General features: G+C 60.4%; 35 protein-coding genes. 21 read left to right on the forward strand and 14 right to left on the reverse strand.

Annotation, left to right across the window (positions count from 1 at the left end; all coding sequences use genetic code 11):
* Positions 1 to 31: 31 nt before the first annotated feature.
* Positions 32 to 2,209 (reverse strand): ankyrin repeat domain-containing protein, encoded by a 2,178-nt coding sequence (locus tag JQM68_RS10205; protein WP_235222902.1) that lies wholly within the window; start codon positions 2,207 to 2,209, stop codon positions 32 to 34.
* A 137-nt stretch (positions 2,210 to 2,346) separates the two neighbouring features.
* Here JQM68_RS10205 and JQM68_RS10210 point away from each other — a divergent pair, with 137 nt between their 5' ends.
* The gene (locus JQM68_RS10210; protein WP_235222903.1) at positions 2,347 to 3,243 is read left to right on the forward strand and encodes a 5'-nucleotidase; all 897 of its coding nucleotides are present in this window, start codon (positions 2,347 to 2,349) and stop codon (positions 3,241 to 3,243) included.
* A 97-nt stretch (positions 3,244 to 3,340) separates the two neighbouring features.
* Positions 3,341 to 4,198, forward strand: a complete 858-nt coding sequence (locus tag JQM68_RS10215) for a hypothetical protein (protein ID WP_235222904.1) — start codon at positions 3,341 to 3,343, stop codon at positions 4,196 to 4,198.
* 310 nt (positions 4,199 to 4,508) lie between these two features.
* Here JQM68_RS10215 and JQM68_RS10220 read toward each other — a convergent pair whose 3' ends face one another.
* Positions 4,509 to 5,555 (reverse strand): Fic family protein, encoded by a 1,047-nt coding sequence (locus tag JQM68_RS10220; RefSeq protein ID WP_235222905.1) that lies wholly within the window; start codon positions 5,553 to 5,555, stop codon positions 4,509 to 4,511.
* Positions 5,556 to 5,707: 152 nt separating this feature from the next.
* Positions 5,708 to 7,924 carry an ankyrin repeat domain-containing protein gene (locus tag JQM68_RS10225; protein WP_235222906.1) on the reverse strand — a complete coding sequence of 739 codons (2,217 nt, stop codon included), beginning with the start codon at positions 7,922 to 7,924 and terminating at the stop codon, positions 5,708 to 5,710.
* 124 nt (positions 7,925 to 8,048) lie between these two features.
* Here JQM68_RS10225 and JQM68_RS10230 point away from each other — a divergent pair, with 124 nt between their 5' ends.
* The 5 genes from JQM68_RS10230 (at position 8,049) to JQM68_RS10250 (ending at position 12,312) form a co-directional block, all read left to right on the forward strand.
* Positions 8,049 to 9,518: a helix-turn-helix transcriptional regulator gene (locus JQM68_RS10230; RefSeq protein WP_235222907.1), complete on the forward strand. Its 1,470-nt coding sequence runs from the start codon at positions 8,049 to 8,051 to the stop codon at positions 9,516 to 9,518.
* Positions 9,519 to 9,619: 101 nt separating this feature from the next.
* Complete coding sequence (locus tag JQM68_RS10235; protein ID WP_235222908.1) at positions 9,620 to 9,946, forward strand: nucleotidyltransferase domain-containing protein; 327 nt, start codon at positions 9,620 to 9,622, stop codon at positions 9,944 to 9,946.
* On the forward strand, positions 9,931 to 10,263 hold the full coding sequence (locus JQM68_RS10240) for a HEPN domain-containing protein (protein WP_235222909.1): 333 nt from the start codon (positions 9,931 to 9,933) through the stop codon (positions 10,261 to 10,263). The genes JQM68_RS10235 and JQM68_RS10240 overlap by 16 nt, the downstream gene beginning before the upstream one ends.
* Before the next feature lie 70 nt (positions 10,264 to 10,333).
* Complete coding sequence (gene tnpA / locus JQM68_RS10245; RefSeq protein ID WP_235222910.1) at positions 10,334 to 10,732, forward strand: IS200/IS605 family transposase; 399 nt, start codon at positions 10,334 to 10,336, stop codon at positions 10,730 to 10,732.
* Positions 10,733 to 10,749: 17 nt separating this feature from the next.
* The gene (locus tag JQM68_RS10250) at positions 10,750 to 12,312 is read left to right on the forward strand and encodes a hypothetical protein (RefSeq protein WP_235222911.1); all 1,563 of its coding nucleotides are present in this window, start codon (positions 10,750 to 10,752) and stop codon (positions 12,310 to 12,312) included.
* A gap of 345 nt (positions 12,313 to 12,657) precedes the next feature.
* On the opposite strand, the gene JQM68_RS10255 is transcribed toward JQM68_RS10250, so the two are convergent.
* The 11 genes from JQM68_RS10255 to JQM68_RS10305 all read right to left on the reverse strand — a co-directional run bounded on the left by JQM68_RS10255 (position 12,658) and on the right by JQM68_RS10305 (position 31,076).
* A complete protein-coding gene (locus JQM68_RS10255; RefSeq protein WP_235222912.1) occupies positions 12,658 to 13,809 on the reverse strand; it encodes a hypothetical protein in 1,152 nt (383 codons plus the stop codon).
* Positions 13,806 to 15,914, reverse strand: a complete 2,109-nt coding sequence (locus JQM68_RS10260) for an ankyrin repeat domain-containing protein (protein WP_235222913.1) — start codon at positions 15,912 to 15,914, stop codon at positions 13,806 to 13,808. Before JQM68_RS10260 ends, JQM68_RS10255 begins: the two co-directional genes overlap by 4 nt.
* Before the next feature lie 39 nt (positions 15,915 to 15,953).
* The gene (locus JQM68_RS10265; protein WP_235222914.1) at positions 15,954 to 17,186 is read right to left on the reverse strand and encodes an AAA family ATPase; all 1,233 of its coding nucleotides are present in this window, start codon (positions 17,184 to 17,186) and stop codon (positions 15,954 to 15,956) included.
* Between the two features lie 19 nt (positions 17,187 to 17,205).
* A complete protein-coding gene (locus JQM68_RS10270; RefSeq protein ID WP_235222915.1) occupies positions 17,206 to 18,519 on the reverse strand; it encodes a vWA domain-containing protein in 1,314 nt (437 codons plus the stop codon).
* Positions 18,503 to 18,688, reverse strand: a complete 186-nt coding sequence (locus JQM68_RS10275; RefSeq protein WP_235222916.1) for a hypothetical protein — start codon at positions 18,686 to 18,688, stop codon at positions 18,503 to 18,505. The genes JQM68_RS10270 and JQM68_RS10275 overlap by 17 nt, the downstream gene beginning before the upstream one ends.
* A 17-nt stretch (positions 18,689 to 18,705) precedes the next feature.
* Entirely contained in the window at positions 18,706 to 19,299 is a 594-nt protein-coding gene (locus JQM68_RS10280; protein WP_235222917.1) for an ATP-dependent Clp protease proteolytic subunit, read from the reverse strand.
* 372 nt (positions 19,300 to 19,671) lie between these two features.
* Positions 19,672 to 20,844 (reverse strand): transposase, encoded by a 1,173-nt coding sequence (locus tag JQM68_RS10285; protein ID WP_235222918.1) that lies wholly within the window; start codon positions 20,842 to 20,844, stop codon positions 19,672 to 19,674.
* Between the two features lie 19 nt (positions 20,845 to 20,863).
* Positions 20,864 to 21,277 (reverse strand): IS200/IS605 family transposase, encoded by a 414-nt coding sequence (gene tnpA, locus JQM68_RS10290; protein WP_235222919.1) that lies wholly within the window; start codon positions 21,275 to 21,277, stop codon positions 20,864 to 20,866.
* Positions 21,278 to 22,528: 1,251 nt separating this feature from the next.
* Positions 22,529 to 26,224, reverse strand: a complete 3,696-nt coding sequence (locus JQM68_RS10295; protein ID WP_235222920.1) for a UvrD-helicase domain-containing protein — start codon at positions 26,222 to 26,224, stop codon at positions 22,529 to 22,531.
* Between the two features lie 2 nt (positions 26,225 to 26,226).
* Positions 26,227 to 28,911 (reverse strand): PD-(D/E)XK nuclease family protein, encoded by a 2,685-nt coding sequence (locus JQM68_RS13875; protein WP_235222921.1) that lies wholly within the window; start codon positions 28,909 to 28,911, stop codon positions 26,227 to 26,229.
* 47 nt (positions 28,912 to 28,958) lie between these two features.
* The gene (locus JQM68_RS10305) at positions 28,959 to 31,076 is read right to left on the reverse strand and encodes an ankyrin repeat domain-containing protein (protein ID WP_235222922.1); all 2,118 of its coding nucleotides are present in this window, start codon (positions 31,074 to 31,076) and stop codon (positions 28,959 to 28,961) included.
* Positions 31,077 to 31,244: 168 nt separating this feature from the next.
* On the opposite strand from JQM68_RS10305, the gene JQM68_RS10310 reads away from it, so the two are divergent.
* The 14 genes from JQM68_RS10310 to JQM68_RS10375 all read left to right on the forward strand — a co-directional run bounded on the left by JQM68_RS10310 (position 31,245) and on the right by JQM68_RS10375 (position 48,710).
* Complete coding sequence (locus JQM68_RS10310; RefSeq protein ID WP_235222923.1) at positions 31,245 to 32,645, forward strand: hypothetical protein; 1,401 nt, start codon at positions 31,245 to 31,247, stop codon at positions 32,643 to 32,645.
* Entirely contained in the window at positions 32,635 to 33,264 is a 630-nt protein-coding gene (locus JQM68_RS10315) for a hypothetical protein (protein ID WP_235222924.1), read from the forward strand. Before JQM68_RS10310 ends, JQM68_RS10315 begins: the two co-directional genes overlap by 11 nt.
* A gap of 72 nt (positions 33,265 to 33,336) precedes the next feature.
* Positions 33,337 to 34,767, forward strand: coding sequence for a hypothetical protein (locus tag JQM68_RS10320; RefSeq protein ID WP_235222925.1), 1,431 nt, complete (start codon positions 33,337 to 33,339; stop codon positions 34,765 to 34,767).
* The gene (locus tag JQM68_RS10325) at positions 34,757 to 36,088 is read left to right on the forward strand and encodes a VWA-like domain-containing protein (protein ID WP_235222926.1); all 1,332 of its coding nucleotides are present in this window, start codon (positions 34,757 to 34,759) and stop codon (positions 36,086 to 36,088) included. The genes JQM68_RS10320 and JQM68_RS10325 overlap by 11 nt, the downstream gene beginning before the upstream one ends.
* Complete coding sequence (locus tag JQM68_RS10330) at positions 36,085 to 37,569, forward strand: AAA family ATPase (protein WP_235222927.1); 1,485 nt, start codon at positions 36,085 to 36,087, stop codon at positions 37,567 to 37,569. The genes JQM68_RS10325 and JQM68_RS10330 overlap by 4 nt, the downstream gene beginning before the upstream one ends.
* A 17-nt stretch (positions 37,570 to 37,586) precedes the next feature.
* On the forward strand, positions 37,587 to 39,398 hold the full coding sequence (locus JQM68_RS10335) for an AAA family ATPase (protein ID WP_235222928.1): 1,812 nt from the start codon (positions 37,587 to 37,589) through the stop codon (positions 39,396 to 39,398).
* Between the two features lie 125 nt (positions 39,399 to 39,523).
* On the forward strand, positions 39,524 to 39,958 hold the full coding sequence (locus tag JQM68_RS10340) for a hypothetical protein (protein ID WP_235222929.1): 435 nt from the start codon (positions 39,524 to 39,526) through the stop codon (positions 39,956 to 39,958).
* A gap of 52 nt (positions 39,959 to 40,010) precedes the next feature.
* Positions 40,011 to 40,526 (forward strand): hypothetical protein, encoded by a 516-nt coding sequence (locus JQM68_RS10345; protein ID WP_235222930.1) that lies wholly within the window; start codon positions 40,011 to 40,013, stop codon positions 40,524 to 40,526.
* 78 nt (positions 40,527 to 40,604) lie between these two features.
* Entirely contained in the window at positions 40,605 to 41,462 is an 858-nt protein-coding gene (locus tag JQM68_RS10350; RefSeq protein WP_235222931.1) for a hypothetical protein, read from the forward strand.
* A 45-nt stretch (positions 41,463 to 41,507) separates the two neighbouring features.
* Positions 41,508 to 41,999 carry a hypothetical protein gene (locus tag JQM68_RS10355; protein ID WP_235222932.1) on the forward strand — a complete coding sequence of 164 codons (492 nt, stop codon included), beginning with the start codon at positions 41,508 to 41,510 and terminating at the stop codon, positions 41,997 to 41,999.
* A gap of 75 nt (positions 42,000 to 42,074) precedes the next feature.
* Positions 42,075 to 42,545, forward strand: coding sequence for a hypothetical protein (locus JQM68_RS10360; RefSeq protein ID WP_235222933.1), 471 nt, complete (start codon positions 42,075 to 42,077; stop codon positions 42,543 to 42,545).
* A complete protein-coding gene (locus JQM68_RS10365; protein WP_235222934.1) occupies positions 42,542 to 44,089 on the forward strand; it encodes a phospholipase D-like domain-containing protein in 1,548 nt (515 codons plus the stop codon). Before JQM68_RS10360 ends, JQM68_RS10365 begins: the two co-directional genes overlap by 4 nt.
* Positions 44,086 to 47,187 carry a DEAD/DEAH box helicase gene (locus JQM68_RS10370; protein ID WP_235222935.1) on the forward strand — a complete coding sequence of 1,034 codons (3,102 nt, stop codon included), beginning with the start codon at positions 44,086 to 44,088 and terminating at the stop codon, positions 47,185 to 47,187. Before JQM68_RS10365 ends, JQM68_RS10370 begins: the two co-directional genes overlap by 4 nt.
* Before the next feature lie 788 nt (positions 47,188 to 47,975).
* Complete coding sequence (locus tag JQM68_RS10375; RefSeq protein ID WP_235222936.1) at positions 47,976 to 48,710, forward strand: phosphotransferase enzyme family protein; 735 nt, start codon at positions 47,976 to 47,978, stop codon at positions 48,708 to 48,710.
* Positions 48,711 to 48,811 lie beyond the last annotated feature (101 nt).

A 48,811-nucleotide genomic window follows, 5' to 3' on the forward strand; every position in this document is an offset into this window, starting at 1 on the left:
GGCTTGATTTAGTGCGGCCTTTTTCACCTACTCAAAATTCTTGAATTTTACTCTTGACAAAACTTAGCAGGTCTTTTCTCAAAATTCCTTCCCCGGAGAGGTACGCCCCCAGAAAGGGCGCGACGGCGGTCTCCGGGGTATCCTCGTGGAACTGGTGCCACAGCTCCCGAACCTCCGGCCCCCTGAGATTGCAGGCGGCCCCGTGGTCCAGCAGCAGCTGGGCGGTCTCCCAGTGCTTCCCCAGCAGCGCGGCTGCCAGGGGCAGAAAGGGTCTGGGCCGAACATCGTCCTCCTGCCGGAGGAGGAGCCACAGGCTGGGATAGCCGCACCGCTCCTCCGCTGCCCATGCGCCGTGGTCCAGCAGCAGGCGGACGGTCTCCGTGCGACCCGTCAGAGCGGCGGCGCACAGGGGCGTCATCATCAGCTGGAGCTGCCGCCGCTGGCAGAAAACGCTGTCCAGATGCCGCGGATCCTCCGGCAGATAGGTCAGCCACCGGGCCGCCACGTCCGTCTCCCCCAGCATGCAAAGCGCCGTGAAGATGCGGTGCGCCTCCCAGCACTCTCCCACCGCGCTCACCCGGCAGATATGGTTTCCCTCATAGAGCAGCGGGTAAAACCAGCGGTCCCAGTCCCCCTCCTCCAGCAGCGCGGTGACGTCCGGGGGGACCTGCTCCGCAAACCAGCGGCGCGGTCCCCAATCTTCCACCCTGCGGGCCTTCGGCGGATCCGGCAGGCCGGGCCGGGGAACGGTCAGCAGCAGGGCACGGCAGATCGGCGGCAGCTGGAGCTGCCGCTGGCAGTCCAGCAATTCCGCCGTGGTCTCCGCCGGGGGAATGATCCCCTGCCGCAGCGCCTGCCGGATGAGCCGGGGATTGCCGGTCTGCAGGATGGCGTAGGTCAGGTTGCTGACGCCCCCGTCCACGGCCGGCGGCAGAAACGTCACCCGCTTTATCAGCAGCCGCAGCACCGCCTCATTCCGCCCGGGCAGTACGCCGTCCCGGTCCATGACGCAGGTGCAGTGAGCGCTCAATGTCTCCAGCAGATTCTTTCCCTCCTGGGTGCCTGTCCAGATGGAGGAGCAGGGCAGGCAGGACAGGTCCAGTGTCTGTCCCTCCAGAATAGACAGGAACGGCTCCAGCCCCCACGCCTTTTCCCTGGCGCACCGCGCCAGCAGCTCACCGATGACATCCCGCCCGCACAGGGCCTCCGGGCAGGCCCGGCCCACCTGCCGAAGGCGGTGGCACAGGTCCTCCCAGCCCCGCTTCGGCTCCTTCCAAAGTCTGCTCTGCTCCTGGAAGTCCATCAGCATCCTGCGGGCGGCGGCGCTCAACTCCTCCCGGGAGTAGGTCCAGGTCTCCAGCACCTCATGGAGCTGGTGAGGAGAGCAGGTCCGGCCCAGCGCCCAGAGGACGGGCTTTTCCCGGCTCCGGGCCAGCACCTCTTCCCGGGCGGCCCGGTAGTCCCCGTCCCTCTCCCGCCATGCCAGCCACATGGCCTGGCTGACGCCGGGGGATTCCAGCAGCCATGCGCCGTGCTCCACCAGCAGACGGGCACACGCCCGGCTGCCGAACAGCACCGCGGCCGCCAGCGGCGTGGCGCCGTCTATCTGCAGAGGCGGAATGTCCTCCGGCTCATCGTTGTGGCGCTGCAGCCACAGGCTGCTCACCGGGCGGGCGGTAAAGGGTTGAAAGGGTGAAAAGTCACTCCCGAAGAGGACGATGCCCGCCTCGAATTTCTCCATCAGCGCCGAGGCAGCGGCGGGAGAGGCGCTGTTCACGTCATACCCCCGCGCCAGCAGGGCCGCCAGATGCTCCGGCCTGTTTTCCGCCGCCGCCAGCAGCACCAGCGTGCCCTGTACACGGATCTCCCAGCGGTAGCGGCGGCGGGCGCTGCCGTTGGGCGCCCAGGGGGCGGGGAAGTCCCAGCTTCCCGCGTACTCCCCGCGGGGCAGCCGGTCCAGCAGCTTTTCAAACACTTCCGGCGGTGCGCCTTCCACGGCGCGGCACAGGCACTCCCCCGCCGCCTCGCGGGAGACGTTGCCGGGGAACTGTTCCAGCAGCCGCAGCACCTCATCCCAGTCGCCCCGCCAGACCTCCCCGTGGAGCCGCTCCTCCAGCTCCTCCCGGGTGAGCGGCGCGTCTTCGCTCAGGTCCCTGTACCGCCCCAGCAGCGCCGCCAGCGCCTTGCCGGTCTTTCCCTCATTCCGCATTCTTTATCCCTCCCGGCTTTTTCTGCTTTCAGTGTACAGTGGGCCGGTTTTCAAATTTGACAAGCGGCGGAGTTCCTCCTATACTGGGAGCATAAAAAACAGCCGGGCGGCGCGCCGGCTCTCTGGAGGTTCGGGATATGGCTCTGAAATTGGACGACAAGCTGGTGGTGGGCATCTCCTCCCGGGCACTGTTCGACCTGGAGGAGGAGAACCGCATATTTGAAACCCAAGGTCTGGAGGCCTACGCCGCCTATCAGACAGAGCACGAAAACGACGTGCTGAAGCCCGGCACGGCATTCCCCCTCATCAAGGCGCTGCACAGGCTCAACGCGGACGGGCAGTATCAGACGGAGATCATTGTCATGTCCCGGAACAGCGCCGACACCAGCCTGCGGGTGTTCCACTCCATTGAGCACTACGGCCTGCAGATCAGCCGGGCAGCGCTGGTGGGCGGAGCCTCCATCGCCCCCTACCTGAACGCCTTCCGCACCGACCTGTTCCTGTCCGCCAACGAAGATGACGTGCGGGACGCCCTGAGCGCCAACGTGGCCGCCGGCCTGATCTGCTCCCACGCGGAGTTGCCCATCGACCCGAACCGGGAGGCCGGTCAAATCCGCATTGCCTTCGACGGCGACGCCGTTCTGTTCTCCGACGAGGCCGAGCGCATCTATCAGGACCAGGGTCTGGAGGCCTTTGCCGCCCACGAGCTGGCCAACGCCCGGAAGCCTTTGCCGGAGGGTCCCTTCGCCAAGCTCCTGCGGAGCATCTCCACCATTCAAAAGCAGTACCCCACGGACGCCTCCCCCATCCGGACGGCGCTGGTCACCGCCAGAAACGCCCCGGCTCACGAGCGGGTCATCCGCACCCTGCGGGCCTGGGACGTCCGCATCGACGAGGCGTTCTTCCTGGGCGGCATCCAGAAGAGCGACATCCTCAAGGCCTTCGACGCCAACATCTTCTTCGACGACCAAACCGTCCACACCGACCCGGCCTCCAAGGTCGTCCCCGCCGCGAGAGTCCCCTACGCGGAGTAACTGGCAACATATTTTGGTTTTTTCGCATCTTTGTCCCAGGGGCTGTGGTATTCTCTTTTTGTAAACAAGAGTTGTGCTGAACAAAAGGAGGAACCGTATGGAACGTATCAGTCTCACGCCCTTTCTCATGAGCAAGGCCAAGATTTTCGACCTGCACGGACACACCAAAGGCCCCAGGGGTGTCCCCTGCCGCATCAAGGTAGGCCCTCGGCGAACTCTGGACACCAGAGTGGATCCCGACCGCTTCACCATGGACTTTTGGTGTGCCGGAAAGGAACAGGTCATCTACCTGCGGGGCCAGCCCATCCCCCAGGAGCGGGACGAGGACGGTGTTCTCTTCTTCGATGCCGAGGCGTATCTGCAGAAGTACCTGGGCGGCGACTACTGCCTGTGCAGCAACGACGATTTCCGCCGGAAGAAGGAGCGTCTGGGATCCGACACCTTCCTGACCACGGAGTATGGCGCGGCCCGGTCCCTCATCAGCTGGACGGACTTTCCCTTGGCCTACTCCTACCTCTACTTCGCACCCGGCGCCCTGACCCTCTGCGGGCGGAACGTGCGGTCCATCTCCTGGGAGACCTTCAACGAGAACTATGCCGCCTCGGGAGACGCCGTCCGCTCCCTGGTGGAGAAGCTCCTCAACGGCCCCCACGACCTGACCCTGGGCGGCTTCCTCAAGCCCCTGCGGCGCGTCAGGGACCTCACTTTCAACTACCTCTGGATCCAGACCGACCAGGGCAGCTGTACCGTGACCACCACCGTGGGCGAGCCCCTCTCCGTCACGCTGAAGGGCGAGTTCTCTGAGGAGTGCATTGCCGCCTCCACAGAGCCGCTGAAAGTCCTGAAGCTGGGGCTGATGCTGCTGGGCGCCGCCGACCGCAAGGCGGTGAGGCGAACCCTGAACCGGCTGTACCGCCAGGGCCAGGCCGCTCCGGTGCCGGAGCCGGAGGAGTGAACCGCAGGCTCACCCTCCGTTTCTCAGCGAAATGCTTTATAAAGCCACAAAACCCCTGACAGTTTCACTGCCGGGAGTTTTGTGGCTTTTATGCGCAGACGCAGTGATTTTATCCTGACTTACAGGATGATCTATCCAGCTTGAAAGCAGGCGTTGTGAATGGTACCACCGACAGTGGAAGTTTCGCATCCATTCTGAAAAAGAGCATAAGAAAAAGCACCTGCCAAAAAGCAGATGCTTAACCTTATCAGCACATCCATTCCCTTAATTATCAGCTGGTTTTAAGGGAAAAGATATATTGTTGAGGGAATTACTTTATTCTGTAGTAGCAAATATTCTTGCCGGAGCCTTCACGCTTCAGCTCGCCGGATCCTACCAATTTGCGCAGCGCACCTTCAATGGAACTTATGCTGAGAGAAGGGCATAGTTCACGAATATCCTGCTTGGTAAAACGGCCAATCTTATTCATCGTGGCACGCCTTACGGTTTCAAGGGCCGGAAGCTTGATTTCCACCAACGCAAAGCGGTCTTCAAAGTCTTTATATGCAGCAAGGACGGTCCCGAGCAAATATTTAATGAAGGGAACAGCATCTTCCTCCCCTTCGTGCCAACCCACTTGAGCCTGAGCGAGGGCATCATAATAAAGGTCTTTGTTTTTCGCGATTTTAGCCTCCAGAGATATATACTTTCCAACATAGAAGCCGTTTCTGTAAAGCAGTAACGTTGTGAGCAGTCGGCTCATTCTGCCGTTGCCATCGTTGAACGGATGGATACAGAGAAAATCGTGAATGAAAACAGGAATTGCGATGAGAGGTTCAACCTCCATGTTTCCAACTACACGATTGTATTCTTCGCAGATCCTGTCCATTGCTTTCGGTGTTTCATATGGAGCCAGCGGAGTAAACAGGATTTCCACATGACCGTCCGGGTATGTTGCGCTGATATAGTTCTGCACGCTTTTGGTTTTGCCTGCCATCGGATTGTTCATGTGGCTATACAGGATCTTGTGCAACTGCAGGATATAATTCTGCGTAATCGGAATGGCATCAAAGCTCTCATGAATGATGTTAAGGACGTCACGATAGCCTGCAATCTCCTGTTCATCACGGTTTTTCGGAGTTGTTTTCTCTTCGACCAACTGTTTGATACGGGTACTTGTAGTGACGATACCCTCAATGGCGTTGGACGCCTCCGTGCTTTGCACCTTTGCGATCTCTACAAGTTTCTCCAGTTCTTCCGGGCGCTGTTTCAGATACATCTCCTGTTTTCCGACTTCTTTATATATCGCAGCAATCAGACCAAGGACATCCGAATCCCACTTCTGGTTTTTGATTTCAGAGTAATTAAAAGCTCTCATTACCTTACCTCCGAATATTTCCCTTAAATAATAACGGAAAATAAGGGAATAGTCAATGGTATAAGAAAATATTCCCTTAATATTATTGCATTTTTAATGGAAAGTATGCAGGGTAAACGAAGCTTTTTCAGTAAATCCTGAAATATGATCTGTCACCAGCCATCTTCTTCCGGTGGTTCCGCCAGCCGTCTCCAGAAGCGGCTCTGCTCGCCGTCTTTCGATGTTTGAATGTGCAGGGCCTCCAGTTCCTCCTCCGGGATGCTCTGGAAGCCCACGCCAGGCAAACTCTCCGCAAGGGCCAGAGATGCGGCGCTGCCCCACAGCAGCGCCTTCCGGCAGGCGAAACGGGAAAAGTCGCAGGCCGCGCCCCGCTCCAGCAGCACCCGGGCGGTCTCTTCCTGCCCGAAGAGGATTGCCGCCAGCAGCGGCGTCACCGCCAGAGAGTCCTCTGAGTAGTCCTTACGCCGCATATAGAACCGGGAATCGTCTCCCCGGCCCACCTCGTCCGGGTGGACGCCGGCATCCAGCAGCAGGCGCACCTGCTCCGTCCGGCCCAGCGCTGCGGACAGGCACAGCGGCGTTCCCCGGAAAGAAAACCCATCCCCCCAGGAAGCCTGCACCGTCTCCCGCAAGCTGCCCGGCAGCAGCTCCATCAGGAGTGCCATGGCCTGTCCCCACTCTGAGCAGCAGGCAACACCCGTCAGGGTCGTAACCTCCAGCCGCGGATACCTGGCGTCCCCCACGCAGAGTCCACCCTCTAAAATCTCGAAGCCCAGAAACTGCCGCAAATGGAACAGCTTCCGCAGACAGTCCTCCCGAGGCAGTTCCCGGCGCATCAGGTCCTGAAGCTCCTCCTGGCAGACCTCCTCCCGGTCCCAGCCGTTCCAAAACGCCCACCGATGGGGGTCCTGCCACTGTGCGGTGTCTTCCAGGGGGGTCTGCCTCCGGGCGCAGGTCAGCAGGAGGATGCGGCTGTCCGTCTGGCTTTTTTCATGCCCGCGCAGATGCTCCAGCAGCTCCGCAGGATCCTCCCGGTCCAGCAGGCCCCGCTCCGCCGCGCACCGCAACAGCTTGATGCTTCCCAAATCCAGCAGAACCTTCATCATTCCACTGACGCCCGCTTCATCCCGATACCGGAACCGCACCCGCTTCACAAGCTCTATCATACAACCCACGTTGCGGAATTTCCAGTCGTCCACCGCATCCGCGTCCATCACCAGCGTGCCCCCCTCCTCCGCCGCATCCAGAAAACGCCGCAGATCGCGGCTGTCGAGCTCAAGTGGCACGTCGCGTATCCATGTCAAGTCTCTCTCCTTGCCACACAGCTGTTTCCAGGCGGTCAGCAGCGTCTTGTGCCGTTCCCCCGCGATGCAGCGCCGCAGCGCCTCCCGCAGGAACACGCCCGTGGCCCACGGCTCCCGGCATACCCGGGGAAAGAAGTGCTTGAGCAGGAGCAGCTTTCCGGCCGCGGCCCTGATGGGTGCCGTGTTGTAGTAGCTATCCTGCCGTTCCAGCAGCTCCAGCATATACCGGGCGTCCCTCTCTCCGCACAGGCCGCTCTCCAGCTGGCAGCGCAGGGTCCTCGCGCTGCAGAAATCCAAGAAGGACACGGGCTGCAGATAGCTGGTGCGCAGAAACTCCTCTTTATCCGGTAAGCTCCCCCGCTCCGGGCAGAAGACCTGCCGCAGCACCTCCGGCTGGGCGTTCCGCCGTTCCTCCGAAAGCGCCTCCCCAGTCAGGCCGTCCAGCACCATCACAGCGGCGCGGCAGACGGCGCTGCTCTCCCCTTTCCAGACGCCGGACCAGCGCAGCAGCTCCTCCGCCGCCCCCAGGCTTCCGCAGAGCAGGGCTGCCGAGAGCGGCGTAGCACAGGAGACATCCGCTTCCCATGCCGGTCCATGCACCTGAAGCACATTGTGGCAGGTACCGCCGTAAGTCCCATAAGCTGGCGCAGAGTTACCCATGAAATCCCGGTTGGCGGCCAATTCCAGCCCCGCGCCGTTGCAGTCGTATCCATGCTCCAGCAGCACCCGGACATGAGCGGGCCGGTCCGCCATTGCCGCCAGCAGCAGCAAGGAGCCCCGTCCGAATATGTAGGACGCTCTGTTCCGGCCGTCCGCGTCTTTCTCGATGGTCAATCCATAGATGTACTCTCCCGGTGCGCAGTGCTCCAGGACCTGCCGGAACAGCTCCGGCGGACAGTCCAGCGCCTGCCGCAGGCAGCGTCCGGCATCCTGACCCTCCAGCGGCTCCGGCAGTTCTTCCAAAAGCCGCTCTACCTTCTCCACGTCCTCACCGAGGTCTTTTTGCCAAGATCCCTCCAGAGACGGCTCCTGTTCAAATAAATCATCGAAATTGAAAAAGCTCATATGACGTTCCCCCTGTGGTTTCTCATCATCAGTATGCACCGTCTATACGTTCAAATTTAATAAGCGGCTTGTTTTCCTCCCTCCGGGGCGCTATACTGAAAAAAAGAGAAAGGGGGCGCCCGCCATGTGCGCAAAGCTGAAGAAAGCGGCTGAGAAGAGTCCGAAGGAACCGGAAAAGAACAGGAGAGGAGCCTATAACAGCACCACCAAATCCCTGATCGACATCTGGAACGTTCTGGCTGCCCACGCGTCCGCGGAGCGTCCTCTGACCACCGGGGAGATTTTCCGCTATCTGAATCCCGGTGGGGACACGGAGGACAACCTGCTGGAAAACGAGACCAAGCCCTCCAGAAACACGCTGACGAAGCATTTTCCCGCCGACGCCGATGTCATCAACACGCTGTTTCCCAACACCGTCCTGTGCGAGGCGGGCAAGCCCGCCGTTCTGCATACATACGGTCACGACGGCAAGCTCCATGTGGTGCTGGAAAATGCCAATGGTGACGCGCTGAAGAACTGTGAAATGCAGGCCGTCTTTCTCAGACGCCCTTCCGCGCCCATTCCCCAGTCCACGCTGAACCGCAAGCTGCCGCAGCTGTACATGGAGTATGAATCCGCGTCCGTCCCGGAACAGCTGCCCGTCTCACTGGCGGGCATCGTGGCGGTGAAGAAGGGCCTGACAACGCAGTACATCCCCGCCTCCGAGTGGGCCCCCGCCGCGAAAAAGGAAGATCCCCCGAAGCAGGAGGATTCCACGAAGGCAAACAGCCAGCAGGACAGCGAGATGAAGGCCGTCAGCCCGCCCCGCCGGTACTACCTGTCCAGTATCCTCTCCCCGGCGAAATGGCGCATCCTCTCCGACCTGATCCTGGTCTACCCCTATATCGACGAACAGGAGACCCGCGACCTCCTCTCCGCCATGCAGCGCCTGGCGCCCGGCGTTCGGAACTGGAGCGGCGCCCGCTACGCCCGGAAAACGGCGGCTCCCCTGCAATTCCAACACATTGAAATTCTGGACAAGGCCATCCGGGAGCGAAAAAAAGTCAGCATCACCTATGGCAAATACACGCTGTACCGGGAAAACGGTGCCTGGAAGCCACGTCTGGTCCGGCAGGACGGCGCTCCCATGCTGGTGTCTCCCTACGCCATGATGTGGTCCAACGGCTACTACTATCTGGTCTGCAGGCTGGAGGACGGAAGCATGCGGAACCTGCGGGTGGACCGCATCCTCGATGTCAACACCTTTAAGGCCTCCGGAGATGACTACACGTTCACCGTCGATAAGGACTTTGACCCCGTCGCATACCGGGACCGCTCCCCCATCATGTACCCCGGAGAGCCGGTGCCCACCCGCCTGCGCTGCCACACGAAGCTCCTGAGCACCTTGATGGACATTTTCGGCTCGTCCGTCACCGGCTACTCTACGCCGAAGGACGACTATACCGTGGTCTCCCTGCGGGCCTCCGAGTCGGGCACCCGGCTCTTCGCCCTCCAGTACGCCGATCTGGTGGACGTTCTGGAGCCCCAATCCCTCCGGGAGGAGGTCCAGCGGACCCTGCAGGCCGCCGCGAAGCGGTATGAAAGTCCAGAGTAAAACGCGTCTGGGACAGGCCGTCTTGGTGAACCACCGTATTTCGGTTGTAAACCTTGCACTTTTTTGGTATACTGAGGATGTGCGAAAGGATGGTGAGCACTTTGGAGCAGGCGATCTGGGAGGAACTTGCCGAAGGCATGGCAAATATCCTCGGTGACAAGCTGGAAGCTGTAATTTTGTACGGGTCTTATGCCCGTGGGACACAGGACGCGGAATCAGATATTGATATTGCCTTGATTTTGCGTGGAAAGCCGGACAGGAATACGGCGGACCATTTGCAGGATTTCCTGACAGATATGGATATTAAGCACGGCAAGCTTTTTTCTGTCGTAGACATTGACGCAGACCGATTTGTAAGGCTTCAAAATGTGCTGCCGTTTTATCGAAACATTCAGACTGAGGGGGTCGTATTGTGGAAGACAGCCTGATGTTTGAGCTTTCCGATTACCGCATGAAACGGGCAAGGGAAACGCTTGCCGATGCAAAGAGCCTTCTGGAGAGGGATCGCGTGGAATCTTCCATTAACCGCTCTTACTATGCTATTTTTCATGCGCTTCGGGCTGTAACCGCTTTGGATGGCTTCGATTCTTCCAAGCACTCCGGCATTATTGCCCACTTTAATCAGATGTACGTGAAAGCGGGAATCTTTGATAAGGAGATATCCAAGTTGATTCGCATCGCATTCAGCACACGGGAAAAAGCGGATTACGATGACAAAATTGCCCGCCGCAAGCCCACTCCGTGAGGGGTGGGTAAGGCGGGCATCTCAGGAAATGTTTCTTGAATTATTGTCAAAAATATGATATAATTGAAACATGAAAAATGAGTATAAACGCACCAATACAACGGTCTCAATGCTGAACTACCATTTTGTGTTTTGCCCACGCTATCGGCGGAAGATATTTCTTATCGATGGTCTGGAAGAACGATTCAAAGAATCTGTTCTCCAAATCTGTGAGCAAAACCAGATAGAAGTTTTAGCTATGGAATGTCATGTGGACCACGTACACCTGTTTTTGAGCGCTCTGCCAAAGTATAGCCCCGCCGATATCATGCGTATCGTAAAGGGGAACACGTCCCGTGTACTGTTAAGTGAGTTCTCGGATATACTGCGAAGCCCTACGGTATGGACACGCAGCTACTTTGTCAGCACCGCAGGAAATGTATCAAGTGAAACGATACGCCGCTATGTGGAGAATCAGAAAACACGTTGATGAAAGGGGGCAGCGCCATGACAAGAAAATCACCCAGCGAGCACATATTTGTCCTGACGCTGCCGCTCCAATGTGAAGCATGGCAATGTGATAGGCTCGATACCGTCTTCCAGGTAGGGAATGATATCAAGAATAATCTGATTGCTTACGAGCGAAAACAATACGAAAACCTTACAGCTCGGAAGGATTGGAAAGCCAACCAAGCGGCATTGGCAGAGGCTTATGCTGCGAAGGATGCGCCACTCATCAAGGCGCTCTGTGAGCGCCGAAACGAGATGCTCTCTGATGCCGGATTCGGGAAATACCAGTTCGAGAAGCAGGTAAACAAGTATCGGAAACACTACCGGGGGAAAGGCGGTAAAGGCTACCTCATCCCTGTTCATGTGGCGCAGAAGATTTCCGCATCCGTGTGGGATGGTTACCAGAAGCTCATCTTCGGGAACGGGAAACAGGTACACTTCTCCAAATGGAGCGAGTTTACGACGATAACTGCGAAAACGAATGCCTCTGGGATTCGCTACGCAGATGGATTCGTCTATTTCAACGGGATGAAGCTCAGGGTCAATTTCGATGAGAAAGACCCCTATGGCTATCAGAGTGAGTCTATGACGAGGGATATCCGCTATTGCGGCATCCAGCGTCGGTGGTATGCCAGCGGTTGGCATTACTTCGTGCAGCTTACGCTGGACGGATTGCCTCCGATGAAGGTAAAGCCCGAGACTGGTGAACTCCTGCATCCCATGGGGAACGGCAGAGTCGGTCACGACATCGGAACTCAAACCATCGCCAGCGTTGGCGACAATGCCGTATTGCTCACCGAGCTTGCGGATAAGGTGAAGGGCATCGACATTGAGCTTCGACGAGTAAACCAAGCCATGGACCGCTCCCGGAGAGCGACCAACCCGGAGATGTTTTCTAAGGATGGGTCTATCGTTCCAAAGGACAAGCTCCCTGCGTCCTGTTTGAACCGCAGAGGCGGTCGCCAATGGGTGAAGTCGAAGAATTACCTTCGATTGGAGAGCCGCAGGAGAGAACTCTTCCGCCGTCAGCGGGAAATGCGGGTTCAACAGCATAACGAGCTGGCGAACCGTCTGCTTTCCTTTGGTGATGAACACTACATTGAAGAGATGCGCTTCCGTGCATTGGCAAAAAGGTCTAAAGAGGCCAATACAAACAGCAAGGGCAAATTCGTCAGTAAGAAGAGGTTCGGAAAATCCATCAGCAATAAGGCTCCGGCCCTCTTTGTAAAGACGCTCGAACGCAAGGTCCTCAGTGCTGGTGGATCCTTCAAAAAGGTCGATACCTTTTCCGTAAAGGCAAGTCAATTTAACCATTTGACGGAAACTTTTACGAAGAAGAACCTCAGTAAACGCTGGAACACCATGCCGGATGGTACGAAATTCCAGCGAGACCTTTACTCTGCGTTCCTGATACGGAATGTAGATGCTACTCTCAAGTCAGTGGATGTGGACCGCTGCAACAAGTTTTACGATAACTTCCTTCAGTTGCACAACCAAGAAGTGCAAAGGCTTTCCTCACTAATTACGCCCAGCAGTATGGGCATCAAACATATCGCATAGTCACCAAATACTATAAGGCAAAGGCTCCCGCCGACTGCGGCGCTAATGAGTGGGTTGCCACCATTGCCGCTACAAGATTCCAAAGGATTTTGGGTTCCCAGTGATAGCCTATTGATAGGCTTCATATGGCACCTTCTACGTACTTTGGAATCCCACTGCGTAAGCGGTGGGAGGAGTCAATTCGCTGATGTTACGTTCGAAATGGCAGAGGAACAGGTTGCGGCGGCGGAAAAGGTCATCTCCGCTGTGGAGTGCTATCTTGAATCGAAACGGGAATAAGGACATAAGTCATAGACGTGCTAACAGCAATGTTTAAGGAGGGCGGATTCCGCCCTCCTTTTTCATCTAATCGTCATCCTCCGTCCGGACGCCGCACTTTCCCGAGGCAAGGGCCTCCCGCAGCGCCTTCTCGAATACCAGCAGACCCTCCTGCCATCCGAAGGTCTCCACCGCCTCGTCCGCTACCCGAAAGGCGCACACCGCCTTGTTCACGTCCGAGGCGCACTGCATGATCTCGTTTACGTCCACTGCCAGCGCTAGTATCTCTCCGCCGGGGACGGCAAGCTCCATGACCTGATCCAGCATTTCGATGTACTCCGGGTACTTCCCGGAAGTACGGTTCCGCAGGAGATAGCTCCCGTCCGAATGCTTCTCCACCACCATGTACACGATGCGCCGGGACTCCGGCTCCTTCGGCAGGTAGTCCATATGGTTGAGGACCCGGCCCTTCAGCCACGGTGTCTCTCCGGTGCCTGCTTTCCAGTCCTCCCGCTCCACATCATCGTTGTCGTCGCACAGGCGGTACAACTCGCCCAGCGTCAGTTCTCCCCTGACCAGCGGCAGCATTCCCAAGTTCATGTCACTGAGGACCTCCAGCAGCTCCTTCGGCTCCTGATACCAGACGTATTTCTCGTCAAAGAAAAAGTTATCCACCCGCAGCACGCCGTCCGCTCCCATCTCCTCTCTGATACGCGTTTCCTCCACCACCGCCTCCAAGACCGAGCTGCCGTAGTGGTAGTTTTCCAGAATAAAGTCGTTCCCCAGCTGGATATCCCAGGAAAAGTTAAAGTCCTTCTTCCGAAATACCAGCAGGATGTCCATATCCATGGCGGCGAAGGCGTCCCAGACCAGGGGGATGCCGCAGTGGGAGCTGGCCCTGCCCTCCATGCGCCTTTGCGTCTCAAAGGAGGAGAAGCGGTTGTCAATGGGCGTATAAATTCCATTTCGGGAGTTCTCCACCACGACCAGGCCGTATTGGGCCTCCTGGGAAAGAGCGGGCAGGCAGGGCTTACCCTCCGGCGTGGTTCGGCTGTACCACTTTCCCTCCAAGGCGGCGTCTCCGTGGAGGATCCGCAGCAGACGGCGGCTGGCCTCGTCGGAAAAGTCCCCTTTCTCCCGCAACAGTGTGTAAAAATGGATCTCCCGGTATTCCCGACAGGTCCCTTCCCCCAGCATTTGACGGTACTCCGGTTCCGAAAGCAGTCTGACCCGCATCATGCGCCTTTCGCCTCCAAACAGTTTTTTCCCGGTGTCTGCCCCGTTTCGAAGAGCCGGGCCGCCAGCGCGCGGGTCTTTTCACCGCCCAGCTCCAGGAGCTGCTGAAACTCCGGCCCGGAAAAATCACATTCCGCCCCCGCGTCCAGCAGCAGACGGGCGGTCTCCTCCCGGCCCCACAAAATCGCCGCCGTCACTGGCGTCACTGGTGTTACCGGCGAGACAAACTGCGTCGGCCCGCTGACCCGCCATCTGACGGCAGAGACCTCGCCCCAGCCCCGCTCATTGGGGCAAATACCGGCGTCCAGCAGCAACTTCACAAGGGCCGTCCGCCCCATCGCGGCAGCCAGGCACAGGGGCGTCCCCTTCAAATCCTGACCGGAACCCAGAAAAAACAGGATGTATTGCCGCTCCAGCGTCTCCGGCATGTACTGCATCATCAGCCGCAGAGGCTGCTCCTGCGTCCCGCAGAACACAGCGGCCTCCGGCCTATTCACATAAAGCTGCTTCCCGTCGTCCTCCGTCCTCAGGAAAATTTTAGGGTAGCTGTAGAAAATGTACTGTAAGTGCTGCGCTTGTCCCATCATCTGCAGGCGGCGCAGACACTCCTCCTCCGGCAGCTCTCCGAATACCAGCTCCTGCATCCATTGGTCATAGGCAGCAGGCTCCGGCGTCCAGCAGCGGTGCCAGAAGCCGTCCCTGCTTTCGGTTTTCCAGAGAGGCTCCTCCCCGCAGGCGTCGTTGCCTCTAAAAGTCAGCGCCGCCGCCCGCAGGCCGATGCTGTTTTCCCGCCGGAGATATGCCATCAGTTCTTTGGGATCCTCTCCCTGAAAGGCTCCCAGCCGGGCGGCCTCCAGAAAGCGCCGGGAGTCATCGATCCGCACCAGGTTTTCCGTCAGGGCGCTGACGCCCTCCAGTCCCCGGTTAAACCGCAGGCGCACCTGACGCAGAACCTCCGCCGTATTGCCCCTCTCCTCACCGCCGAGCGTCCACAAAGCATCCGCGTCTATGACCAGCCGTGTGTCCCGGCCCAGCTCCCGCAGCAATGCGCGCAGCTCCTTACGGGGCATACAGCGCAGTTCCCGGCTGGCCCAGGTCAAGTCCCCTTCTTCCCCGCAGAGCCTTTTCCATTGGCCGATGAGACGGCTGCAGTGGCGCTTGGGAGAACGCCTCTGCGCCAGATGGCGCAAAAGGATGCCCGTCACCCAGGATTCCCGGCAGAGCCGGGGATAATACCGCTCCAGCAGGCTCAGCTTCCGGGCGCAGTCCCGGATCAGCCCGCCGGAAACGGAATCCTCCAGCAGATGCAGGAGCCGCCTTGCGGCGGCCTCATCGCAAAAGCCCTTCTCCAGCTGGATGCGCAGGGTGTCCGCCGAGCAGAAGTCGGCGAAATACTCAGGCCGGAGGCAGCGGGTCTCCGGCAGCCGGGCTCCCGCTAAGGTCCCCGGCTCTCCGAACACCTGTCCCGCCACGGCCTGACGGGGGTCTCCCTGAAACATCTCCCAGGCCAACACGGCAGCGCGGCAGACCACACCGCTCTCTTCTTTCCAGACGCCGGGCCAGCGCAGCAGCACAGCCACGGCACGGCGGCTGCCGCAGGCTGTCGCTGCCGCCAGCGGGGTCGCGTACCGGATAGCGCTGCTCCAGTCTCTGAACAAGATCACCTGATTGCCGCTGACACCGCAGCGGTCCCCATAGGACGAAGCACCGCTTTCCTGGTCGAAATCACCGGGCCCCTCATCCCCCCAAAACGCCTTGGCGGAGGACGCCCCCGCGCCGTTGCAGTCGTATCCCGCCTCCAGCAGCAGCCGCACATGCTCCGGCCGGTCCAGCGCCGCCGCCAGCACCAGCATGGTCCCGTGCACCGCGGCATGTTTTTCCTTGTTCAGTTCCACAATGGTATCTCCGCAGTATTCCCCCGGCGCGCACTGCTCCAGCACCCGCCGGAAGAGCCCGGGCGTGCAGAGAAGCGCCGCGTTCAGGCACGCTTTCGCTTCCGCTCCCGACAGCGGCTCCGTCCGCCTGCGTAGCAACGCGTAGGCCGTGGCGTACCGTCTCTGTTCGATCGCCTCCTGCAGCGCATTTGTCTCTTCGCTAAACAGCCACATAGCTTCCTCCTTTCCCCTCCGGGCGAAGCGCTCCGCCTGTCAGCCTGCCTTCTCCAGCAGCTTCTTCAGCTTGCGCACAGAGGGCGTGTCGTTCTGGAAAAACAGCTGCTCCGCCAGTGTGCGATAGATCTCGCAGCCGTTGACGGCGATGTGCATGGCGCAGGGGTCGCTGTTGGTCAGGCCGTTCAGCAGGAATTCCAGCTGGGGCTGGCACTCCGGGCAGTGCTGGTAGAAGTGCAGCACCGTCTCCATGGCCCGCCCGGCCTCCGGTTTTTTGTCGGCGCACAGGTTCTCCAGCCGCAGCAGCAGCACGCAGGTCAGCGCCCAGCGCTGGCCGAAAGGCATCTCCGCCACTTCCCGCTCCGCCTCGTCAGGTTTTTCGCCCCGCAGGATGCGGTCAATGATGCCGGAGTGCAGCAGCGCGCTGTACTGCTCGTAGTAGGTGTAGAAGCCCCGGGCCACCTTGGAGGACTGGAGGAACTGGGATATGAAGGTCAGGTCCACGGGGAAGTTCTTCTCCTCCATCATCCGCAGCAGGATGGACAGGTCCTCCCAGCCACGGGCGGTGACCAGGCCCGTGCCCTCCCCGTCCTTTTCAAAGACGTAAAAGTGGCCGCGGTGGTCGTCCAGATAGGACAGCACCATGGGGTGCACGCCCCGCTCCACCATGTAAGCCCGCCAGGCAGCGTAGTCAGGCGCCAGCCACAGAAGCCGCATCCGATCCGCCATGACCGGGTCCAGGGCGGTGGCGGAGGCGTTGTACTCGCTGGGGTTGCCCGCCAGCACCAGCATCCAGCCGTCAGGCAGGGCGTGAGGGCCGAAGGACTTGCTCTGCAGCAGCTGCAGCATGGCGGGGCGCAGCGTCTCGCTGGCGCAGTTGAACTCGTCCAGGAACAGGATGCCCCGCTCCTTGCCGCTCTCCTCCATGACCCGCCAGACCTCCGCCACGATCTCGCTGAGGGTGTACTCCGTCACGCAGACAGTCTTGCCGTCCACCTGCCGCTCCGTCAGCCGGGGCAGGCCGATGGCGCTCTGCCGGGTGTGGTGGGTGACAGAGTAGGACAGGAACGCCAGTCCCTGCTCCTCCGCCACCTGGCGGACGATCTCCGTCTTGCCGATGCCGGCGGGGCCCATGAGGCACACCGGGCGGGCACGGCGGCGGTCCAGCCGCCAGTTTCCCTCCGCGTCTTTGGCGAAGTACAGCTCCGCCGTCTGGGCCAGGGCCTCCTTGGCCTGCTGAATATTGACTGTCACAGTCACCTGAGATTTCATATGTGTATCCTCCTGAACATCAATTTGATTCCCGGCCATCCCAGCTCACAAGCAGACGGTCGTCCCCGGTGATGCGCACCTGCGTCACCCATTTGGGGATCTCGAACCAGTCCGGTTCCCACGCTTCCTCCCCCTTGGGGAACAGGAACGCCACGGGATAGTCCGGGGCCTGGTCCGGAAATTCGCCGAAGCCATCGGACAGGTACAGCAGTCCCCGGAAGTGCTTGCCGTCCGGGGACTCCCGTTGGGCGTTCACGTAGTCGAACACCGGGCAGAAGTCCGTGCCGCCGCAGCCCATGACGGAAAACTTCTTCATCAGGCCGTCGGCCGTGTCCTCTCCGCTGAGGGTCTGGACCTTCTGGATGTCCGCGTCGCACTGGATCAGCGTCAGCTCCACCCGGGGGCCGCCGGCATCCCGCAGGATAGCCAGCAGCTCCTCCAGAAAGCCGTGCATGACCCCGCCGCAGCAGGAGCCGGAAGTGTCCAGCGCCACCGCCAGGTCCAGCGCCGGGGCATCCTCCCGCAGCTCCTCCGGTTCGATGAAGGGAGCGTCTCCGGTGAGGTCCATGCCCACCCGGTACCAGATGGCGTTGATAGAGTCGGGGTCCACCTCCTGCCGCTCCCGCCGGGCGCAGAACCGGCGCAGGAACTCCTTGTAGCTGACGCCGCTCTCCTCCACGTCCCGGTATTCCTCACACAGCTCCCCGGCCAGACTGCCGTACTGGGAGTCTTTCCCGGACTGTGCCAGGGCCGCGGCCACCTGGCGGGCAGCCGCGCCCCACAGGTCTCCGGCCCCGGCGCCGTTTTGCCCGCCCGGAAGCGGCGTCCAGGCCGCATGGTCATCCAGCCGCAGGGGCTGGCTCTTCCGGACCAGCTCCTCCGCCTCCTCCCGGGTCTCCGGCGCCAGATAGGCGGCCTCCAGTGTCAGCTGCTCCAGGGCCTCCACGTGCTCCCGGATTTCCTTCTTCCAGGAAGGCGTCAGCGGCACGGGCAGGCGGTGCACGAAGGCCGCCGCCTTGGCGTCCGCCACGGCGTCAAAGAGCTGGGGATTCTGCCCCTGCCGTTTAGGGATGTGGCCAAGCAGGCCGTGGGCCGTGATGTGCATGATCTGTGCAGCGATGGAATCCTTGCGCCCCAGGTAGTCCCGCACCACCGTCTCCGGGTGGTAGTACAACGTCTCGCCGTCGGTCCACAGGGAGCGCTCCGCTTCGCTGGGCCGCAGGGGCAGCAGGTAGATGGCGGGCAGAAATTCCGGCAGCTTCGCCGCCAGCTTCCGCCGGGACCACTCGATGATCTCCACGGCCTGCCTGTTCAGCTCAGTCTCTTCCGCCATCGTCCTTCTCCTTCCGCTCCATGCCTTCCAGCAGCTGCTCCAGCTCCCGGTCAGAGACCTTCACGAAGTGCCACACCAGCGCGATGACGGCGGCTATGACCAGAGCCAGAAAGCCCGCCATCAGAAAGCCTACCATCATGCTCAGCCGGTACAGAATATCCAGTTCCATACGCTCTCCTTTCCCGGTCAGGCGGCGCTGGGAGCGGTCCGCCGGTCCACCACCTCGTCCGCCAGGCCGTAGGCCACGCTCTCCGCAGCATCCATGAAGTTGTCCCGATCCATGTCCGCCGCCAGCTGCGCCCGGTCCCTGCCGGTGTATTCCGCCAGCAGGTCCGTCAGACGGGTGCGGGCGCGCTCCAGGTGCCTTGCCCGGATGAGCACATCGGACGCCTGTCCCTCCGCGCCGCCCAGGGGCTGGTGGATCATGACCTCGGCGTTAGGCAGCACCCGGCGCTTGCCCTTGGTCCCCGCCGCCAGCAGCACCGCGCCCATGGAGGCCGCCAGGCCCACGGCGATGGTGGACACGTCGCAGCGGATGTGCTCCATGGTATCCAGAATCGCCAGACCCGCGGTGACGGAGCCGCCGGGGCTGTTGATGTAGAGGGAGATGTCCTTCTCCGGGTCCTCCGCCTCCAGATACAGAAGCTGGGCCACCACGGCCGCCGACGTCTCGTCGTTCACCTCGCCGGTGAGCAGCACGATGCGGTCCTTCAGCAGGCGGGAGAAGATGTCGTACCCGCGGCCGTCCTTGCCTTCGATCACATAGGGCATTGTAAACATGGTTGTTACCTCCGATTCATTTGTTCTGGGCACATTTTACACCGGGGGTCTTTTCAAAATTGATAAGGAGCCAGGGGTTTGTTTCACGGCGGCGAAGGCCGTATGGCGCGGCATCTCCGCAATGCCACAAAAAAAGGGTGCCGCCTCTCATGATCTGCAAAATCATTTTGAAGCAGCACCCTTCTAAATTGAAAATCATGCTGTTATAGAATGTAACTTGTGAACTACCCATGACTGAAGTCACGGGCTTCAAGGAGACGGATTCCCTCTCTTTTATTCTCGCTTAACCGGACTTCTGGACGACTGTAACCGTCTCTGCCGTAGTAAAACGAGCTATCCCCGGAGTTCCTTCCGGTTTGGTATGTAACACAATCAGACGGCAAGCCGGATATCTTCCATCCGCCGTTTGATAGTGCGAAACCCTTCGTCACGGATGTTTCTGGCTGCGTTAGGATCTCTCCGAAGAACCTTGTGGCATTGCGGGCAGGTCCATTCCTTCTGTCCAAGCTGGACAGAAGGATCATACGCCCCACAATGGTTACAGGTCTTCGTTGACGGATACCACTTGTCGATAACGACAAAGTGCTTCCCCTGTTCCTCCAGTTTGTACTGAAGGAATCCCCGGAACAGCCCGAAGCCATTGTCCATCGTTGATTTGCCAAGCCGCAGAGTTCCAGACATTGCCCGCAAGTCGATATCTTCTACACATACAGTGTCCCAGGAATTGGCTATCTTCCTGCTTTCCTTATGGCAGAAGTCCTTGCGTTGATTGGATGCTCGCTCATGCAATCTGGCTACAAAGAGCCGCTGCTTCTCATAGTTCTTTGAACCCTTTACCATACGGGCCAGCCGCTTCTGTTCCTTAGCAAGCCTCTGCTCGACCCTGCGGAAAGCATGCGGAACTTCTGGTGAACAGCCTTCAGAGTCCACATAGAACAGAGGACTGCTATAGTCCAAGCCGAGAGTCTTCTTGATGTCAGGCATCACTGGAGATGCGGCTTCCACCGTTATGGCAAAGAGAATGGACACATAATACTTTCCGCTCTGAGACATGGAAATGGTGGCATTCTTGAGGACCGCCCCAGGTTCCGGGTCTCTGTGAATACACGCTTCGACCCATCCGAGCTTTGGCAGTTTGATTCGCCCACATTTCGTTCCCGTGCGCTCAACAGCAATGTTTCCATTGGTGGCATTGGTCGTATAGGACATTTTGTGGTCTTTCTTGGACTTGAACCGCGGATAGCGGCCCTTCTTATCGAAGAAGTTCTTGAATGCGTTAGAAAGGTTGAACAGGCTGTTGGTGAGGGCAAACTTATCGACCTCGCGGAGATATTCCAATTCATCCTTCCAGACATGGTTACAGAACTGATTAAGCTCATTACGGGACATAGACTTCATATCAGCCGTATGAAGGCCTTGCTGAAGTTCCAGCCCCATATTGTAGACCTTCCGGACACAGCCAAAGGTTTTATTTATGAGGTCCTTCTGGTCTTCGTTTGGATAAATCCGATACTTGATAGCACGGTTGATGACGATGGTTTTCATGAGGACCTCCTTTCTATCTCTACTTGACCTTTTGGCTATTGATATACTCCGTCACCTGCTGCGTCGTGTTTTCACTGACAGTGGCCACGAAGTAAGAAGGGTTCCAAAGGTGTCCGTCCCAGAGCTTGTTCTTGAGTTCGGGGAATCTCATAAACAGGTGTCTGGCAGAGTTTCCCTTGAAAACCTTGACGATATCCGGAAGAAAGTGTTGCGGCGAACAACTCACGAGAAGATGAATGTGGTCCGGCATGCTCTCCATGGCGTCAATTGTAACGTCAATGTCTTTTGCTGTTGCGGCCAAATCTTCCTTAAGGAAAGTCTCTATATCTCCTTCCAAAATCCTTCGTCTGTACTTTACGCACCAAACGATATGATACTGAAGGCGATATACATAACCACGACCATATGTAAGTCCGTAATTATTTATTTCCATATACAATCACCCTGATAGTATTATACCATTTGTGCAATCACAATGCAACCCAAAATAGAACATTTGTACCAAAGCAAAACGGCCGCCTTACTCACGACTAAAGTCACGAGAATGCGGCGGCTCTTTATTCAACGAACTGCTTCCCCGGTGTTAGCACCGGGCGGAATTAGCCCGACTTCAACTTTCTTAGGATCCTACCCCCAGTATCCGCTTGATACGATTTCTGTTCGTCAGACCAAGAGTTTGCTTACAACTTTCTTCAGATTCCTCGTCACCGGGGACACCCTTGCTGTTCAGCTATGCGCTTCCCACCGCTGGCCGTGCTCGGGACTTCCAACCGTTAGATTTCGCCCAGACCGTCCGCACTAAGGAAAAACCGGGGCTGTCGCATAATTCGCATAATGCACAAAGCCAATAATCAAAACCCGCCCTAAAACTCGATATACCATAATCATGAAGGAATAATCAATAAAAGCTTTTATGCCCTAAAAACAACTGAATTGCAGAGATTAACCCTAGTTTCGACTAACTCATAACTAAAGTCACGAGAATGCACCGAAACACTATTCAACGCAACAGAGCTGGTTGCTGGCGGGGACGCGGACCAGCTCCATATTTCGCCTGAGAGCCACCGAAAGCTGGCTGAGGCGCTGCGGGAGAAGATCGAAACCGCGATTTTCCCCCAGTAAAAGTTTCCCGAAATAATCGAGTAGGTAAGGGCCGATAGCCCCGTCCCCTCACACCACCGTACGTAGGGTTCCCTATACGGCGGTTCAATCGCATGAGTGCAGGGACTCGTACCTGTCGGATAGGCTGTAGTATCCGGCTCGTGCGAGTCTCTCGTTTGTAATAGAGCATTTTAGAATCGGGCTTGCAGTTCGTTGTTACTACGCATTTTTTTCGAATATGTCTATTCCATGCGCCTGCAAGATCTCCCCGGGTAAGAGCGAAATCTTTCCCCTACCTGCCGCATTTACGTTTACTGGTTCCGTGTGGTTATTGGACTTCAGCTTACTGTGGAGCCTCGTCCCAAGTATCCGCCTGATGCGATTCCTGTTCGTCAGGCCAAGGGTTTGCTTACAACTTCCTTCGGATTCCCCGTCACCAGGGACACCCTTGTTGTTCAGCTATGCGCTTCCCACCACCGGGCGCGCTCGGGACTTTCACCCGTTAGATTTCGCCCATGCCGGGCGCACCCAGAAAAACCACCTGTCACGACCAGTGTGACAGGTGGTTTTGTCTTTGCGAATCTCAGAGAGTCTCCGGCGCGATATCCAGTTCGATCAGCTCTCCGCCCAGCGGGACAGAGCATAGGTACGCGCCCTTCACCGGGCCCTGCCCCAGCCGCTCCAGCACCCGGGCATAGGCGGTGATCTGAGGGGTGTACTCCCCTCTCAGCCGCTGGCGGAAGGCCTCCTCGTCCTCGCCGTCGAGGCGCTTATCGGTCTTGTAGTCCACCACATACCAGCCGTCCTCCGCCAGGATGGCCAGGTCGATGACGCCCTGCACGTCCAATACCCGATCCCGGGCGGCGTCGCTGGTGATGTGGTCGGACAGGTGGCGGTACAGCTCTCCGGTCTGTTCATCGTCCTTTTCCGCCCGCAGGAAGAAGGGCAGCTCCGGGAAGCAGCGCGCCCCCCGCATCTTCCGCCGCAGTCCGCTGTTTTCATCCGACAGGAAGGACGCGGCCCCGGCGGCCTGCTGGGCAAGGTGCTCCATGGGATTTTTACCGTCCTCCGTGAGGCCCAGCATCTTCAGTTGCTTCTCCGTCACCGTGCCCTCCGGCAGCGTCTCGAACACCGCCTGCCGGGCAAACGTCAGCAGCTTCTCCGAATCGGTCTCGCCGCTCCGAACGGCCAGCTCCATCACCCGGTGGACGATGGTGCCCCAGTCGGGGCCGTAAGGCCCACCGGACGCCTCCGCCGGGGAAGCGGTTTCGCCGTCCTCCGCCGGAGCGGTGAGTTCCTCATCTTTCTCCTCGTCCTCCGGGGCGGGTGCGGAAGCGGCGGTCTCCTCCGCCTCCTCCGGCTCCGCTTCGTCCGGGCGGTTGACCACGCTCCGGGCCTGATGCTCCAGGCGGCTGGGGGTGATGGCGTAAACGCGGTTTTCCGCCAGCTTGGTGGAATCGGCCTCCAGCTGCTCCTCCATCACATCCGGCTCCACGGAGACAGCCTGCGGAGGCGTGGGCGGTTTCTGCCCCAGTGCGGCCGAAGCCTGCGTCAGCTGCCCGTTCAGCAGCGCCCCAAAGGCCGCGCCGAACATAGCGTCATCCTCGTCCGCCATTTTCATCCGGTCCGTCAGCGGCTTCCAGTAGGGCAGATAGCCCGCCCCATCCCCGGCAAAATATTCCGGGCCGCTGCATACCACAAGCATCGTCTTTGCGCGGGTAGCCGCCACATACAGTAATCTGGCATACTCCGCTTCCAGATACTGGCGCTCCTCTTTCTTCTGCTGTTCCCACTTTTCCGGCCAGGCCACGGCAAAATCGGCATCCCTCGGTCCTTTTCCGCCGTCCCACGTCTGCGGATGCAGGGCGGCATACTCTTTCACCGTGCCGCCGCGGGATATGTGGCGCTGGGGGGGAATGTCGGTTTTCCGCCAGCCGTTGGCGAGGATCACGACCTCCCCCTCCAGGCCCTTGGCCTTGTGGAGATTCATGACGCGCACGGCGTTTTTCCGCGGCTCCAACTCCAATTCCCGCTCGTACGTTTTTTCCGCGCACGCAATGGCACAGGCCGCCAACGCCGGGAAGCTCCGTTCCCCGGAGCCGCGCACCAGATTCAGATACTGCTGTACAGCGGCGTATATCTGTCTGCGCCGGGACAGGTCTGTCTCCGCCATGCCCTTCCAGAGGCCGTAGCCGCCCTCCATCAGATGTTCAAGCACCGCCATGGCAGGCAGGGTGCCCACCATGCGGCGGAGACGGGCGATCTCCTCCAAAATGGCGCACAGCTTCAGCAATCCTTCATCCCGGGGCGTCTCCGCCTCCAGCGCAAGACGGATATCCGCCATCTGCTTCGGATACAGCAGGCCCGTCAGAGAACCCTTGCCCGTCCGCACCATCAGCTTGCGAAGCATCTCATCTTCGGTGGCCGGCCCTGGGTAGCACCCTCTGAGCACCCTGATGAGCAGACGGTCATCCCGGGGCGCAAGCATCGACTGCAGGTGCAGAACGCCGCAGGCAATGGGCGGTATATCGGAAAAGGCCTGCTGACCGGAGGCCTCCACATCGACGCCCACCTGTTTCAGCGCGCTTACATACTCCTCTACCGATCTCCTGTTGCTGGTCAGGACCAGAAAATCCCCGGGCCGCGCGGCATGGGGCCCTTTCCCTGGGTCGCTGCCCACCGGGGCGCCCGTGTCGATCATCGTGCGGATAAAGCTTGCCACCTGATGCGGATCCAAGCTCTCCCCGTACATCTGGAAGGTCGGATAGGATACCGTCCGGGCCAAGGAGCAGGCGCCGTGCCGGGCGTCCATAGCCACGTAGCGGGCTTGGTAGGTCCCCCCCGTGAACCCGACAGCCCCCGAAGCGCCGGCATTCGGGTCGAACACCCTGTCCGCCAGGTCGCAGATCTCCTTCGCGCTGCGGAAGTTGTACCGCAGCGTGACCTTTTCGCCCACGGTCCCGGTAGCCGGGCCGTTGGCAGCAAGGTCTTCTTCGCTCTGGAACAATTTCTCCAGAGTGTTGTACACGCCGATGTCCGCGCCCCGGAAGCGGTAGATGGCCTGCTTGGGGTCGCCCACCAGAAAGAGGCTGCCGGGCACGGGGCGGCAATTGCGCCAGTCGGTCTCATCAAAGCTCTGTTCGTCGGTGGTCAGGTAGAACAAAAGCTCCGTCTGCACGGGGTCCGTGTCCTGCATCTCATCCACATACAGCACCTTGTAGCGCTGGTGGAAATAGCTCCGGGCCTCCCGGTCGTCCCGCAGCATATCCCGGCAGCGCAGCAGCAGGCCGTCATAGGTGGCGGTGTGCCGCTTTGTCTGCTCGGCCCGGTAATCCCGCAGCAGTTCGTCCATGTCCTTCATCAGGCGGCTGTGGAGCAGTGGCCCCGCCGCCTCCCGCAGGGCTTGCGCCTTGGGGCCGTTCCATACCTTGTCCACGGCGTCGCCCGTTTCAGAATCCCGGAACTTCTTGCTTTGATTATTGCGGGTGTTCCACCATTTCTCCGGCATGTACAGCGCCTGCCACGCCAGACGGCAAATGGCTGCTGGGTCCGCGGCAAAGGCGACCGGGTTCATGTCCACGGTCCTTTGAAGCGCAGGCTCGAGGACCGGCTCTTCAACGCCAATGTCATGCAGCGTCTTTTGCAGGTCCACGGCCAACCTCCGGACGCTGCTGTCCCACTGCCCCAGCTTCGCCGGGTCCTGGCAGTATTGAAGCTCCGCCTCGCCATTGCCGCGCAGCTCCAGGAACCACTTTTCCAGCTGCGCCGGGGACACCCCCATCTCCTGAGCGTCACGGAACAGGGTCGTGTTCTTCTCCTGCAGGCGGCGGCGCAGATACGCCTTTGCCTCAGGCGTATCGTCCTCCTCCACCTGCATATCCAGTCCCAGCGGAGATGCAAAGGGCATGGCCTCCAGCATGGTCTGGCAAAAGCTATGGATGGTGCTCACCTGCATCTGTCCGCTCTCGCGTATCAGAACCTCCAAACGTTTCCGCAGAGTCTCGTCCCCGCCGGCCTTCGCCATGTCGCGGCGCTGGCACAGCTCATCATCCAGCTTTTTTCGCAGTTCCAGCGTGGACTTGTTTGTAAAGGTAATGGCCACCAGCTCCTTCGGCTCGCAGTACCCCGTCACCAGCTGGTTCACGATGCGCCGCACCATGAGCGTGGTCTTTCCGGCGCCGGCGCCGGCCTCCACCAGATAGTTCCGGCTCTTCTTCTGAAAACCCTCTCGAGTAAACCCACTGCCTTCCAGCAGGGCTCTCTTCTCGTCTTCTGTCATCATTAGCCCTCCTGTTCCGGGCAAATACCGGCAAATTCGCACCAATTTTTACACGCTTTCTGAGCCTCTCTGACAGCGCCCGTCCTCATCTCGCCTGGGAGCTTGGCTGTTTTCTTCTCCTTATAACAGGGCATGCAGTCCGGTCTTCCGCCCTCCGCGGCAAGCCGGTCCAGGATCCAGGCGATGCGCTGGCCGCAGGTGTTGCGCATGGTCTCGTCCTCCTTCATCTCCACCAGCTCCGCCTCCTCCCGCAGGAAGAGGTATCCGGCCTTTTTCACCTGGCGGCCGGGCGTGATCTGCTCCTCCGCCAGGGAGTAGAGATAGTGCTGCCAGTGGCGGTCCATCTCGTCTTTCATTTTCTCAGGGTCTCCGGTCTTGTAGTCCAGCACGGCAATCGTGCCGTCCTGCAGCTGATCCACCCGGTCGATGCTGCCCTGCATCCGCAGCGTCCAGCGCTGGCCGAACGTCATCTGCTGGCCGGAGAACTTCTTCTCGGTCTCCAGGACCTTCCGCCGCTCCTTCGCCGTCCAATCCACGGCGCGCTCCAGAAACAGTTTTATCTGCTCCCTTGTCTCCTGCTCCAGCTCCGGACGGGGCAGCGGCGCCACATCCCTCAGCCCGGGAAATCTCTCCTCGAAAATGTCCTCCCAGTTCCTTTGCTGATCCAGCTTGTAATATTCCTCCAGAACGGCGTGGCAGAAGCTGCCGATCTCCGCGGAGTTCAGCCAGCGGTCCTCCCGGCGCTTTACCGGCTGGGGGGCGCGGACCTTCAGCATCCGCTTGAGGTAGAAGGCATAGGGGCAGCGGGTCACATCCTCCAGCATGGTGGCGGAGAACTCCATCGCCTGCAGCTGGTCCCGCCGGGTCATCATGGGGTGGAGCTGGAATGTCTCGCCGCTCCCCTCGCCATGGACCTGCGGTCCCTCGATCCGCACCGCGCTCTCCTGCAGGAGCTTGTCCGTCGGCAGGACGTCCGTTTGCGGAATATAGCCTACGGTCTCCCAATGTCCGCCGGAGGCGTCCCGGAAGAAAGGCTCCGGCTCCTGGGGGAGCATCCGGTCGCTGTCAAAGTCCGGGAAGGACAATACCAATTTGCCCCCGTGACGCACCAGCAGCGTCAGCAGGCGGAACTCCCGCTCCTGTCCCCGCTGAATGGAGGTCTTCAGACCGCCCAACACGTCCCGCTCCCGGTCCAGCAAAATGGGGGACTCCCGCAGGCTGCCCTGCATGGCATAGCGGGAGAAGCCCAATATGTACAGGCGCTTACGGCCCGTAAAGGCCGCCTGGGACAGCGGCGCGCAGTACAGCTTCCCCGGCTCCGGGCTGCCACCGAAATAAGAGGTGGTCTCCATCATGCCCAGCAGCCGTTCCAGCGCCGTCTCGCCGCTGTTCAGGCCCATGATGTGCCCGGCAAGGTCCCTTGCCTTGGCATAGGCCGCCGCCTCCTGCGGGCCGATGTGATTGCAGAAGCCAAGGAAGTCCAGCAGGTCTTTCTTCCGGTCCGCCAGCTTCCCGTCCCGGGGAGGCTCCGCCACCGCCGCCAGCAGCGTCAAAAACCGCTTCCAGCTCTCCAGCACATCCTCTCCCGGATATCCGCTCTCGGCGGGGTCATAGCGGCAGGCTAATTCAAGGCGCTCCCTGCCCCAGCCCACTTTTTTGCGGCGGATCCTGTCCGCCAGCCTCATCCGCTTTTCCGGCCTGCAGCCGCCGCTCTCCAGCAGGGCGCAGACCTCCTCAGCGTTGAAATCAGACAGCGGCAGGTCCCGCACCTGCTTCAGCGTCGTGTAGAGCAGGCTGCCCGTCATGGGCAGACCGCCGCCCACGGTAACGGGGAAACCAAACCGCCGTGCCTCCTCATACAGCGGCTGGAGGTACGCGGAGGACAGGCAGACCACCGCACAGTCCTCCAGAAGAAGCTGCTTGTCCAGCATGTCCCGGAGGGGGAAGCGCACCTCGGTCTCCATGCCCCGGCAGGCCGCGAAGCGGGCATTCGCCTGCTGCACCGCACCCACGGCGTCCACCCGGGGCAGATCCTCCGCAAGCGCGCCCACAGGCAGGTCCACGCCCGCGGCGCATGGCAGCTTCACCACCTCCAGCCCGGAGTCCGATGTCAGCAGCTCCAGCAGCCTCCGCTCCAGGGGCGCGGGAGCGTAATCCCCCGGCGCCACGAAGTGGGCGCGACGCAGGGGGCAGTTCTCCTTGCCCGCCGCGATCAGCGCCATACGGAACAGGTCGCCCCGGTCCTTGAACTGCCATGCTGTTTTTTTCTGGACGTAGCGCTTCCGCAGCTCCTGCAGCTTATCACTGTCTCCCGCTTCCTCCGGTATCTCCGCCAGATCCATTTCCATAAAGGTGCGGAAAAAGGCGCGGGTGGCCCGGGGCGTCTTTGCATGGGCACCGCTGTACATCCCGTTGGTCTCATCCATACAGCTCCGCACCAGCTCCGCGCCCTCCAGCTCGTCCAGTACGTGGGTAGATGCGCCCGGCAGGGACATCCACGGCGCGCAGAGCTCCTCCGCCAGGGAATACGGCGTCTCCGCCCGGACTCCCACCAAAATATGCCCTTCAGCCGCCAGCTCGGACAGCATACGCCGTCCCTCCGCCCGGCTGGCCGTCACCAGGATGGTCTCCTCCGGGGCGTGTCTTTTCAGCGCCTCCGCCAGCAGTTCTACGCAGTCTTGTTTCACAGGGTCATCCCTCCCGTCTCAGGTTTCCTGGTACTGCCATTATAAGGTCATGCCCGCTTTGCCGTCAAGACGGCCCGGGTTCCCCTTCGGGAAATGTAACCATGCAGGTGCCGCTCCACGGCCTCCGTCATGTCGTCCTGCCGGAAGACCCGCCAGAGCGCCTTCACGGCGGATTGTCCCAGGTCGCAGACAGCACCGTGGTCCAGTAGGAGCCGGGCGGTTTCCCACCGCCCCCGCACCAGCGCCGCCAGCAGCGGCGTCACAGGCAGTTCCCGCTCCCCGCCGGACAATCGCAGCAGCCCGGGCATCCCCATGTGCTGTTCCTCCGCCTCCGCGCCCAGCTCCAGCAGCGTCTCCACCGTCTGCCGCTGCCCGGCGAAGGCGGCGATGCACAGGCCCGTGCCCGCCAGCTCATAGTCCTTCCCCTCCGGCCGCAGAGTGTAGATTTCCCGCAGCACATCCTTCTGGCCGCAGCGCACCCAGCGCTCCACGCCCCGGACGCGGCCCGCGAAGCACATCAGCGCCAGAGGGGAATTGGCGTGCCAGACGCCATCCTTCGTCTCCCAGGTCAGGTCCCTCCGGCCCTCATACAGTCCCCGGGCCACCAGCTCCCGCTCCTCCGCCTCCGGGCAGTCCCGATCCAGAAGCGCCAGATAGCTCCGGTTCTCCTCCGGCAGCCAGCGGAACAGCAGCCCGCCGGATAAGACCTTCCCCGGCTCGGGCCTCACCCCCGCTCCGCCGGGACGGCGGACGGACAGCAGCAGCGCCCGCACTGCCTTCGGCGCGCCGTCCTTCTCCTGGCAGCGCAGCAGGTCCCCGGTATCCTCCTCCGGTGGGATGGTGCCGGACTCCAGCGCCTTACGGATAAGCCGCAGATTGCCACAGGACAGCAGGCTCCGGGACAGGCCGCTGACACCCCGGGCGGAGGACGGTGGCAGAAAAGTCACGTATTTCAGCAGCGTCTGCAGGACCAGCGGCGGCGTGCGGGGAGGCACGCTGTCCCGGTCCATCACGCAGGTCCGCCCTTGGCACGCCCGGTGCAGGAGCGCGCACACCTTTTTTACGGGGCGGAATAGCAGGGTCTCCTGAAGCAGGGAGAGGTTCACCCGCTCCGGCAGCAGCTCCGTCAAGAAGTCCAGCAGTTCCTCGCTTTCATCATGCACGATGCCCCAGCGCAGCAGCAGGCTGGCCTGCTTCTCCTGCCGGAACACACTGGGCGCGTGCCGCGCCAGGACCCGCAGCCGGGCGTCGTCCTCTTTCCGATCCTCCCACCAGATTCCCGGAGACATCTGGCCGCCCCCCAACAGCCCGCAGACTGCTTCGGCAAGCTCCCCGGCGCTGTATGGAAGGCGGCGCAGTTCCTCGTCCAGCTGCTCCGGAGAACAGTTCTGGATAACGGCCCAAAGCGCCATGGGCCGGGGCACGCCGCCCTCCGCCAGCACCGCCCTGCGGCAAGCCTGATACCGCCCGTCCTCCTCCCGGTCCCGCATCATCAGTGCCCGGGCAACGGAGGGGGCCTCCTCCCGCCACGCGCCCCGGGCCATCAGCAGCCGGGCGCAGCCCGTCCTGCCGCAGGCTACGGCCGCGGCGAGGGGCGTAGCCCCCCAAAAGGTGAGCCGGTAAAATTGGGCCGGCAGCCCCATCTCGTTCTCCTCCATGACCCGCAGCATGCTCTCGTGCCGGGCGGAGTACGGCTCGCCGGGCATGGGCATCACCATCTGATGGACGTAATGCCCGGAGACCCGGGCCCGCAGGCTCCGGGCTGCGTCCGGCGAGGCGCTATTTACGTCCCAGCCCCGGTCCAGCAGACATTTCAGGTGCTCCCGCTTGCCGCAGGCCGCCGCCAGCAGGGTCAGGGAACCCCGCACCTCCGTGCAGTGGTTCGTCCGGCGTCCTCCGGGCATCCTCCGGATAAAGGCCCGCCCCACATACTCTCCCCCCGGCAGCCTGTCCAGCAGCCGCGCAAAAACCGGAGCCGGGGCGTTGTGCAGCGCCCATTCCAGGCACTGCCCCGCCGCGTCCCGGTCCATGGGCCGGTCCATGGCGTCCAGCCGCGCGAAGACCCGCTCCCAGCGGCCCAGTCCCGCCGCCGTCAAAATCTCCTCCTCGGCGGCGAACCGCCGCAGGTGCTCTCCGATCTCCTCTATCCGCTTTTGCAGTCTCATTGATATCCTCCTCCGCGGTTTTCTCTGTGGCCATTTTACCGGAAAGCCCTTTTCAAATTTGAGTAGGCATCGAAACCGGCAAAACCCACGGCCTTGCCAAATTTGGAAAACCCCCGCTGGTATGATGCGGACAGACACAGCGAAACGCCAAAAAACGGAGGTTTGCATATGGACATCTTTACGGAGCAATATTCCCGCCTCTCCCCGGCCGACCAGCGGACATTTGACCGCAAGTGGGGTCCCACGCCCTGGAAGGTCCCGGCCAAGAATCAGCCGCATCTGCGGAAGGCCTGGAAGCGGGACCTGGACCCGCCGCCGTCCTATCCCCGCTGGGAGATGGACGCCCACCCCGATTCGCCTCTGTGGATGGCCCTGCGGGCCAAGAACCGCCGGGCGGCCTTGGCCCTGCTGGACAAAACCCCCTCCCTCACCCGGGAGGAGACCGGGCGCTGCGCCCTGCTGACGCTGCAATGGGCGCCGGACCTGCTGGAGCGCGTCCTGGCCCTGGGGCCGGACCGGCCCTACTGCTGGCTGCGCCACGAAATCACCCTGTCCCGGGAGCGGGGTTTGCGGCTGCGGCTGTGCGGCTCGCTGATGATGATCGCCGCCGCTCTGGACGACCTGCCCGCCCTGGAGGTTCTGCTGCGCCGGGGAACTCCGGCGGACTTTAACTTCCGGCGGGACCGCTGGAACATCGTCAGCGACCTGCTGATGGGCGGCGTCACCATGGGGGCGCTGGACTCCCCGTCGTACAGCCTGCGCCAGATTTTCCGAGGCATCCCTGCCCCGGACGACAGCAGCCATGTGCTGCTAAACGCCGACCCCCTGTCCGCCGCCATCTTCTGCAACGCGAAGCGCTGCGCCCTGCGGCTGCTGGAGGAACCGGAGGTCACGGTCAATCCCGCCGTCCGCCGGGCGCTGGCCATCACGCCGGGAAACGAGACCCAAACGCTGGTGGCCGCACGGCTGGACACGCCTCTGGAGGAGCTTTTGCAGCCGGGGGACTTCGGCCCGGAGCTGGACCACCCCCTGCTCCTGCCGGTGCTGCGGCGCAATCCCAACATCTCCCGCTCTCTGGCGCTGCGTCTGGCGGAGAACTACCACAGCGCCCCGGAGGGAATCGGCGACCTGCTGCTTGCCCTCGTTGACCCGGCGCTGCTGGGCGACGTGCTCTGGGAGGCCTGGTGCCACAACAACCGGCGGGACAGCATGCTGGAGCTGGCGGAGCAGTTTTCCCTGCCGCTGGACCGCTGCCGGGTCCCGGAGAAGACGCCTATTGGGCAGCTTGAGGAAGCGCTGGAACACTTCCGCATCACCGGGTCGCCTCCGGAGGGCGGGCTCAGCGGTCTTGCGGCCTCGCTTTTGAACCTGCTGTCTCCCCCGCCGGGCGGCGCGGGTATGACGGTGGAGCATCTGCTCCACCTGCCCAGTGCCGCCCAGGTCCTGAAAACCGAGGACCCCGCCATGGTGGCCGCCTATCTGAACAGCGTCCCCGACGTCCCCGCCGAGCAGACACTGCCGCTTCTGAATCTGCTGAATATCCGCAAGGAGGTCTCCTATGTTCTCTAAACTCTCAGACCGTAATAGCCTTGATGTCAACGCATCCGACCGCTTCGCCTGGTACAGGCAGAACGGCGGCGAGAACCAGGAAGAAATGGAATGGCGGGTCACCCTCCGCTGGCTTGAGGAAAACCTTCCCCAGATGTATATCCGGAATTTCGACGACCTCCTGCGGCGGGGCCGGGAGCTGCGTCCCGGGGAGCTTTTAAGCGAGATCAGCTCCGTCCACGCCTCGCCCATGGTGGAGCTGCTCTATCCCCGGTCCCCCAGCCTGTTTCTGAACAGCCAGCTATACAGCCTCACCCCCACGCTGATCAAAGGCTTTGTCCAGCCGCCCTTTACCCAGGAGGTTTTACAGGAATGCACCTATTCTAAGGACGCCCGCCTCAGCGCCGCCTGCCTCTTCGCCCTGACCGGCTCCCTGACCTGTCTGGAGGCCCTGCTGGACCTGGGCGCAGACCCTAACGGCCTGGACACACCGGAGAGCTGGAGCTATATCAAGCTTCTCAACGGTAAGATCCTGCCGGTGTCTCCCATGGACTGCGCCCTGCTGTCCGGGCAGGAGGACTGTCAGCAGGCGCTGGAGCTGTTCGGCGGCGTCTCCCTCCATGAAAATCTTCCGTCCTGAGGCCGCTTACCAAATTTGAACAGCCGCCTGCCTTATCATGGGCTCAAGAAAACCAGTCAGGAGGTCTCACCCATGAAACCTGATCCCGCATCCTTCGCCCTGTTTGACGCCGATATTCTCAGCCAGCTCAGCGGCCGCCCGGCGGTCAGCCTGTTCGGCCGCCTGCTCCCCGTCAAGACCACGGGCCGCTTCGAAGCGCTGCAGGAGCCGGAGCTCATCGACGCCCTGTACCACCTCAACTACCCTGGCTCTTACAGCCGCCTGAAGAAGCTGACCCACCTCCTGTCCCCCCAGGACGCCATGGCCGCCTGCCTGTGCGCCCTGAGCGGAACGGAACGGCTGCTGGAGACCGTGCTGGACCACTGTCCCCCCATCCGGGAGTTCCAGTTTCAGGGCGTGGGCAAGGTCACGTCCCTGCTGGCGGCAGCCGCCGCCTACGATAAGGACACAGCGCTGGAGGTCCTGCTGCGCCGGGGGGCCGACCCCGGTCCCGGCCCGGACGGGCAGGATTCGCCGCTGGAAGCCGCCTTCACCAACCAGTCACTGCTCGCCCTGGAAACGCTGCTGGATGTTCCCGGGCTGGAGGTATCTCTGACGCCGCCCATGTTGGAGGTCTGGGGCGGCCTGCGGGAGAACAGCCCCAATCCCCTGCTGGAATGGTGCTGCCAGAGGCTGGCAATCAAGCTGATGGGCATGTCAGCCATCCCGTTTTTTGAGCCCGTTCCCATCCCGCCGCAACTCCGGCTGCGCCACGCTCTGGACTGCGGCAACGGCGCTCTGGCGGCCCGCATCTGCCGGGAGCGCCCCCTGTCGGACGGTGAAATGGACGACGCCAGAAGCTTCCTCGCCGCCTGCGGACAGTCCCCCCTCCTGACAGGGCGGGACTCCCCCTGGGAGCAGGAGGAGTTGCAGGGCCGCCTGTCCTTCCTGCTCAGCTTTCTGGAGACCCACCCCGAGACGCTGGAGGAACCGGTGCTCCGCACCTCCGTGGCGGTGACGGCCCTGGCCCTCCCGGAGCCGGATCCCGCCCTGACGCGCTGGGTGGAGCGGCTGGCGGACGGCCCGGTGGTCCTCCCCCAGCTGCCCTATGTCAACATGCCGCCCAGCGAGCCGGTGATTTTTCCCTTTCAGGCCATGAACATCCCCGTTACGCTGGACAGCAACTTTTTCCCCCGCTGGGACCAGCGGCTGGGCAGCCGCCTGATCCCGGCCCTGGACCGGGGCGCCCAGTCGCCTCTCACCAGCCTGCCGCAGGAGGACCTCCGCCAGGTGCTGGACCGGGTGGCCTTTACCGGGGCGGTGGATCCTGACCGCATCAGCCCCGCGGCAGCCGCCGTGTTGCTGGTGGGACCGGAGGACCAGATGCCCCGCCTGCTGCGGCCCGGCGGACTGCTGGCGGAGGAATCCCCTCAGCAGCTGCTGGACGCCTGCCAGCAGCTCCCGGCCAGCAGGCGGAACTTCATCCTGCCCTACATCCGAAAGGAGGCACAGTATGCACTTTGAACAGACTCCCGAAGAGATGGAGGCTCTGGCCCGGAAGCTGCTGCTCTACTCCCGCCGCCGCCTCACCCACATCTCGCCCGTCCTGCTGGAGAGCGTCTACGCCATGCCGGACAAGGTCCGGCCTACCCCCGGCCCCCTGTCCACCGACGGCCGTTTCCTGTGGTTCTACCCCCAGCGGGTGCTGAACGATTTCCGAAAGGACCACGACGCCTTGGCCAGACAGATTCTCCACATCACATCCCACTGCCTGCTGGGGCATCTGGAACTGCGGCCCACCTTCCCAAACGCCAAAAACTTTGACGCGGCCGCCGACCTGAAGGCCGCCCAGTTCGCCGAGGCCATCTACGGTCTCTCCTTCGTCGATCCGAAGCTGGAAAAGGGATGGGGCAACTCTTACAGAGGCTTTGAGCACCTGCGTCCCCTGTACGAATCGCTGTCCACCGGGCAAGAGCAAAGGTCTTCCTCCCTCATCAAGGCGGCCCGGTTTGACGACCACGCCCTCTGGACGCCGCCCCCCGCCGCCCAGGGCTGCGGCACATCCTCCGGGCAGGACGGCGGGACGCCGGCATCGGGCGGCTCTCCCAACTGGGATCAGCTCCGCCAGTCCATGCTGAACGGCAGAGGTGGGAAGCTCCCCGGCGACGCCGCCGGGCTGCTGGCGCAGAGCTTCTCCGTCCCTGACCGGGGCATGTCCTATGCTCACTTTCTCCGGCGCTTCGCCGCCCCCCAGGAGCGGATGCTGCTGGACCCGGACTCCTTCGACGTGCGCTGGTATCACCTGGGGCTGGAATACTACGGCGACATCCCTCTGCTGGAGCCCTCGGAGCTTAGCGAACCGCCCCTGCCGGACGACCTGGTCATCGCGCTGGACACCTCCGGCTCCTGCAGCGGCGAGGTGTGCAAGCGGTTCCTCAAAGAGACCCTCGGCATCCTGCGGGACATCTCCGGAAGCGCTTCCCGGTTCCGGGTGCTGTTTCTCCAGTGCGACACCGAAATTCAGCAGGAGCTGCTACTGGAAACCCCGGAGCAGGTGGAGGAACTGTTCCAGAGCTTCACCGCCCACGGCTTCGGCGGCACTGACTTCCGCCCCGTGTTCGACCGGGTGGAGGAGCGCCGCCGGGACGGCACCCTGCCCCGGGTGCGGGGGCTGCTGTACCTGTCCGACAGCTATGGCACCTTCCCCGACACCCCCACCGACTACCCCACCGCCTTCCTCATCCCAAAGGAGAACCACGGCGGCTTCATCGACAGCATCGGCTGGATCACCCGCCTGTATCTGGATAAGGACACATTTACTTTAAAGGAGGCAAATACGCCATGAAATCCCAGGTCATCGAATCTGTCACCATCGCCCAGGCCCGAAAGGCCATCGCCCAGGCCGTGCGGGTCTACTTCCGCAAGGACCGGCTGGGCCGCTACTGCATGGACCGCCGCCGCGCCCGCCCCCTGTGCCTGATGGGCCCCGCCGGCATCGGCAAGACGGAGATCGTCCGTCAGGCGGCGGAGGAGGCCGGCCTTGCCTTCCTGTCCTACTCCATCACCCACCACACCCGGCAGAGCATCATCGGCCTGCCCCGCCTGGTGCAGGGTGAGGTAAACGGCAAGCCCTGCTCCATGACGGAGTACACCATGAGCGAGATCATCGCCCAGGTGCACCGCGTCATGGCGGAGACCGGCAAGACCGAGGGCATTTTGTTCCTGGACGAGTTTAACTGCGCCAGCGAATCCCTCCGGCCCATCATGCTCCAGCTCCTGCAGGACAAGTCCTTCGGCCCCCACCCCATCCCCGACGGCTGGATGCTGGTGCTGGCGGGCAACCCCACGGAGTACAACCGGGCCGCCTCCGACCTGGACGCCGTCACCGCCGACCGGATGCGGGTGCTGCACATCCAGCCGGACTACGCCGCCTGGCGGGCCTACATGGTCAGCCGCGCCGTCCACCCCGTGGTGCTGTCCTATCTGGACAACCACCGGGACCACTTCTACGTCTACCGCCGGGACGAGAGCGGCACCGCCCTGACCACCGCCCGGGGCTGGGAGGACCTGTCTATCATGCTGACAGAGCTGGAGCTGGCCCACGAGACGCCGGACCTGGCGCTGGTGGCCCAGTACATCCAGGCCGGGGACGTGGCCCGCTCCTTCTTCAGCTACTACACCCAGTACGCCGCCATCATCTCCTCCGGGCTGGTGGAGAAGACGCTGGAGCGGGACCCCGCCGCCGTGGCGGCCATCCGGGACATGAGCTTCGAGCGGGCCTGGGGCATGGTCTCCGCCCTGCTGCACCATGTGCAGACCGGCGCCGAGGACGCCCTGGCGCTGGACGCCACCACTGCCATCGTCCATCAGACCCTCAGCGCCGTCAAAAGGGAGCTGGCGGAGGATCCCGGCATGGAGCTGGACCAGCGGCTGCTGAAGACCGCTGAGGCCATGGAGGACCGCCCCGCCCGCCAGTTCCTGCTGGACTGCGTGTCCATCGTTGCCAAGGGCGGCGGTATGGACGCCCTGAAAACACAGTTCGACCAGGTGCTGAAGGAGCCCCGGATGAAGGCCTATGACACCCTGGCCCAGCAACTCTCCAACCTCATCTCCGTGTGCCGCAAGGCGCTGGCGGACCAGCCCCACCTGGAATTTCTGTTCAACGGCCTGTGCACCAGCCGGGCCATGACCGACGTCCTGGCCTGCAGCCCCGACCCCCAGTTCCGCAAGCTCTTCCAAGATATCTCCTTCGACCCAACCGCCTCCGCCAGGGAGCTGGACGCCCAGCTGGCCCAGGCGTCCGGCAATCCCGACACCTACATGTAATGAGGAGGATTATTCCGATGAAACAGACAATGACCGCCCCCCGGAACGAGACCCCCAAGGCCGCTCCCCTCTGCCGCACCGTGCCCCTGCGCCGCCTCTCCAACGCCCCCCGCCGGGAGCTGGCCTACTGCACCGTCCCCGAGCGGGACTCCGCCGACCAGCTGATCGAGGCCTTTCAGTCCGCTCCCCAGTTCAGCCAGATCTCCCTGGAAACGCTGATGGGCCGCAAGGGCGACAGCGGCTTCCGGGTGGTGCTGCTGGGCGAGAACGACTACTACCTCCGCCAGGCCGCCGTCTACCTCACCGCCCTGTCCCGCAAGGGCCGGAAGAGCCGCACCGCCCCCGCCGCCGACAGTTATTGGGACGACTTCGACCTGGACGACATCGACCTAGAGGACGGCGACTGCCCGGCCAAGGCCGTGAAGAATGCCCTTGTGGTGGTCTCCCCCGCCCTGCTGGATCACACCATCGCCCAGGACGGTCAGCTCCCCGGCAGGTCCGGGGCTATCGCCCAGGCCAAGGCCGAAGCCAAGCAGCTGGACCTGGTGGGACTGGAGAGCGCCGGTATCCTCATCGCCGCCGAATCCGGTCCCGTCCTCTCCGAGGGCGTGGTGGACAAGGTGGACGCCTTTCTGGAGCAGGACGACCCCCAGGACATCTTCGTGGCTGTCAAAGCCAGCCAGACCGACCTGACGCTGTTGGAGGAGCTGCGCTTCACCTACGGCTTCCAGACCTGCCGGGTGGGGCAGGCAGACCAGTCCTACCTGCACCGCCTGCTGGCCCGCATGGCGGAGGATTCGCTGTTGACCCTGTCCCCCGCCGCCGACCTGGACAAGGCCATTGCCCAGCTGCGACGCTACCGGGGCGCAGCGTTCCAGGAAAGCGACCTGGAGCTGCTGCTGCGGCGCGCCGCCCAGCGGAAAGGCCGCAAGCCCCTGGAGACCGCCGACCTGCTGTTCCGCCCCTGCCGTTCCCAGTCCGTTCAGGGCCGGGAGGCCCTGAAGTCCATGGTGGGACTGGACGGCGTGAAGGACGCCCTGGACCGCCTGCTGGCCTCCGCCGCCATGGAGGACCGCCGCCGTCTGAGCGGCGTGGAGATCGCCCCCTCCTGCCGCAACATGGCCTTCTCCGGCCCTCCCGGCACCGGCAAGAGCGTCACCGCACGGCTGGCGGCCCAGATTCTGCGGGAGGAGGGCTGCGGCACCGGCCGCTTCGTAGAGGCGGGCCGGGAGCAGCTCATCGGTTCCTTCCTGGGCCAGACCAGCCCCATGATTGCGGAGCTGTTCCAGCGGGCCAAGGGCGGCGTGCTGTTCATCGACGAGGCGGGCGCCCTGCTGGAAGGCAAAGACGGGCAGGACATCTACGTCGCGGAGGCCGTCAACGCCCTGGTGCGCCACATGGAACTGGAGCCGGAGACCATGGTCATCTTCGCCACCTACCCCGAGGAGATGAAGAAGCTTCTCTCCTCCAACCCCGGCCTGTCCAGCCGGGTGGCCCAGGTGCTGGAGTTTCCCGGCTATGAGGACGGTCAGCTTTTCGACATCTTCCGCACCTTCGCGGACAAGGAGCGCCTGACCCTGCCGGAGGATGCCGCCGATATCTGCGGCCGCTTCTTCAGCGCCCTGCGCCGCCGCAAGGGGGACGATTTCGGCAACGGCCGGGAGGCCCGCCGATTGTTCCAGGCCGCCAAGGAGGAGATGGCCCTGCGGACCATCAGCGCCGCCGAGGTCCCCTCCTCCCTCAGCTCCGCCGACCTGAAGGCCGCCGCCCACCGCCTGCTGGCTCAGGAAAAGGGCCCGGATCAGTCCGCCATCGGGTTCCACAGCTGAAACAAAGGCCGGGAGGAACCGCTCCTCCCGGCCAGTTGCCCTTGTTTTTCAGATACCGCTGTGCTATGATTTTCCTGTCAAAAATTGGCGAACACCGCCCTTGAGCTCGACTGGAGGTCCGCGCTATGTCGTTTGACAGCTTTGTTACCACCGCCCGCTTTGCTCCCGGCTGCCTGACCATCTGTGAAAGACCCGTCAGCAGCATCTCCTGGTCCACCTGGGACGACACGACCGACGGAAACGCCCTGGATCAGCTGTTTGCCTCGCTTCCCACCCCCTGCCAGCTGGACGGCGATGCGTTCCTTGAAAAGTTCAAGGCGATCAGGCCGTCCCTCTTTACCTACCTGCAGATCCAAACCGATGCCGCCCGCGTCACGCTGCACTTCTTACACAAGGCCATCGAAGCCGTTCTGGAGACCGGAGAAGCCTGCCAGATCAGCACGGATGGGATCAGAGACGCGGAGGCGCTCTCCTTTGCCCTGCCGCTGCTGTCCGCCGCAACGTCGGAGGAATTGGAGCTTGCGAAGGATAAGGTAGAATTTTTGATCTCTATATCCTGAGCGTGAGCCCGGTTCTCCCCGCCGCCATCCCATTTCATAGGAGGTATCTGTGATGTGTGCTGTCTGCCATCGCTCCTGCATCCGCTTTGCCCCCGGCAAACTGATCATCGGCGCGCAGGAGGTGGAGGATATCATCGTGGAAAGCTGCTCCCAGGCGTCCGTGGAGACGTTCTCCCGGTACCTGACACAGCTCTCCGCCCCTTGCCTGCTTCCGATGCAGCTTGCTTCCGCGCTCCTTTCGCCGGAGCCTCTGCGCATCTGCCGTCTGATCATCTGCACCGCCGACATGGAGCTGGACATTGACACCCATGCCTGGCGCACCAGAGTTGCCATGGAAGCAGGCGGAAGCTCTCTGCGCCGCACCCTCTTGTTCTCTCGAGCGGACTCCCATCAGCCCCACTGCGGCCATGCCGATTTTTCCCTCTTTATCAAGCGGTCCTTGTACCTCCTGATGAGTCCTTCCGTGGAGGGATTGCGTTCCCATCTGGAATTCATTTCATCAGGCAATGTCTTTTCTTTGGTGGAGCCGGGAGACTTCTGCCCCTTCCCCAGCCGTTGCTCTGTCTGAGACGCCGGAGCTGTCCGAATGCAGCTCTGACGAACAGGAACCCAAACCAATCAGGCTTTATTAAAAAACGGAGGTCGTATGATGTATCGGATAGGTATCGCTAAATTTATCGCCAGTCCCGCAGTGCTCTTTGACTTGCTTGGTTGTGCCGAGCCCACGGAAGCCGGCAGTGAACCCTGCCGCATCAGGATCGGTCCCGACCAGTTTCTGGACATCCATGTGTTCCCCACGCAGTTCAAGTACGACCTTTGGGCTGAAATAAACGGGAAGGTCATCTGCCAAACCGGGCAGGACGTCCCCGAGCAGAGGGACGAAAACGGAGTCCGATTCTTCGATGCCGAGGGCTTCCTGCGTGAACGCCTCGGCTGCGGCAATGCCTGTCGCCCTGAGTGGTACCGCCGGAACGAGTGGGAAGATCTCAAAAGTGACACCTTCTTTGTAGGAAACTGGGGCATGGCACAGTCCTTCGGCATCCGTGGCTCCTTTCCGGCCTTTTATTGTTTCAATCTGCTTTTTGCTCCCGGTGCCCTGACCCTCTGCGACCGGAACGTGCACTTCCTCCACTGGATGTTTCCCTCCTTCACGTGCAAAGGCACCATCCCTGCCGATGAATACCGCCCTCTGATGGAAGCCGCACTGAGCAGCCCGCACCAGCTGAAAATCAGCGACATCGAGTCCCGTCTTCCCGATCTTTATATGGCCCTCCCCTATCCAAACAATTGTCTGTCTTTCGGAACAGACCACGGCACATATCAAATCAGTCTTTCCACCCCCTTCACGCTCTCCATCTCTCTGCCGGACGGCTCAAAGACTTTCTGTGAATTTAATTCTCTGGAAAGCTTGGAACGTTTTCTTCAGGTCACCTCCAAAGAAGAGCTGGACATTCTTCTGCAAAAAATGTCGATTCTGGGTCTGGCGGAAGTCCGCGATGAATGAGCGTTTGCTGCCCTGCCATAATACCGAATACTCAGGAGGCTTTTTATGTTTAATGGTGATTACTACCACTCCCGCATCTGCACCGCCCCCGGCGCCCTGACCATTTGCAGTCAGGACGTGCTGTCCCTTTCCTGGCATACGCGTTCGCCGGAAGTCGATGCCGAACTGTTCCGTCTCTTCGACCCCACCCGGATTGGGGGGCTTCACCTGTCCCACAGCGAGTTCAAAAAGCTGCTGGCAGCGGTTAAGCATCCGTCTGTCGTCTATCTGGCCATCCAGACCGCCGGGAAGCTCTGCGAGCTGGAGCCCTATACCGGAAACATCTCCGTCACCCTGTCCGGCGGCCAGACCTTTTCCTGCACCGCCACGCCGCCCTTCAGCACCAGCGAGCCCAAAGCCGCGCAGGTGGCTGACACAGCCCTGTATCTGCTGGAAGCCGGCACCGCGCGGGATCTGGAGGTCAAGCTGCTTAAAATGAGCGTCCTTGGCATGGCGTCCCTCCCCGAGGGCTGGGCCCCTTCCACCAGTCTCGCATGAGTCCGGTTCGCCCTCCGGTGCCATGAAGCACGCCAGAGAGCTTTTCCCCGGTAAAACACTCGAAAGAGGTGCCGTATGAAAAAAGATGATCTGTTTCCATCCCTGGGGCACACCAACGGCGGATGGCTGGCAAAGTACAAAGGCCGTGTCGGCGATGCATTGAACAGCAGAGACGCTTCGCTCCGCCGCCAGTTCAGGACGTATCTGGATGCAAACCATATTTCCCTCGAAAACGCCCATCTGATTGCCCTAACCATAACTGATGAGACGGCCGACCAGGCGTCCTTATATACGGGGATCCAAAAAGACGTGTGGGATCAGCTGAACAAGAGGCGGGTGTTCATCGGCGCCTTCAGCAGTGAGCAAAAGCTGAAACAGTGGAAATGCTTCGACTCAGACTTTACCACGCTCTTTAAGGATTTAAAGGATGACGGCATTCATACCAATGAGGGCAGCAAGTATCCGTTCATAAAAAGCGGCGCATCGGACGGGCGCATTCTGATCACGGTCAAGCCGGATGAAAGCTGGAAGAAGGTGGAGCAATGAGCGCGCACTGCTGTGAATTATATGAGCTGATGAAGCCGCCGAAGGGCATGAAATTTGTAAGCGGTATCGGCTGCACCTACTCTGCTGACGAAGCGGGTCTTTCCAACATGGAAACTGCCCTGGGGATCTGCTTGAATGGTAAAACATTTGAAGATTTTCAGAATGGCAGCTGCTTTTGGTTGTTCGTACAGCAGGGAAATGTCCCTGAGAAGACGCACAATTACATTGTTCCGTACAGCCCAGATATAGGCTGTCTGCACGCCAAGCTCTTTCTACTGCAATACAGGTCGCAAAAAGACAAGCAGACGAAGATCCGCTGTATCGTCGCCAGCGCCAATCTGACCAACGCGGATGAGTTGAACGTATATTTCTACCTGGATAGTTCTCCTGACGGAGTTGACCATACTTTTGGCTCCAGAATGACAGACATCTTTGCCAGCCTTCTGGCCGGAAAGGCTCCTCCGAAGGCTATCCAAGAGCTCTTTTTGCAGGCAAAATCCTCGGCCTTCTCTCCGTCTCCGGCGTGTGAGCTGCACTTGGTAAATTCACATACACTGGAGCAAATGACCGGAGAAGCGAAAGATGCGGAAAATGTGCTGGTCATCTCTCCCTTTCTGCATAAGGAGATCATAAAACAGCTTCTTCCCGCCAAAGGCACGCTGGTCTCTCGTTCGGACGAATTAGACCGGATGGGGCAGAAGGTTTTGCAGGGTATTACATGCAGGATTCTGCGAAAGGCCTCGGATGACGGCAGCAGTGCATCCCCGGAAGCGCCGAAAGCCAGCGGTGAGGAACCGGTAAGCTCCGCGCTCCACGCAAAGCTGTATCTGTTTGAAGATTCGAAGAAAACCATCGTCTGGCTGGGTTCCGCGAACGCCACCCATGCCGCGTTTTGGCAAAATACAGAAGCTATGGTGCGGTACGAGACGACTACCCCCATATTGGATGATATCCGAAATATGTTCACCGTATATATGCCCTCCCCGCCTGTTCCGAACAAAGGCAGAAGGGAGTTCGAGGAGAAATGTCTTGATATTCTCTCCTCCTTCTCCTGGGACGAGCGCAGCTACCGCATTACCCCCGTCAAGGGCTATACCGTCACACTTAACGGCATACCGGGGAGCTGCTGGCCCAGAGGCAACCGTTGCTGCCACACAGTAGAGCTCCATATTTCAGACGGAACCAGGGAAAAAGTCTCATACTTTATGGTGAATGGAGAGCCGTTGACGATAGGCCCTGATGCCATGCGCCGGAAGTGTGAAGACGCGATGTTCCGCCGCTGGAAAAGCTGCCTGTCCGGCTCAGCCAGCCAAACGGCGCCTTCCTCCGCAAAGAGCAAAGAACGCACGCAAAGCCATTCCAGCGTTCCCTCACAGACGCTGGAAGACCTTCTGCTGAAAAGTCTCGAACACAAGGGGGCTGCGGCTAAGCTGTTGGAGCAGCTGAAGGATGATCTGATTCAGGCGGATGAACGCACGAAGGAAGTCATAAGCCGCGCCATTGAGGCTTTGGAAGCAGTCGTTGACCGAGGTGAACAACCATGAGTGAATTGCAGGAAAAAAACCATTCCATTGCCAAAGGCAAGCTGAAAGAACTGCAGGAAACAAGGTTAAACGGCTTTCAGAACGCCAGTGTCCGCGCTATATGCCGGCATTTTGGGGACGCTCAGCGGGCTCTTCTCGCAGACGAGGTCGGTCTGGGAAAAACAGAGGTGGCCAAGGGTGTGATCGCTGCGCTGGTCGAGAAGCACTGGCGCAGCAAAAATCAGAACAGGCCATTCCGCGTGGCATACCTATGCCCAAATCTGGATGTAGCCGAACAAAATTTCCCCAAACTTCAGCTCTATCCTCCCAGCGCTCCTATCATCCACGCGGATGCTGGCATAGAGGCGGAATTGCTCAAAGCCTTAAATGTGTATAAAGAAACAAACATAGAACCTAAGCTCAGTAAAAGTGTATGCAATTTTCTGGAGGGCTCCTCCGTTTACACCCGTGTCTGTGACTGGCTCATTGCGCTTTATGGCGGTGCTGACCTGTCCGACGCCATGGATAAAAACCTGCAAGCCGTTTATCTGCGCTGTGAGCAGACAGTTGGGTCTCGCGAATGGAGGCGGGCATCGGGTTCGCCGCAGGTCAATAAGCAGGTGGAAGTCAAAGCCAAAAAGCTGCTGGAAAACTGTTTAGAAATTCTGAAAAAAGCCAACCCGGTTTTTTCCGCGCTGTGCTTTCCGGAGCCCGTTGATCCGGGAACAGTATATGAATTCAACAAAAGGGTCGCCAGTCTGCTCAGCTCCGGCATCCGTATCAAGCAGGATTACCGTCTGTCCATGCAGCACCTGTACGAAGCGGAAGCCTCTGCCTTGGCGGAAAGCGATGTCATGCAACTGGAAAGCCTTACCCCCAGTACATCTCTGAAGATTGGAAATCGTTCCGGCTCCAAACATGAACGCGCGCTGCTGAAAGCCACGCTGGACGTGCTCTACGATCCCTGCCCTCAAGAGCCGTTGAAGCTGCTTGGCGACCCTCCCAGCGACCTTTATCGCATATATCACGACCGGATTACAGCCGTAAAAGCAAGTTTTCAAATGGAGGGACTTCCCTCTGCGAAGGATCTGGCGCAATGCAAAACCGTGGCAGAGCTGCGCAGAAAGTTTATTGATACCAATCTGAATAGCCTGCAGTATGACCTAATCATCATGGATGAATTTCAGAATTTCTCCGAGCTGATCACAAACTCAGGTGGCGCACAACAAGCGGAGGCATATGAGGCGGCAAAAAAGCTCTTCCAAAAAAGGGACAGCAAAATTCTGATGCTGTCAGCCACACCATTCCGAATCGCCGATTATGCGGATGGCTGGGAAGAGGAGGTCTCCGATTTGGACCAGCGGAAGCCGGCAAATTTGGATGTGCAGGAGATATACGATGATTTCTTCCGGCTGGCGCAGTTCATGATGCCGGAAAAAAGCGATGCAAATTTTGCAGTCTGGAAAAAAACGTGGGAAGCCAACCGGTCCATGAAGAGCCAGAGCCAGCGGGACACCTGCCGAAAACTTCTCATGGAGGAAGCCGGTATCTTCCGCACGGAACGCAGCCCGGCAGCCCGACACGCTCCTGTCCGGGAGTACCGTTCAGAGGTCATTCCCAGTTTCCGGTATCCAATGCTGGTGAAAGCGGGCCTGCTTGCGGCAAAGAGCGAGGCCTCTATGACCGGCGTCCGGTCAACGCCTTATGCCTGCACATTTTCCTCGGGATACAATCTTAAAAACCCTTGCCTCAGCGGCAGGATGCAGGCGGAGCTCTTTCTCTCCAGGAAAGACCTGGAGGACTCCTCCCCCGATCTGACCAATTGGCCCGACTTTGAAAAACTGCAGCAGGATTTGCTGGAAGGCAAGAAGCCAGAGCAGGCCTCTCCCGTCGGTATGCTGTGGATCCCCCCCTGCAGGCACAGCGGCAAATCCCTTCGCGGTGCCTTTGCGGGCTGGGACGGTTTCAGCAAAACGCTGATATTTTCCAGCAATCAAATGACGCCGAAATCCTTTATGTTCCTGCTGGGGCATAAGGTAAACCAACTGCTGCGGCCAGGAAAGTCTGAAGAATTTTCCGACGAGAACGCAAAGGCACTTCTGAATGCTGTCAGTGAACTGAAATCTTACTCTCGAACAACGGAAGATCTTGCCACCTATTTCTCAACGCTTTTCTCCAGCTCCAATGGCACAGCAGCAGTTCGGAAAGTCTACCCCAACAGAGATTATGCGTCCGCTGTCAATCAGTACTGCGAGGACGGCTGTTTTCCCGAAATGGTCGCGGAATATGTGGGGCTGCTTGCCAGCGAATATACGAACAAAGATGGGACCCCCAGCGATGTAAAAATGGCTAAGGCCGTACGGAAGATGACGGCACTTGCCCCCTCCTCCTGCTCCCTGCTTCTTTCTGACGGTCAAACCGTGTTCAAGTGCCAAGAAACTGTTCCAAATCTCTATGCCGCTGGGCTGTTCTCCAGGGTGAGGGAAAGCGGCGAAAGCAGTGATGTCAGTAGTGACAAGGATACTCTGCCCCGGCTGTCAAACCTGAAAACAGCCTTCAACTCTCCCTTCTGGCCATTCGTGCTCACGACCACCTCCATTGGCACCGAAGGCATCGACCTGCACTGGTATGCCCGGAACATCGTCCATTGGACCGTACCCAGCCGCCCCATCGACCTGGAACAGCGGGAGGGCCGTGTCCTGCGCTACAAATGCCATGCTTTCCGTCTGAACGCGGCATTGCTGAAGGACAGGGATATAGAAATATACCGGAGCCGGTCGGTAAATCCCCTGTGGGAGAAAAGCGGGATGTTCGAGAGCCAGTTGAATTTCTTTTCCAACGAAGAATATGACAGTGAGCATACAGACGGCTGCTATCATGTCTGCCGTTACATCTATTTCCCGCTTCAAACGTCTCAAAACCTGCGGTACGCCCGGGGCGAGCGCGTCGTCCGGCATTACCGCAGGATGCTTGGTCAGGACATAAAGGACTTGCAGGAGCTCCCCGCGAACGGCCAGCGCCTTCCCGTAGAACCGCTGTGCCTGTCTCCCTGGGACGCAGATGCAAACCAGCAGCAGGGAATTCAGAGCATTGTGTCTGGCGGGCCAGCCGGCATATAACTCAATAAAGCCATTTTAACAAAGATGCCGGTAGCCACGAGATGTGCTGCCGGCGTTTTGTTTGGGTGTTTTCTTGCAGATATCAGATAGGTTCTCGGCCAAAGCATTAGATCCTCCAAGTATGCCACATCAAGGCGTTCCATCATTGCAGAACGCAAATGCTGCAAATATTCATACAGTTTCTGCTCATTCCGGAATCATATTATCCTGTAATTGCCGATGTATCGTTACAGCAATGATCAGGTCAGCTTAGCAGATTTCAAGCAGCCAGTTGGCATGCATTTAAAGGAAAGCAACCGTTGGGTAAAGAAAGCCCAGACAATTCCCTGGCTGGAGATAGAGAAGCGGTATGCGGCTCTGTTTACCAACCGCAAAGGCAATGTAGTCAAGCTGCTGCGGCTGGCCCTGGCGCCTGCATCATTCAGGCGGAGTATGGCTACTCCAGCGAGGAGACTGCACTTCAGATTCATGAGAACCCGCATCTGTAGTTTACGTAAAACTTCCCCAGATACCAGCAAAACCACCTGTCACAACCAGCGTGACAAGTGGTTTTACTATGTTTTTGCAAATATTCAGAAAACCTCCGGCGTGATGTCCAGTTCAATCTCCTCTCCGCCCAGCAGGATGAAGCAAAGCTGCGGAATATACACACTCTTGCCAATTTCCCCACGTTCTGATATGATAGCTGCGAAACGCCATCCAGAAGTGCCTTTTCCGGCGGCATTCAGCGGAATTCCTCTTAGATCCGGGGCGGATATTCCCAATACATACAGACGGAGGATCATTCCGTGGAAATAGACGAGAAACTAAAGAAGATCGGTGAAGCCTTCCGCATTGAAGGCACCTACATGGGGCATGAGCAGATCAAGGTCGGCAATGTAAACCAAACTTACAAGGTCGTGTACCGCCAGCCGGACGGCTCACCCAAATACTATATCGTGCAGCGGGTAAACACCTACGCCTTTCGCCAGCCCGAGGAACTGATGCACAACGCAGACCTCATCACGGAGCATATCCGGGCGAAGAAACAGTCGGGTGTGGCGCTGCATTTTCACCACACCAGAGACCGGAAAACATATGTCTACGATGGAGAGCACGGTTTCTGGCGTCTGACGAACTATATCCCGTCCGTGACATACAGCGGCACCAGCGATCCGGAGGTTCTGCGGCGGACGGGAGAGGCCTTCGGTGCGTTCCGGCGGCAGCTGTCCGATTTTCCGGTAACGGATCTTTACGAGACCATCCCCAACTTTCACAATACGCCAAAGCGCATGGAGGCGTTGTTTGCAGACGCGGCGCTGGACCCTGTGGGACGCGCAGGGGAAGCGAAAGAAGATCTGTCCTATCTTGCCTCCGTACGGGAGGAGGCGGAAACGCTGACCCGACTGTACGAAGCCGGAAAGCTGCCCCTGCGGGTCACCCACAATGATACCAAGATCAACAACGTTCTTTTTAACCGCCAGACGGACGAGGCCATGTTGACTCCTCCCACCGCTTACGCAGTGGGATTCCAGAGTACGTAGTAGGTGCCATATGAAGCCTATAAATAGGCTATCACTGGGAACCTAAAATCCTATGGAATCTTGTAGCGGCAATGGTGACGACTCACTCATTAGCGCCGCAG

The organism is Oscillibacter valericigenes (assembly GCF_021531435.1).
GTDB classification, from domain to species: domain Bacteria; phylum Bacillota; class Clostridia; order Oscillospirales; family Oscillospiraceae; genus Oscillibacter; species Oscillibacter valericigenes_B.

Excerpts from the sequence above, each read along its gene's own strand:
- JQM68_RS10205 (WP_235222902.1), bottom strand. The coding sequence starts at position 2,209 with ATGCGGAATGAGGGAAAGACCGGCAAGGCGCTGGCGGCGCTGCTGGGG.
- JQM68_RS10210 (WP_235222903.1), top strand. The coding sequence starts at position 2,347 with ATGGCTCTGAAATTGGACGACAAGCTGGTGGTGGGCATCTCCTCCCGG.
- JQM68_RS10215 (WP_235222904.1), top strand. The coding sequence starts at position 3,341 with ATGGAACGTATCAGTCTCACGCCCTTTCTCATGAGCAAGGCCAAGATT.
- JQM68_RS10220 (WP_235222905.1), bottom strand. The coding sequence starts at position 5,555 with ATGAGAGCTTTTAATTACTCTGAAATCAAAAACCAGAAGTGGGATTCG.
- JQM68_RS10225 (WP_235222906.1), bottom strand. The coding sequence starts at position 7,924 with ATGAGCTTTTTCAATTTCGATGATTTATTTGAACAGGAGCCGTCTCTG.
- JQM68_RS10230 (WP_235222907.1), top strand. The coding sequence starts at position 8,049 with ATGTGCGCAAAGCTGAAGAAAGCGGCTGAGAAGAGTCCGAAGGAACCG.
- tnpA (WP_235222910.1), top strand. The coding sequence starts at position 10,334 with ATGAAAAATGAGTATAAACGCACCAATACAACGGTCTCAATGCTGAAC.
- JQM68_RS10250 (WP_235222911.1), top strand. The coding sequence starts at position 10,750 with ATGACAAGAAAATCACCCAGCGAGCACATATTTGTCCTGACGCTGCCG.
- JQM68_RS10255 (WP_235222912.1), bottom strand. The coding sequence starts at position 13,809 with ATGATGCGGGTCAGACTGCTTTCGGAACCGGAGTACCGTCAAATGCTG.
- JQM68_RS10260 (WP_235222913.1), bottom strand. The coding sequence starts at position 15,914 with ATGTGGCTGTTTAGCGAAGAGACAAATGCGCTGCAGGAGGCGATCGAA.
- JQM68_RS10265 (WP_235222914.1), bottom strand. The coding sequence starts at position 17,186 with ATGAAATCTCAGGTGACTGTGACAGTCAATATTCAGCAGGCCAAGGAG.
- JQM68_RS10270 (WP_235222915.1), bottom strand. The coding sequence starts at position 18,519 with ATGGCGGAAGAGACTGAGCTGAACAGGCAGGCCGTGGAGATCATCGAG.
- JQM68_RS10275 (WP_235222916.1), bottom strand. The coding sequence starts at position 18,688 with ATGGAACTGGATATTCTGTACCGGCTGAGCATGATGGTAGGCTTTCTG.
- JQM68_RS10280 (WP_235222917.1), bottom strand. The coding sequence starts at position 19,299 with ATGTTTACAATGCCCTATGTGATCGAAGGCAAGGACGGCCGCGGGTAC.
- JQM68_RS10285 (WP_235222918.1), bottom strand. The coding sequence starts at position 20,844 with ATGAAAACCATCGTCATCAACCGTGCTATCAAGTATCGGATTTATCCA.
- tnpA (WP_235222919.1), bottom strand. The coding sequence starts at position 21,277 with ATGGAAATAAATAATTACGGACTTACATATGGTCGTGGTTATGTATAT.
- JQM68_RS10295 (WP_235222920.1), bottom strand. The coding sequence starts at position 26,224 with ATGACAGAAGACGAGAAGAGAGCCCTGCTGGAAGGCAGTGGGTTTACT.
- JQM68_RS10305 (WP_235222922.1), bottom strand. The coding sequence starts at position 31,076 with ATGAGACTGCAAAAGCGGATAGAGGAGATCGGAGAGCACCTGCGGCGG.
- JQM68_RS10310 (WP_235222923.1), top strand. The coding sequence starts at position 31,245 with ATGGACATCTTTACGGAGCAATATTCCCGCCTCTCCCCGGCCGACCAG.
- JQM68_RS10315 (WP_235222924.1), top strand. The coding sequence starts at position 32,635 with ATGTTCTCTAAACTCTCAGACCGTAATAGCCTTGATGTCAACGCATCC.
- JQM68_RS10320 (WP_235222925.1), top strand. The coding sequence starts at position 33,337 with ATGAAACCTGATCCCGCATCCTTCGCCCTGTTTGACGCCGATATTCTC.
- JQM68_RS10325 (WP_235222926.1), top strand. The coding sequence starts at position 34,757 with ATGCACTTTGAACAGACTCCCGAAGAGATGGAGGCTCTGGCCCGGAAG.
- JQM68_RS10330 (WP_235222927.1), top strand. The coding sequence starts at position 36,085 with ATGAAATCCCAGGTCATCGAATCTGTCACCATCGCCCAGGCCCGAAAG.
- JQM68_RS10335 (WP_235222928.1), top strand. The coding sequence starts at position 37,587 with ATGAAACAGACAATGACCGCCCCCCGGAACGAGACCCCCAAGGCCGCT.
- JQM68_RS10340 (WP_235222929.1), top strand. The coding sequence starts at position 39,524 with ATGTCGTTTGACAGCTTTGTTACCACCGCCCGCTTTGCTCCCGGCTGC.
- JQM68_RS10345 (WP_235222930.1), top strand. The coding sequence starts at position 40,011 with ATGTGTGCTGTCTGCCATCGCTCCTGCATCCGCTTTGCCCCCGGCAAA.
- JQM68_RS10350 (WP_235222931.1), top strand. The coding sequence starts at position 40,605 with ATGATGTATCGGATAGGTATCGCTAAATTTATCGCCAGTCCCGCAGTG.
- JQM68_RS10355 (WP_235222932.1), top strand. The coding sequence starts at position 41,508 with ATGTTTAATGGTGATTACTACCACTCCCGCATCTGCACCGCCCCCGGC.
- JQM68_RS10360 (WP_235222933.1), top strand. The coding sequence starts at position 42,075 with ATGAAAAAAGATGATCTGTTTCCATCCCTGGGGCACACCAACGGCGGA.
- JQM68_RS10365 (WP_235222934.1), top strand. The coding sequence starts at position 42,542 with ATGAGCGCGCACTGCTGTGAATTATATGAGCTGATGAAGCCGCCGAAG.
- JQM68_RS10370 (WP_235222935.1), top strand. The coding sequence starts at position 44,086 with ATGAGTGAATTGCAGGAAAAAAACCATTCCATTGCCAAAGGCAAGCTG.